The sequence below is a fragment of the Mycolicibacterium wolinskyi str. Jessa 2025 genome, assembly GCF_049241375.1.
Taxonomy (GTDB): Bacteria; Actinomycetota; Actinomycetes; order Mycobacteriales; family Mycobacteriaceae; genus Mycobacterium; species Mycobacterium wolinskyi.
Genome location: NZ_CP185960.1, coordinates 1,067,031 through 1,122,002, shown reverse-complemented (window position 1 = coordinate 1,122,002; position 54,972 = coordinate 1,067,031). Strand labels below are relative to the sequence as shown.

55 protein-coding genes, 1 pseudogene and 1 riboswitch (2 of these 57 running past the window's edge) are annotated in these 54,972 nt (G+C 66.4%); of the genes and pseudogenes, 27 read left to right on the top strand and 29 right to left on the bottom strand.

Features of this window, described 5'->3' with window-relative positions:
- On the top strand, positions 1-1,177 hold the 3' portion of the coding sequence (locus tag ACOI2T_RS05665; RefSeq protein ID WP_409503970.1) for an MFS transporter. Its footprint begins 422 nt before the window's first position; only the last 1,177 of its 1,599 coding nucleotides appear in the window; its start codon lies beyond the left edge, outside the window; its stop codon occupies positions 1,175-1,177.
- Entirely contained in the window at positions 1,174-1,662 is a 489-nt protein-coding gene (locus ACOI2T_RS05660) for a DUF2771 domain-containing protein (protein WP_067846250.1), read from the top strand. Before ACOI2T_RS05665 ends, ACOI2T_RS05660 begins: the two co-directional genes overlap by 4 nt.
- Here the strand turns inward: ACOI2T_RS05660 and ACOI2T_RS05655 are convergent.
- The gene (locus ACOI2T_RS05655; RefSeq protein ID WP_409503733.1) at positions 1,659-2,684 is read right to left on the bottom strand and encodes a glutathione S-transferase family protein; all 1,026 of its coding nucleotides are present in this window, start codon (positions 2,682-2,684) and stop codon (positions 1,659-1,661) included. The genes ACOI2T_RS05660 and ACOI2T_RS05655 overlap by 4 nt on opposite strands.
- A 26-nt stretch (positions 2,685-2,710) precedes the next feature.
- Entirely contained in the window at positions 2,711-3,121 is a 411-nt protein-coding gene (locus ACOI2T_RS05650) for a cold-shock protein (RefSeq protein ID WP_067846256.1), read from the bottom strand.
- A 152-nt stretch (positions 3,122-3,273) separates the two neighbouring features.
- On the opposite strand from ACOI2T_RS05650, the gene ACOI2T_RS05645 reads away from it, so the two are divergent.
- The 4 genes from ACOI2T_RS05645 to ACOI2T_RS05630 all read left to right on the top strand — a co-directional run bounded on the left by ACOI2T_RS05645 (position 3,274) and on the right by ACOI2T_RS05630 (position 6,870).
- Positions 3,274-3,675, top strand: a complete 402-nt coding sequence (locus tag ACOI2T_RS05645) for a YccF domain-containing protein (protein ID WP_409503734.1) — start codon at positions 3,274-3,276, stop codon at positions 3,673-3,675.
- Positions 3,672-4,736, top strand: coding sequence for a GTP 3',8-cyclase MoaA (gene moaA / locus ACOI2T_RS05640; protein WP_409503735.1), 1,065 nt, complete (start codon positions 3,672-3,674; stop codon positions 4,734-4,736). Before ACOI2T_RS05645 ends, moaA begins: the two co-directional genes overlap by 4 nt.
- A complete protein-coding gene (locus ACOI2T_RS05635; protein WP_409503736.1) occupies positions 4,737-5,003 on the top strand; it encodes a MoaD/ThiS family protein in 267 nt (88 codons plus the stop codon).
- Positions 5,004-5,220: 217 nt separating this feature from the next.
- Positions 5,221-5,431: riboswitch (cyclic di-AMP (ydaO/yuaA leader) on the top strand.
- A gap of 8 nt (positions 5,432-5,439) precedes the next feature.
- Positions 5,440-6,870, top strand: a complete 1,431-nt coding sequence (locus ACOI2T_RS05630; protein WP_409503737.1) for a transglycosylase family protein — start codon at positions 5,440-5,442, stop codon at positions 6,868-6,870.
- 6 nt (positions 6,871-6,876) lie between these two features.
- Here the strand turns inward: ACOI2T_RS05630 and ACOI2T_RS05625 are convergent, their stop codons facing one another.
- The 4 genes from ACOI2T_RS05625 to ACOI2T_RS05610 are packed head-to-tail and all read right to left on the bottom strand — an operon-like array spanning position 6,877 to position 8,451.
- A complete protein-coding gene (locus ACOI2T_RS05625; RefSeq protein ID WP_409503738.1) occupies positions 6,877-7,305 on the bottom strand; it encodes a molybdenum cofactor biosynthesis protein MoaE in 429 nt (142 codons plus the stop codon).
- Positions 7,302-7,781, bottom strand: a complete 480-nt coding sequence (locus ACOI2T_RS05620; RefSeq protein ID WP_067846275.1) for a MogA/MoaB family molybdenum cofactor biosynthesis protein — start codon at positions 7,779-7,781, stop codon at positions 7,302-7,304. The genes ACOI2T_RS05625 and ACOI2T_RS05620 overlap by 4 nt, the downstream gene beginning before the upstream one ends.
- Positions 7,778-8,251, bottom strand: coding sequence for a cyclic pyranopterin monophosphate synthase MoaC (gene moaC / locus ACOI2T_RS05615; protein WP_085141705.1), 474 nt, complete (start codon positions 8,249-8,251; stop codon positions 7,778-7,780). The genes ACOI2T_RS05620 and moaC overlap by 4 nt, the downstream gene beginning before the upstream one ends.
- A 2-nt stretch (positions 8,252-8,253) precedes the next feature.
- The gene (locus ACOI2T_RS05610; protein WP_084356529.1) at positions 8,254-8,451 is read right to left on the bottom strand and encodes a hypothetical protein; all 198 of its coding nucleotides are present in this window, start codon (positions 8,449-8,451) and stop codon (positions 8,254-8,256) included.
- 58 nt (positions 8,452-8,509) lie between these two features.
- Here ACOI2T_RS05610 and ACOI2T_RS05605 point away from each other — a divergent pair, with 58 nt between their 5' ends.
- Positions 8,510-10,765 carry a helicase-associated domain-containing protein gene (locus tag ACOI2T_RS05605; RefSeq protein WP_409503739.1) on the top strand — a complete coding sequence of 752 codons (2,256 nt, stop codon included), beginning with the start codon at positions 8,510-8,512 and terminating at the stop codon, positions 10,763-10,765.
- Positions 10,766-11,213: 448 nt separating this feature from the next.
- On the opposite strand, the gene ACOI2T_RS05600 is transcribed toward ACOI2T_RS05605, so the two are convergent.
- Both ACOI2T_RS05600 and ACOI2T_RS05595 read right to left on the bottom strand, forming a co-directional pair.
- Positions 11,214-11,639 (bottom strand): hypothetical protein, encoded by a 426-nt coding sequence (locus ACOI2T_RS05600; protein WP_085141709.1) that lies wholly within the window; start codon positions 11,637-11,639, stop codon positions 11,214-11,216.
- Positions 11,640-11,669: 30 nt separating this feature from the next.
- Positions 11,670-13,664 (bottom strand): hypothetical protein, encoded by a 1,995-nt coding sequence (locus ACOI2T_RS05595; RefSeq protein WP_409503740.1) that lies wholly within the window; start codon positions 13,662-13,664, stop codon positions 11,670-11,672.
- A 360-nt stretch (positions 13,665-14,024) separates the two neighbouring features.
- On the opposite strand from ACOI2T_RS05595, the gene ACOI2T_RS05590 reads away from it, so the two are divergent.
- Positions 14,025-15,674, top strand: a complete 1,650-nt coding sequence (locus ACOI2T_RS05590) for a DNA repair helicase XPB (RefSeq protein WP_067846295.1) — start codon at positions 14,025-14,027, stop codon at positions 15,672-15,674.
- Here ACOI2T_RS05590 and ACOI2T_RS05585 read toward each other — a convergent pair.
- The 3 genes from ACOI2T_RS05585 to ACOI2T_RS05575 all read right to left on the bottom strand — a co-directional run bounded on the left by ACOI2T_RS05585 (position 15,671) and on the right by ACOI2T_RS05575 (position 18,347).
- On the bottom strand, positions 15,671-17,182 hold the full coding sequence (locus tag ACOI2T_RS05585; protein WP_409503741.1) for a cytochrome P450: 1,512 nt from the start codon (positions 17,180-17,182) through the stop codon (positions 15,671-15,673). The genes ACOI2T_RS05590 and ACOI2T_RS05585 overlap by 4 nt on opposite strands.
- A gap of 91 nt (positions 17,183-17,273) precedes the next feature.
- The gene (locus ACOI2T_RS05580; protein WP_067846300.1) at positions 17,274-17,618 is read right to left on the bottom strand and encodes a cupin domain-containing protein; all 345 of its coding nucleotides are present in this window, start codon (positions 17,616-17,618) and stop codon (positions 17,274-17,276) included.
- 45 nt (positions 17,619-17,663) lie between these two features.
- Complete coding sequence (locus tag ACOI2T_RS05575) at positions 17,664-18,347, bottom strand: SDR family oxidoreductase (protein WP_409503742.1); 684 nt, start codon at positions 18,345-18,347, stop codon at positions 17,664-17,666.
- A 47-nt stretch (positions 18,348-18,394) separates the two neighbouring features.
- Between ACOI2T_RS05575 and ACOI2T_RS05570 the strand changes: the two are divergent.
- Positions 18,395-19,507: pseudogene (locus ACOI2T_RS05570) on the top strand (YbfB/YjiJ family MFS transporter); the annotation flags it as partial.
- Here ACOI2T_RS05570 and ACOI2T_RS05565 read toward each other — a convergent pair.
- Positions 19,499-20,482 (bottom strand): LysR family transcriptional regulator, encoded by a 984-nt coding sequence (locus tag ACOI2T_RS05565; RefSeq protein WP_409503743.1) that lies wholly within the window; start codon positions 20,480-20,482, stop codon positions 19,499-19,501. The pseudogene ACOI2T_RS05570 and the gene ACOI2T_RS05565 overlap by 9 nt on opposite strands.
- A 125-nt stretch (positions 20,483-20,607) precedes the next feature.
- On the opposite strand from ACOI2T_RS05565, the gene ACOI2T_RS05560 reads away from it, so the two are divergent.
- The gene (locus ACOI2T_RS05560) at positions 20,608-21,306 is read left to right on the top strand and encodes an SDR family NAD(P)-dependent oxidoreductase (protein WP_409503744.1); all 699 of its coding nucleotides are present in this window, start codon (positions 20,608-20,610) and stop codon (positions 21,304-21,306) included.
- Entirely contained in the window at positions 21,293-21,658 is a 366-nt protein-coding gene (locus ACOI2T_RS05555; protein WP_409503745.1) for an SgcJ/EcaC family oxidoreductase, read from the top strand. The genes ACOI2T_RS05560 and ACOI2T_RS05555 overlap by 14 nt, the downstream gene beginning before the upstream one ends.
- Here the strand turns inward: ACOI2T_RS05555 and ACOI2T_RS05550 are convergent.
- A complete protein-coding gene (locus tag ACOI2T_RS05550) occupies positions 21,639-22,628 on the bottom strand; it encodes an LLM class F420-dependent oxidoreductase (protein WP_085141727.1) in 990 nt (329 codons plus the stop codon). The two genes, ACOI2T_RS05555 and ACOI2T_RS05550, sit on opposite strands and share 20 nt — an antisense overlap.
- Positions 22,629-22,683: 55 nt before the next feature.
- Here ACOI2T_RS05550 and ACOI2T_RS05545 point away from each other — a divergent pair, with 55 nt between their 5' ends.
- Complete coding sequence (locus ACOI2T_RS05545; protein ID WP_067846319.1) at positions 22,684-23,109, top strand: pyridoxamine 5'-phosphate oxidase family protein; 426 nt, start codon at positions 22,684-22,686, stop codon at positions 23,107-23,109.
- Between the two features lie 4 nt (positions 23,110-23,113).
- On the opposite strand, the gene ACOI2T_RS05540 is transcribed toward ACOI2T_RS05545, so the two are convergent.
- Positions 23,114-24,940 carry a S9 family peptidase gene (locus ACOI2T_RS05540; RefSeq protein ID WP_409503746.1) on the bottom strand — a complete coding sequence of 609 codons (1,827 nt, stop codon included), beginning with the start codon at positions 24,938-24,940 and terminating at the stop codon, positions 23,114-23,116.
- Between the two features lie 54 nt (positions 24,941-24,994).
- On the opposite strand from ACOI2T_RS05540, the gene ACOI2T_RS05535 reads away from it, so the two are divergent.
- The 4 genes from ACOI2T_RS05535 to ACOI2T_RS05520 are packed head-to-tail and all read left to right on the top strand — an operon-like array spanning position 24,995 to position 27,387.
- Positions 24,995-25,417, top strand: a complete 423-nt coding sequence (locus tag ACOI2T_RS05535; protein ID WP_409503747.1) for a PPOX class F420-dependent oxidoreductase — start codon at positions 24,995-24,997, stop codon at positions 25,415-25,417.
- A 32-nt stretch (positions 25,418-25,449) separates the two neighbouring features.
- A complete protein-coding gene (locus tag ACOI2T_RS05530) occupies positions 25,450-25,770 on the top strand; it encodes a type VII secretion target (protein ID WP_409503748.1) in 321 nt (106 codons plus the stop codon).
- Between the two features lie 18 nt (positions 25,771-25,788).
- Complete coding sequence (locus tag ACOI2T_RS05525) at positions 25,789-26,919, top strand: WXG100 family type VII secretion target (protein ID WP_409503749.1); 1,131 nt, start codon at positions 25,789-25,791, stop codon at positions 26,917-26,919.
- A gap of 27 nt (positions 26,920-26,946) precedes the next feature.
- Entirely contained in the window at positions 26,947-27,387 is a 441-nt protein-coding gene (locus tag ACOI2T_RS05520; protein WP_409503750.1) for a TIGR03618 family F420-dependent PPOX class oxidoreductase, read from the top strand.
- A 15-nt stretch (positions 27,388-27,402) separates the two neighbouring features.
- On the opposite strand, the gene ACOI2T_RS05515 is transcribed toward ACOI2T_RS05520, so the two are convergent.
- The 4 genes from ACOI2T_RS05515 to ACOI2T_RS05500 all read right to left on the bottom strand — a co-directional run bounded on the left by ACOI2T_RS05515 (position 27,403) and on the right by ACOI2T_RS05500 (position 33,011).
- Complete coding sequence (locus ACOI2T_RS05515; RefSeq protein ID WP_409503751.1) at positions 27,403-27,819, bottom strand: MerR family transcriptional regulator; 417 nt, start codon at positions 27,817-27,819, stop codon at positions 27,403-27,405.
- Positions 27,820-28,025: 206 nt separating this feature from the next.
- The gene (locus ACOI2T_RS05510) at positions 28,026-30,173 is read right to left on the bottom strand and encodes a 3-hydroxyacyl-CoA dehydrogenase NAD-binding domain-containing protein (RefSeq protein ID WP_409503752.1); all 2,148 of its coding nucleotides are present in this window, start codon (positions 30,171-30,173) and stop codon (positions 28,026-28,028) included.
- A gap of 16 nt (positions 30,174-30,189) precedes the next feature.
- Positions 30,190-31,401 carry an acetyl-CoA C-acetyltransferase gene (locus tag ACOI2T_RS05505; protein ID WP_067846341.1) on the bottom strand — a complete coding sequence of 404 codons (1,212 nt, stop codon included), beginning with the start codon at positions 31,399-31,401 and terminating at the stop codon, positions 30,190-30,192.
- A 494-nt stretch (positions 31,402-31,895) separates the two neighbouring features.
- Complete coding sequence (locus ACOI2T_RS05500) at positions 31,896-33,011, bottom strand: alkene reductase (RefSeq protein WP_409503753.1); 1,116 nt, start codon at positions 33,009-33,011, stop codon at positions 31,896-31,898.
- Between the two features lie 54 nt (positions 33,012-33,065).
- On the opposite strand from ACOI2T_RS05500, the gene ACOI2T_RS05495 reads away from it, so the two are divergent.
- Positions 33,066-34,238, top strand: a complete 1,173-nt coding sequence (locus ACOI2T_RS05495; protein ID WP_409503754.1) for a pyridoxal phosphate-dependent aminotransferase — start codon at positions 33,066-33,068, stop codon at positions 34,236-34,238.
- Positions 34,239-34,259: 21 nt separating this feature from the next.
- Here ACOI2T_RS05495 and ACOI2T_RS05490 read toward each other — a convergent pair whose 3' ends face one another.
- A complete protein-coding gene (locus ACOI2T_RS05490; protein ID WP_409503755.1) occupies positions 34,260-35,024 on the bottom strand; it encodes a TetR/AcrR family transcriptional regulator in 765 nt (254 codons plus the stop codon).
- 194 nt (positions 35,025-35,218) lie between these two features.
- Here ACOI2T_RS05490 and ACOI2T_RS05485 point away from each other — a divergent pair, with 194 nt between their 5' ends.
- Genes ACOI2T_RS05485 through ACOI2T_RS05455 form a run of 7 tightly spaced genes read left to right on the top strand, consistent with a single transcriptional unit; the run spans position 35,219 to position 41,689 of the window.
- Positions 35,219-36,166, top strand: coding sequence for an ABC transporter substrate-binding protein (locus ACOI2T_RS05485; protein WP_409503756.1), 948 nt, complete (start codon positions 35,219-35,221; stop codon positions 36,164-36,166).
- Between the two features lie 39 nt (positions 36,167-36,205).
- A complete protein-coding gene (locus ACOI2T_RS05480; protein WP_409503757.1) occupies positions 36,206-37,048 on the top strand; it encodes an ABC transporter permease in 843 nt (280 codons plus the stop codon).
- Positions 37,045-37,860 carry an ABC transporter permease gene (locus ACOI2T_RS05475; RefSeq protein WP_409503758.1) on the top strand — a complete coding sequence of 272 codons (816 nt, stop codon included), beginning with the start codon at positions 37,045-37,047 and terminating at the stop codon, positions 37,858-37,860. The genes ACOI2T_RS05480 and ACOI2T_RS05475 overlap by 4 nt, the downstream gene beginning before the upstream one ends.
- Positions 37,857-38,942 carry an ABC transporter ATP-binding protein gene (locus ACOI2T_RS05470; protein WP_409503759.1) on the top strand — a complete coding sequence of 362 codons (1,086 nt, stop codon included), beginning with the start codon at positions 37,857-37,859 and terminating at the stop codon, positions 38,940-38,942. Before ACOI2T_RS05475 ends, ACOI2T_RS05470 begins: the two co-directional genes overlap by 4 nt.
- Positions 38,943-39,001: 59 nt before the next feature.
- Entirely contained in the window at positions 39,002-39,403 is a 402-nt protein-coding gene (locus tag ACOI2T_RS05465) for a cupin domain-containing protein (RefSeq protein WP_409503760.1), read from the top strand.
- A gap of 3 nt (positions 39,404-39,406) precedes the next feature.
- Positions 39,407-40,525 carry an arginase family protein gene (locus tag ACOI2T_RS05460; RefSeq protein ID WP_409503761.1) on the top strand — a complete coding sequence of 373 codons (1,119 nt, stop codon included), beginning with the start codon at positions 39,407-39,409 and terminating at the stop codon, positions 40,523-40,525.
- A 9-nt stretch (positions 40,526-40,534) separates the two neighbouring features.
- Positions 40,535-41,689, top strand: a complete 1,155-nt coding sequence (locus ACOI2T_RS05455) for a M24 family metallopeptidase (RefSeq protein WP_409503762.1) — start codon at positions 40,535-40,537, stop codon at positions 41,687-41,689.
- 12 nt (positions 41,690-41,701) lie between these two features.
- On the opposite strand, the gene ACOI2T_RS05450 is transcribed toward ACOI2T_RS05455, so the two are convergent.
- Complete coding sequence (locus ACOI2T_RS05450; protein WP_409503763.1) at positions 41,702-43,126, bottom strand: NAD(P)/FAD-dependent oxidoreductase; 1,425 nt, start codon at positions 43,124-43,126, stop codon at positions 41,702-41,704.
- 168 nt (positions 43,127-43,294) lie between these two features.
- On the opposite strand from ACOI2T_RS05450, the gene puuE reads away from it, so the two are divergent.
- Positions 43,295-44,197, top strand: coding sequence for an allantoinase PuuE (puuE, locus tag ACOI2T_RS05445; RefSeq protein ID WP_409503764.1), 903 nt, complete (start codon positions 43,295-43,297; stop codon positions 44,195-44,197).
- Between the two features lie 40 nt (positions 44,198-44,237).
- On the opposite strand, the gene ACOI2T_RS05440 is transcribed toward puuE, so the two are convergent.
- The 7 genes from ACOI2T_RS05440 to ACOI2T_RS05410 form a co-directional block, all read right to left on the bottom strand.
- Positions 44,238-45,791 (bottom strand): NCS1 family nucleobase:cation symporter-1, encoded by a 1,554-nt coding sequence (locus ACOI2T_RS05440; RefSeq protein WP_409503765.1) that lies wholly within the window; start codon positions 45,789-45,791, stop codon positions 44,238-44,240.
- A gap of 82 nt (positions 45,792-45,873) precedes the next feature.
- Positions 45,874-46,575 carry a GntR family transcriptional regulator gene (locus ACOI2T_RS05435; RefSeq protein ID WP_409503766.1) on the bottom strand — a complete coding sequence of 234 codons (702 nt, stop codon included), beginning with the start codon at positions 46,573-46,575 and terminating at the stop codon, positions 45,874-45,876.
- 72 nt (positions 46,576-46,647) lie between these two features.
- Positions 46,648-47,562 (bottom strand): LLM class F420-dependent oxidoreductase, encoded by a 915-nt coding sequence (locus ACOI2T_RS05430; protein WP_409503767.1) that lies wholly within the window; start codon positions 47,560-47,562, stop codon positions 46,648-46,650.
- Between the two features lie 39 nt (positions 47,563-47,601).
- Positions 47,602-48,045: an SRPBCC family protein gene (locus ACOI2T_RS05425; RefSeq protein WP_409503768.1), complete on the bottom strand. Its 444-nt coding sequence runs from the start codon at positions 48,043-48,045 to the stop codon at positions 47,602-47,604.
- 49 nt (positions 48,046-48,094) lie between these two features.
- Positions 48,095-48,976, bottom strand: a complete 882-nt coding sequence (locus ACOI2T_RS05420; protein WP_409503769.1) for a universal stress protein — start codon at positions 48,974-48,976, stop codon at positions 48,095-48,097.
- The gene (locus ACOI2T_RS05415; RefSeq protein WP_409503770.1) at positions 48,973-49,875 is read right to left on the bottom strand and encodes a universal stress protein; all 903 of its coding nucleotides are present in this window, start codon (positions 49,873-49,875) and stop codon (positions 48,973-48,975) included. Before ACOI2T_RS05415 ends, ACOI2T_RS05420 begins: the two co-directional genes overlap by 4 nt.
- A 48-nt stretch (positions 49,876-49,923) precedes the next feature.
- Positions 49,924-51,006, bottom strand: coding sequence for a CaiB/BaiF CoA transferase family protein (locus ACOI2T_RS05410; RefSeq protein ID WP_067846394.1), 1,083 nt, complete (start codon positions 51,004-51,006; stop codon positions 49,924-49,926).
- Positions 51,007-51,024: 18 nt separating this feature from the next.
- Here ACOI2T_RS05410 and ACOI2T_RS05405 point away from each other — a divergent pair, with 18 nt between their 5' ends.
- Positions 51,025-52,707: an alpha-keto acid decarboxylase family protein gene (locus ACOI2T_RS05405; protein WP_409503771.1), complete on the top strand. Its 1,683-nt coding sequence runs from the start codon at positions 51,025-51,027 to the stop codon at positions 52,705-52,707.
- Here the strand turns inward: ACOI2T_RS05405 and ACOI2T_RS05400 are convergent.
- A complete protein-coding gene (locus ACOI2T_RS05400) occupies positions 52,694-53,134 on the bottom strand; it encodes an SRPBCC family protein (RefSeq protein WP_067846400.1) in 441 nt (146 codons plus the stop codon). The genes ACOI2T_RS05405 and ACOI2T_RS05400 overlap by 14 nt on opposite strands.
- A gap of 32 nt (positions 53,135-53,166) precedes the next feature.
- Between ACOI2T_RS05400 and ACOI2T_RS05395 the strand changes: the two genes are divergently transcribed.
- Positions 53,167-53,514: a UBP-type zinc finger domain-containing protein gene (locus tag ACOI2T_RS05395; RefSeq protein ID WP_409503772.1), complete on the top strand. Its 348-nt coding sequence runs from the start codon at positions 53,167-53,169 to the stop codon at positions 53,512-53,514.
- On the opposite strand, the gene ACOI2T_RS05390 is transcribed toward ACOI2T_RS05395, so the two are convergent.
- Positions 53,511-54,972 carry the 3' portion of a phytoene desaturase family protein gene (locus ACOI2T_RS05390; protein ID WP_409503773.1) on the bottom strand. 95 nt of this gene lie beyond the right edge of the window, so 1,462 of the gene's 1,557 nt are visible here — the last part of the coding sequence; the start codon falls outside the window, past its right edge — the gene reads right to left on this strand; its stop codon occupies positions 53,511-53,513. The genes ACOI2T_RS05395 and ACOI2T_RS05390 overlap by 4 nt on opposite strands.

Genomic DNA, 54,972 nt, shown 5'->3' with positions numbered 1-54,972 from the left:
CGCGCCGTTCGCGGTGATCGCACCGCTGATCGGGCCTGCACTCGACCGGTTGCAGCACGGCCGACGCGTCGCGCTCGCGGCGTCGTTCGCGTTGCGCACGGTGCTGATCGTGGTGCTGATCGCGAACTACGACGGCACCACCGGCAGCTATCCGTCCTGGGTGCTCTACCCGTGCGCGCTCGGGATGATGGTGCTGTCCAAATCGTTTTCGGTGCTGCGCAGTGCGGTCACGCCGCGGGTGCTGCCGCCGTCCATCGACCTCGTCCGGGTCAACTCCCGTCTGACCACCTTCGGTCTTCTCGGCGGCACCGTCGTGGGTGGCGGGATCGCAGCCGGTGCCGAATACCTGTTCAACCTGGTCCATCTGCCCGGTGCGCTGTACGTGATCGTCGCGGTGTCCGTCGCGGGCGCGGTGCTGTCGATGCGGATCCCGAAATGGGTCGAGGTCACCGAGGGTGAGGTGCCCACGACACTGAGCTACCACGGGGCCACCGGCGAGCTGCGCCGCCCCGGCAAGTCCAAGGCTCCGCGTCAGCCGTTGGGCCGCAACACGATCACCGCGCTGTGGGGCAACTGCACGATCAAGGTGATGGTCGGATTCCTGTTCCTCTACCCGGCGTTCGTCGCCAAGTCGCACGATGCCAGCGGCTGGGAACAGCTGTTGATTCTCGGCCTGATCGGCGCGGCCGCTGGCATCGGCAACTTCGCCGGGAACGTCACCGCCGCGCGGCTCAAGCTGGGCCACCCGGCGCAGATGGTGGTGCGCGCGGCGATCGCGGTGACGGCCGCCGCGCTGGCCGCCGCGCTGACCGGCAACCTGTTCGTGGCCGCGGGCGCGACCCTGGTGACCTCGGCGGCGAGCGCGATCGCCAAGGCCTCGCTCGACGCGTCCCTGCAGGACGATCTGCCCGAGGCGTCGCGGGCCTCGGCTTTCGGCCGCTCGGAGTCGGTACTCCAGCTCGCGTGGGTGGCCGGCGGCGCCACCGGGGTGCTCATCTATACGGACCTCTCAGTCGGGTTCACTACGATCACCGCCGTGCTGATACTCGGGCTGGCCCAGACCATCGTGAGCTACCGCGGCGAATCACTGATCCCCGGCTTCGGCGGCAATCGCCCGGTGCTGGCCGAACGCGAGGGCGACGGTGCACCGATCGCGGCCGAGTGGGAGACCCGGTGAAGCGGACCATCGCGATCCTGGCGGTCGTCGTCGTCCTGGCCATCGCCGGCACCACGGTAGGAGTTTGGCGCCTGAGCAGTTCGCACGGCGAACAGCTGCCGCAGATCAGCGCGTACTCGGACGGTCATCTCGTCCGGGTCGGCCCGTTCCGGTACTGCCCGGTGCTCGATCTCAACAATTGCCAGGACCCGCGTGACGCGGGCGAACTGCGCGTCAACGAGGACAACCCCGTTCAGCTGTCGGTCCCGTCAGCCATCGCCCGCGCGCCGTGGCGCCTGCTTCGCGTGTACGAGAATCCCATCGACACCACGGTTTCGGTGTACCGACCGGAAACGACGCTGGCCGTGACCATTCCGACCGTCGACCCCCAACGCGGGCGCCTCACCGGCCTGGCCGTGCAGCTCCTGACGCTGGTTCAGGACGAGGCAGGCGAGGAATTCCCCTTGCCGCACGCCGAATGGTCGATCAGCACGGTCTGGCCCTAGCCGGCCGAATGCTCGGCCGGCACCCGCTCGCCCTCACGCGTCGGGCCCGGCGGCGTCCCGTCACCGAACGGCCTGCCGCCCAACGCTTCCCGGCCATGGGGAGTGAGCCAGTCGGACAGGTCGGGGCCCTTCGGCACGATCTGCGTCGGATTGATGTCGGCGTGCACGATGTAGTAGTGCTGCTTGATCTGCACAAAGTCGATCGTGTCGCCGAAGCCCGGGGTCTGGAACAGATCCCGGGCGTAGGCCCACAGCACGTCCATCTCGGCGAGCTTGGACCGGTTGCACTTGAAATGCCCGTGGTAGACGGGATCGAAGCGAGCCAGCGTGGTGAACAGCCGCACGTCGGCCTCAGTGATGGTGTCGCCGACCAGATATCGCTGGGTCGCCAACCGCTCCGACAGCCAGTCGAGCGCGGTGAACAGCCGGTCGTAGGCGGCGTCGTAGGCCTCTTGTGAGCCCGCGAAACCACAGCGGTACACCCCGTTGTTGACCTCGGTGTAGATGCGCTTGGCCACGGCGTCGATCTCGTCGCGCAACGGCTCGGGATACAGCTGCGGTGCGCCCTCGCGGTGATAGGCGGTCCACTCCGTGGAGAAGTCAAGGGTCATCTGGGCGAAGTCGTTGGTGACCACCGCGCCGGACGCCACCTCGACGATCGCGGGCACGGTGATGCCCTTGGGGTAATTCGGGTCGCGCTTGAAGTAAGCGTCCTGCAGCCGTGGGATCCGCAGCACCGGGTCGAGTCCGTCCGGATCGAGATCGAACGTCCAGCTGCGTTCGTCGTGCGTCGGCCCGCAAAAGCCAATGGACAGAACATCTTCCAGCCCCAGCAGCCGGCGCACGATGATCGTGCGATTCGCCCACGGACACGCCCGTGCCACGATCAACCGGTAGCGGCCGGGCTCGACCGGATAGCCGTCACGACCATCGGCCGTGATGCGGGTGGTGATGTAATTGGTGTCGCGGTTGAATTCGCCCCCCGACGAGGATTTGTCGGCGACGTAGGAACCCTGGGCCATACCTACATCTTGCGCCAACGCGTGGGTCAGGCGTCGAGTTCGCGCGCGACAGCCTTGACCACTTCGGACACCCGGCGGGCGACCTTGCGGTCGGGATAGCGACCCTTGCGCAGCTCAGGCTGCACGATGTCCTCGAGCAGCGTGATCATGTCCGAGACCATGCCGTGAAGTTCGTCGGGCGTGTGCTTGTGCTCGGGCCGCTCGGCTTCGCGCCGGTTGCGGCTCACGCTCGGCGGCGGATCAATGAGCTTGAGACTCAATGCCTGCGGGCCGCGACGGCCGGCAGCGACACCGAACTCGACCCGCTGGCCGGCCTTCAGACCCTCGACACCAGCAGGCAACGCCGAGGACCGGACGTAGACGTCCTCGCCCTCTTCCTGCGACAAAAAGCCGAAGCCCTTCTCGGCGTCGTACCACTTAACCCTGCCGGTCGGCACTGGTCCTCACCTGCTCGTCATTGTCAGCTCAACACAAAAGCGTCCCGTCTGCGCCGGGACGCGATGTGGTGATCCTACTCGGCCCTGGGCGCGGCCTTCACCTTGATTACTCGGTAGGCTTGGACCACCGCTTGAGGAGAGATGCGCCTGATATGCGAGTGATACTGAATATCATCTGGTTGATCTTCGGCGGCCTGTGGTTGGCACTGGGATACCTGCTGGCCGCGCTGATCAGCTTCATCCTGATCATCACCATCCCGTTCGGGTTCGCGTCGCTGCGCATCGCGTCCTACGCCTTGTGGCCGTTCGGCCGCACGATCGTCGACAAGCCGGGAACGCGCCCCGGCGCCCTCATCGGCAACATCATCTGGGTCATCCTGTTCGGCTGGTGGCTGGCGCTCGGGCATCTGATCAGTGCCGTCGCCATGGCCATCACGATCATCGGGATCCCGCTGGCCCTGGCCGATCTCAAGATGATCCCGGTGTCGCTCGTGCCGCTGGGCAAGGACATCGTCCCGGTTGATCGGCTCAATCAGCAGCGGGTGGCGGTATGACGGTCACCGCGCTGGGCCTGCCGACGGTGGCGCGCCCGACAACCGACGCACCGAGCACCGGTCCGCTGATCGACACCTATGGGCGGGTCGCCACCGACCTGCGGGTCTCCCTGACCGATCGGTGCAACCTGCGCTGCACGTATTGCATGCCTGCCGAAGGCCTGAACTGGCTGCCCGGCGACGCGCTGCTGAGCCCGGCCGAGCTGGGCCGGCTGCTGCGTATCGCGGTCAACCGCCTCGGGGTCACGAGCGTGCGCTTCACCGGCGGCGAACCCCTCGTCACGCGTCACCTGGAAGAAGTGGTGGCCGCCGCGGCGGCCCTCACGCCGCGCCCGGAGATCACCCTCACCACCAACGGCCTCGGGCTGGCTCGGCGCGCGGCCGGCCTGAAACAGGCCGGGCTCGATCGCATCAACGTATCGCTGGACAGCGTCGACGCCGCACACTTCGCCCGCATCACCCGCCGTGACCGCCTCGGCGATGTCCTGGCCGGGCTCGCCGCCGCCAAGACCGCCGGACTGGATCCGGTCAAGGTCAACGCCGTGCTGGACCCGGAGTCTGGCCTCGACGACGCCGTGGAACTGCTGCGCTACTGCCTGGCCCACGGTTATCAGCTGCGCATCATCGAGCAGATGCCGCTGGACGCCGGGCACAACTGGCAGCGCAGCGAGGTGATCGACGCCGAGCGCATCCTGCAGACGCTGCGGCACCACTTCGATCTGCGACCCGACCCGAAGCCGCGCGGGTCCGCGCCGGCCGAGCTGTGGCAGGTGCTCGACAGCGCGGGACAGGTGACGGGCACCGTCGGAGTGATCGCCTCGGTGTCACAGGCCTTCTGTTCGGCCTGTGACCGCACGCGGCTGACCGCCGACGGTCAGATCCGCAGTTGCCTGTTCTCCCGCGAGGAGACCGATCTGCGGGCGTTACTGCGCGGCGACGCGGGCGACGACGAGATCGAAGCCGCGTGGCGCGCCGCGATGTGGGGGAAACCGGCGGGGCACGGCATCAACGACTCTGGTTTCCTGCAGCCGGACCGGCCCATGAGCGCGATCGGCGGATAGATGACAGCAACGACAACGGTTCAGGTCACCATCCGTTATTTCGCGGCCGCGGCGGCCGCTGCCGGAGTTGAGACCGAAACGTTAGATATCGCAACGGGAACGACGATTTCGGCGCTCATCGAACGGCTCGCCGGCCGCAACCCGGAGCTGGCGCGCGTGCTAAAGCGCTGCTCATACCTGTGCGACGGGGTTGCGGTGCGCGACATTGAGCGGGCGGTGCTAACGCCGCAGACCCTTGATGTGTTACCCCCCTTCGCCGGTGGATAACGTGATATGCATCACATAACGAAATAGTCACGAGCTGGCTACAGCGCGGTGGAGCGGGTCTACGACCTGGGACAACGCTTCGGCAACCTGGACCTTTAATGCTCTTTTAGGTTTTGCCGAGACCGAAAACGCCAGGGCGGGCAAAAGATGACGCGGCTGCAACGACCGGTTACCGTTCATTCCCAAGTCAACTGACCCTAATCGGCTGACCCACCCCTTCCGATCGCGCCGAGCTCCATCCATCGGGCGGGGTAACGACGAACAACAAGGATGGAGGCGGGGGACCCAACCGGTCCACCGATTTATAAGGACCAGGAGCCGCTTGCGGCCCCTTGGGGTGAAGCCGTCGTCGTTTCGGCGTCGACGGCCGGGTGACCTCTCCTACCCGAACCCGACAGCTGACCTCGTGGGCGCATACGAGAGGACCTTCACGCTTATGAGTGGACGGCACCGCAAGCCCACTTCATCGTCATCAGCCAAGAACGTCGCCAAAATCGCCTTCACCGGCGCTGTGCTCGGTGGCGGCAGCCTCGCCATGGCCGGCCAGGCGATGGCTGCGACCGACGGCGAATGGGATCAGGTAGCCCGCTGCGAATCCGGCGGTAACTGGGCCATCAACACCGGCAACGGCTACCACGGCGGGCTGCAGTTCTCGCCGAGCACGTGGTCGTCGCACGGTGGTGGCGAGTACGCACCCGCGGCCTACATGGCCACCAAGGAAGAGCAGATCGCAGTCGCCGAGCGCGTGCTGGCCAGCCAGGGCAAGGGCGCATGGCCCACCTGTGGCCGCGGCCTCTCCGGCGCCACCCCGCGCAACGTCGTCGCCGAGCCCGCTCCGGCTCCGCTCGACGCCCCCGCGGTGAACGGCCAGCTTCCGCCGCCGCCCGCTCCGTTCGCCCCGCCGCCCCCGCCGGCCCCGGTCGACATGCTGGCCGCCCCGGCCCCGATGCCGCAGGCACCGCCGCCGGCCCCGCTCCCCGAGCCTCTGCCGCCCGCTCCCGCGCCGGAGGCGCTGCCCCCGGCACCGGCACCCGCACCTGAGGCGCTGCCCCCGGCACCGGCGCCCGCACCGGAAGCACTTCCGCCGGCACCGGCCCCCGTTGCGCCCGCTCCGGTGGACGTGCCGCCTCCGCCGCCGCCTGCTCCAGAGGCCCAGATCGTCGACGCCGCACTGCAGGTCGCACCCGCCCCGCTCGACGCACCGCTGCCCGCTGATGTGCCGCCGCCCCCGGCTCCGCCGGCACCCCCGGCCCCGCCCGTCGATGTCGTCGCGGCTCCGGCCCCACCGGCTCCGGAGAACTGGGATCAGGCCCCCGCTCCGGTCGACCAGCCGCAGACGTGGGCACTGCACGCCGGCACCCCGTTGCCGCTCGAGCCCGCGCTGCCGGCTCCCCCGGCCCCGCCCGCTCCTGCCCCAGCACCTGCGCCTGCCCCGGTCGCCGCACCCGCACCGGATCCGTTGGCCCCGCTCAACGGTGTGGACATTCCGCAGCCGGCCTTCGATGTGGCCAACCAGGTCGTGACCAACGGAACCCCGCTGCCGCCGGAGGGCGTCCCGCACCTGGCCAGCCCGGAGAACTTGCCGCCCGGCACGACGGACAGCCCGGCGCAGATTCCCGGCCAGGGCCCGAACATGACGTACCTGCGGGAGATCTGGCACGCGATCCAGACCCAGGACATCAGCGGCAAGGACGCCTTGCTGGCGCTGACCCAGCGTCCGCTGACCTCGGCGCCTCCCGGCGGGCAGGCAGCGAACCTCCCGGTCGGCACGCCGCCGCCGGCAGATCCGGCCGCTCCTGCCCCGGCTCCGGCACCGGTGGGCGCTCCGGCCCCGGCCGCGCCCGCGCCGGTTCCGCCGCCGGCCTGAGTCAGGTCAGGCGGAGCCGACCCATTCGTCGGTGCCGTCGGCGAAATGCTGGTGCTTCCACACCGGTAGTCGCTCTTTGACGGTGTCGACGAGGCGGGCACAGGTTTCGAACGCCGCCCTGCGATGGTCCGCTGCCACAGCGGCCACCAGGGCGGCGTCTCCTATATTCAGGGGTCCGATGCGATGGCTCACGGCGATCGCCCGCACCCCCTCGGCCTGGGCGGCCACCTCGGCCGCGACCTCTTCGAGGATCTGCTGAGCGGTGGGATGTGCCGAGTACTCGAGTCTGGTCACCGAACGGCCGCCATCGTGGTCGCGAACGACACCCGAGAAGCCGACGACGGCTCCGGCCGCCTCGTGCGCGACGAGTTCTTCGTACTCGGTCAGCGAGATCGGCGCGTCGGTCACTTCTACCCGGATTACGGCTGCGCTCACCGGTTGTGGTCCTTTCCCCCGAGCTGATCCAACGCGTGCTCCAGCACGTGATCGAGCACGCCCAGCCCGTCTTTGACGCCGCCGGGCGACCCCGGCAGGTTCACGATCAATGTGCGCCCGGAAACGCCGCAGACGCCACGGGAGAGCACCGAGGTCGGCACCTTGTGTACGCCGGCACGCCGGATGGCGTCGGCGAGCCCGGGCACCTCGTAGTCCAGGACGGCCATGGTCGCCTGGGGCGTTGCATCAGTCGGCGAAATGCCGGTGCCGCCCGAGGTGATGATGAGGTCGACGTGTTCGGCCAACGCTGAGCGCAGGGCCTCGCCCACCGCGCTGCCGTCCGGCACCACCATCTGCTCGGTGACGTCGTAGCCGCGATTGGCCAACCAGCCGACGATGAGAGGTCCGGTCCGGTCGTCGTACACACCGGCGGCCGCCCGGGTGGATGCGATCACAACCCGGGCAGAACGTGTCACTGCGTTGGTCTTTCCCACAAACCCGTTTTACCGCCTTCTTTACGCACGACGCGGATGTCGTCGATGCGTGCGGCGGGGTCGACGGCCTTGATCATGTCGTAAAGCGTCAGCGCGGCCACGCTCACGGCCGTCAGTGCTTCCATCTCGACACCGGTGCGGTCGGTGCTGCGAACGGTCGCGGTGATCGCGACCGCCGATTCGCGCACGTCGAAATCCACGTCGACACCGGTGAGTGCCAGCTGATGGCACAGCGGGATCAGGTCGGGAGTCCGCTTGGCCGCCAGGATGCCCGCCACCCGCGCGGTCGCCAGCGCATCGCCTTTGGGCAAGCCGCCGGACGCGATGAGCGACACGACGTCGGCCCGGGTCAGCAGCGTGCCCTGCGCCACCGCGGTGCGTTTGGTGACGTCCTTGGCCGTGACGTCGACCATGTGGGCCGCGCCGGACTCGTCGAGATGCGACAGTCCCACCGTTACCTGTTGACGACGGTGACCGACTGGACGAATGGCAGCTCTTCGGCTGGCAGCGGGAAGGTGATGTCACCGAACGGAGACAGTGAACCGGTGCGATCGGAGACGAGCTCACTCACCGCGTGGTCATCGCCGTCGGAGAGCACCGGCCAGCCGTTGTCGACGTACTGTTTCTTCTTCTTGTCAGCCACGCCCCATATTGTGGCAGGCCCCATCGCCGGTCGCGATACCGGCGGGCTGCTTTACGCTGGTCAGGATATGAGCGCCGCACCGACTCCCGGAATTCCGCTGGGCGCGTGGCTGGCCGACCTCCCCGACGAGGGACTCATCCGTCTACTGGAGTTGCGGCCTGACCTGAGCCAGCCGCCTCCTGGCACCATCGCGGCGCTCGCCGCCAGGGCCACGTCGCGGCAGTCGGTCAAGGCCGCCACCGACGGACTGGATTTCCTGCGGCTCGCGGTGCTCGACGCGCTGCTGGTCTTACACGCCGACACCGCGGCGGTCCCTCTTTCTGCAGTGACCGAACTGCTTGGCGAGCGGGCCGATGAGACCGACGTGCTCGCGGCGATCGACGATCTGCGCGAACGCGCCCTGGTGTGGGGTGAGACGTCGGTGCGGGTAGCTCCCGAGGTCGCATCCGGACTGCCCTGGTACAGCGGGCAGGCCGTCTTGGAGGTACCGGACCGCAGCGCCGAGGACCTCGCCGGCCTGCTGGACGGGCTCGACGACGCCCAACGGGACCTGCTGGCCCGACTGTTGGAGGGTTCGCCGGTGGGCCGCACGCGCGACGCGGCTCCCGACGCTCCGAGCGATCGTCCGGTGCAGCGACTGTTGGCGGCCGGGTTACTGCGCCGGATCGACAACGACACGGTGATCCTGCCCCGCCTCGTGGGGCAGGCGTTGCGCGGTGAGGTGCCAGGCCCGACCACGTTGACCGCGCCGGAACTGAAGACCTCCACGACGACCGCCGGCGACGTCGACGCCGTCGCAGCCGGCGCGGTCATCGATCTACTGCGCGAAATCGAGTTGGTGCTCGAAAGTCTCGGCACCACACCCGTTCCCGAGCTGCGCAGCGGCGGGCTGGGGGTGCGTGACGTCAAGCGGCTGGCCAAATCGACCGGGATTGACGAAGGCCGCCTCGGCCTTCTGCTGGAACTCGCGGCCGCCGCCGGGCTGATCGCGGCGGGCATGCCGGACCCCGATCCCGGCGAGGGCACCGGCCCGTACTGGGCTCCGACGGTGGCCACCGACCGGTTCGTCGAATCGACGACGGCCGTGCGCTGGCATCTGCTGGCCTCGACCTGGCTGGATCTGCCCGCCAGGCCCGCGTTGATCGCCACCAGAGGACCTGACGGCAAACCGTTTGCCGCGCTGTCGGATTCGCTCTACTCGACCGCGGCGCCGCTGGACCGCAGGCTGCTGCTGCAGGTGCTGGCCGACCTTCCGCCAGGTTCCGGCGTCGATGCCGCCGAGGCGTCGCGGGCGATGATCTGGAGACGGCCGCGCTGGGCCGCACGCCTGCAGCCCGGCACGGTGAGCGCGCTCCTCACCGAAGCCCACGCCCTTGGGATGGCGGGCCGGGGCGCGATCAGCACACCCGCTCGCGGCCTCTTGGCGGGAGATGCCGACGAGGATGTGCTGGCGGCGATGTCGAAGGCGCTGCCCAAGCCGCTCGATCATTTCCTGCTGCAAGCCGATCTCACGGTGATCGTGCCCGGACCGCTGGAGCGCGACCTGGCCGAGCAGTTGGCAGAGGTGGCCACCGTGGAATCAGCAGGCGCTGCCATGGTCTATCGCATCAGCGAACCGTCGGTGCGACGCGCCCTCGATTCCGGACGGACCGCGAGCGAGCTACACAGCTTCTTCGAAAAGCACTCGAAAACCCCGGTGCCGCAAGGTCTTACCTATCTCATCGACGACGTCGCTCGGCGACACGGCCAGTTGCGGGTCGGCATGGCGGCGTCGTTCGTGCGGTGCGAGGATCCCGCGCTGCTCGCGCAGGCCGTCGCCTCCCCCGGTTCCGAACGCCTCGAATTGCGACTCCTGGCCCCGACGGTCGCGGTGTCGCAGGCGCCGATCGCCGACGTGCTCGCCGTACTTCGCGACGCGGGATTCGCACCGGCAGCTGAAGATTCGACCGGCACCGTCGTCGACATCAGGGCCCGCGGCGCACGCGTCACCGCACCGACGCGACGTCGGGTGTACCGGCCGCCGACGCCTCCGACCGCACAGACTCTCGGCGCGATCGTCGCGGTATTGCGCAAGGTCGCGGCCGGACCATTTGCCAGCGTCCGCCTCGACCCCGCGATGGCCATCACGCAATTGCAGGAAGCCGCGATCGCGCAGTCCTCCGTCGTGATCGGCTACGTCGACCCGGCAGGCGTGGCCACGCAACGCGTCGTGGCTCCGATCAACGTCCGCGGCGGACAACTCACCGCCTACGACCCGGCCGCCGGGCGGGTACGGGAATTCGCGATCCATCGCGTGACATCGGTTGTGTCAGCTGACGATTGAGGATCGTCGTCGATGCCAATCGGCGAAGCGATCCGGTAGACACGCCACCTCGAGATCAAGGTCGCCGGACGCTTGCCTACTCACGAGAAAGGCATGCGCCCGCTCAAGCTGCTCTGCTTCTTTTTCTTTCCTTCTTCTGGGATGTGTCGGCGCCGCCCTTACCGGAGGATCCGATGGCTATGTCAACTCCAGTTGGCGCCCCGGTAGGAGGGTTTAAAGTGGCCCCAGTTGTGCCGTGGGAGGCGGACTTTGGCGGGTTAGCCTCGGCTGATAGTCCACTGTCGAAAGTGGATTTCGGCTGCGGAAAGATCAAACAACGGGGGTGTGTCGAAGGCAAGGCGTTAGAGGCTTTAAGGCTCACGATCGGCGTCTAGCTGCGAGTGGATCTGATCGTCCTCGGTTGACTAGAAGCAAGACAGCTTCGCGATACGGAGAAGATCTGTGGCGGTTAGCTATCGTCGATGAGGACATTGATGACGTCGGTTCCGTTGCCGGGCTGGGCTTCTCGGGTGAGCACGCGGATAGGGATGGAGCCGGTCCGCCTGAGTGGAACGTGGTGGTGGTATTCCGCGGTTGCCAGGATGCTGCCGAAGGTGAGTTCGGGTTCGGGGAAGTTCAGTGGCGTGTCGAAGATGAGTCGACCTAGGCCGGTGGTGTCGGTGCCGCGGTACACATAGATGTCGACCGTGCGATCACCGTGTTGGTCTTGGTCGTCGGCGAAGGTGAAGACGTTGACGCTGGATTCGTCGGCAATGAACTCCACGGGATACTCATCGCCAAGTTCGGGAACCTCGTCCCAACCCAATGCCACGAAGGAGACTTGTTGGTAGTCCGGAATCATTGTGGCTTGAGCGAGTAGTTCGTTGCCCGCCATTCTGGTTGGTCCTCTCGGCTGGGTTGAGTGTCATTTGGGCTTTTTGTGGTGTTTCTTGCTCTTCTTGTCTTTCTTGGGTTTCTGCTTGTTGTGGTCGCGGTTCTTGTTCGATGACGCGGAGTGATCGCCGTTACCATTGTTGTTGCTGTCGCGGGTGGCTTGCACCCCGGCCTTCTGCACGGCGGTGAGGCGTTGGCGGTTGGTGACGGTGCTGACCCGTTCGGCGTCGATAGCGCGTTGCTGGGCGGGGCTGGACGGACGTAACTGTGGTTGCCGTTGGAGCAGGTCGCGTTGCGCGCAGTTGCGGCAGCTGGTTTGGCCGGCGCGGTTCCGGAACACCACTTCGACTAGATCGCCAGGCTTCAGCTTGTACTTGCGGATCACGGTCGACCAAGTATTGCCCTCGACCGAGGATGCCCTGGGATTGAGGTACCGCACGTTAGGGCGGCCAGTGCCGCGGTCGGCGCTCATAGCGAGTGGTTTCTCGTCGCGCGCATACCCCGACCGCAGCGGGAAGCCTTTCATGGCTTCGTTGCGATTAGCGTTCCGTGCTGACTGAGTGGCGATCGGAAAAGGACTGGGTTGGTCGAGGATTGCCGCTTCGTAGTGGTCGATGAACGGTCCTTGCCCGCCCATCTTGGTTTCGTCGTAGACCCCGGCCGGATGCTGGGTGATGCACCCGCAGTCCAGAGTGTGTCCCGGGGGAACGTGTACGGGAGCCTTGCCCGGGGGCGCGTTGGGAGCTTTGGGAGTGCTCACACCAGGCACCGGTGGTTTCGCCGCGTCCGCGATCTCCTCGGCGAGTTGCGCTGGCGGGGTGGGGGTGGCTTTGGCGACGTCGATGACGTCGTCGGCGTGCTTGCCGAACTGCTCGACGGCGAGTTCGGCGCCCTCGGTGACCACCTTCTTGGCCGCGCCTTGCGGGGTCACGACGGAGGCGGCGCCGAGCACCGCGGAGGCGATGCCCAGGGCTTGGTTGTCAGGCATGGCGGCGGCGGCGATATCCACGGCGGCACTGGAGATGTTGACAGTGGCCGAGGCGATCATGGCAGCCCCGGCCGGGCCGCCGACGCCGGTGACCGCCAACGCGACACCACCCACGAGTAGAGCGGATTCGAGTGGGTTTTCCTTGACGAACCCGCCCACGGCCTTGGCGCCGGAGACGGTGGCCGACGCGACGGTTGTGACTGCCGAGGTCGCGGTGTCGGCGAGTGAGCTGACGGTGTTGGTGAACGAATCGAGGAACCCTTGGGGCAGCGGTGTTCCGCCGGTGAGGTGCAGGGGTGGGTCGACGTAGACCGGCCAGGTGGTGTGCGGTTGGGGGTCGATGACTTCGGCGAGCACATATAGCTGCGGGGCGAGTTGTTTGACCACATACGAGCTGGGCACCAATCGGCCGGTGGCGTCGCGGGTTTCGGCCGGTGAGAACATGCCGATGGTCTCGGCGGTCGGGGTGGCTTTGTTGATGGTCAGGTAGCCGTTGGTGTGGGCGAGCATGACGGTGTCGGCCGGGGTACGCACGAAGGTGGTGACCATCCGTGGCCCGCCCGGATCGCTGATCCGCGCCACGGTGCGAGTGCCGGTGGCGGTGTTTTCAGCCAGCATGTCGAACCCGGCCCCGGCATTCGGGTAGACGACCTGCCCGCCCGCGGTGTGCTGGGCGTTTCCGAGCCCGCCGGGCAACACCACCTGCACCGGGCCGGCGGCGGTGGGTGCGGTCAGGCCGGCCACCGGCTCCTCGGGTAATCCGGCGCGGCGCGCCTCGACGGTCAGAGTGGGATCGGAGCCGACCGCCGAATCGGTGAACGCAGCGACTGCGGCGTCGGCGAACCCTTGCGCCGCCGACACCGTGCGCGCCGCCTGCCCCACCCCGCTCGACGGCGCGGCCAGGTGCAGCCCGCCGACGGTGACCGCCACCGCGCACAACGCGGCCAGCCAACGCGCCGGCCACCCCAACCAGATACTTTGCTGACCGTCGCGCAGGAAGTTTCCTGCACCCGCGATCCAACCTCGCTCCCCCGACATGCGATCTCCCGATCAGCAACTTTTCATAGTTTGCACGCAGCTATCATCAGCACGCTTGATCAGCACTGTAGACATGCGCGCCTACATGGTCAATACACAGCTACAATTCGCAACTTCGACGCGCACCTGGCATCGTCCAAATCTCATCTAGCGAAAATTCCCTACCAGGGTTGAGGAACTACAGCTATCTATTGGGAACCGGCCGTCAATAGTCGTCACCGTTACTGTGAACGCAGCTGGTCACAGATAGCTGTCGGAGTTACCTCCGCGTCTGAATCTCCGTGCGCCAGACGTCCAGCTCGACGGGTTCGGAATAATGGACAGGATGAGTTTGCAGCCGGGAAGCAGGGCGGATCGCGCATGACTGACGGCCCGTTGATCGTGCAGTCCGACAAGACGGTCCTGCTCGAGGTCGACCACGAACAAGCAGGAGCGGCGCGGGCCGCGATCGCACCCTTCGCCGAGCTGGAGCGTGCCCCCGAACACGTGCACACCTACCGCATCACGCCGCTCGCGTTGTGGAACGCGCGCGCGGCCGGTCATGACGCCGAGCAGGTCGTCGATGCCCTGGTGTCGTTCTCCCGGTATCCGGTTCCGCAGCCGCTGCTGGTCGACATCGTCGACACCATGGCGCGTTATGGCCGCCTGCAGCTGGTCAAACACCCAGCGCACGGTCTGACGCTGGTCAGCCTCGACCGCGCCGTGCTCGAGGAGGTGCTACGTAACAAGAAGATCGCGCCGATGCTGGGCGCGCGCATCGACGACGACACCGTTGTCGTGCACAACAGCGAACGCGGCCGGGTCAAGCAGATGCTGCTCAAGATCGGTTGGCCGGCAGAAGATCTCGCCGGTTACGTCGACGGGGAGGCACACCCCATCGAGCTCGCACAAGACGGCTGGGCCTTGCGCGACTACCAGGAAATGGCCACCGAATCGTTCTGGGCGGGCGGCTCGGGCGTCGTGGTGCTGCCATGTGGCGCGGGCAAGACGTTGGTCGGTGCGGCCGCGATGGCCAAGGCCGGCGCCACCACATTGATCCTCGTCACCAACACGGTGGCGGGCCGGCAGTGGAAGCGCGAGCTCGTCGCCCGTACCTCGCTGACCGAAGACGAGATCGGCGAATACTCGGGCGAGAAAAAGGAGATCCGGCCCGTCACCATCGCGACGTACCAGGTGATCACCCGCCGCACGAAGGGCGAATACAAGAACCTGGAAATCTTCGACAGCCGCGACTGGGGCCTGATCATCTACGACGAGGTGCACCTGCTGCCCGCGCCGGTGTTCCGGATGACCGCTGACCTGCAGTCTCGCCGGCGCCTCGGGCTGACCGCGACGCTGATCCGCGAGGACGGCCGCGAGGGCGACGTGTTCAGCCTCATCGGCCCCAAGCGCTACGACGCACCGTGGAAGGACATCGAAGCCCAGGGCTGGATCGCGCCCGCCGAGTGCATCGAGGTGCGGGTGACGATGACCGACAACGAGCGCATGCTCTACGCCACCGCGGAACCCGAGGAGCGCTACAAGCTGTGCTCGACCGTCCACACCAAGATCGCGGTGGTGCGCTCGATCCTCGAGCGCCATCCCGGCGAGCAGACCCTGGTGATCGGCGCCTACCTCGACCAGCTCGAGGAACTGGGGCAAGAGCTCGACGCGCCGGTGATCCAGGGGTCGACGAAGAACGCCGAACGCGAGGCGCTGTTCGACGCCTTTCGCCGCGGTGACATCTCCACGCTGGTGGTTTCCAAGGTCGCCAACTTTTCCATCGACCTTCCGGAAGCCTCAGTGGCCGTGCAGGTTTCGGGCACGTTCGGCTCGCGCCAGGAAGAGGCACAACGGCTGGGACGGTTGCTGCGCCCCAAGGCAGGCGGTGGCGGTGCGGTGTTCTATTCGGTGGTCTCCCGCGACAGTCTCGACGCGGAGTACGCCGCGCACCGGCAGCGGTTCCTGGCCGAGCAGGGCTACGGCTACATCATCAAAGACGCCGACGATCTACTCGGCCCGGCGATCTAACCGCGACTCCGCAACGTCATCAGCAGTTCGCCGTCCGGGCCGCCGGTGAACGTCAACTCGCGGCGCAGCCGCTGACCAGGTACGAGATCGAGCTCGAACCGTTGGGCCAGGCTCGCGATGATCAACGTGGCCTCGAAATTGGCGAACCCAGAGGCGATGCACATGCGCTTACCCGCCCCGAACGGCATCTGCGCACGACGCTGCGCACCGTCGAGATTTTCCTTGAGAAACCGTGACGGATTGAAGTCGTACGGGTTGCCCCACACGCGGGCGTTGTGGTGCATGCTGTGCATCAAGATGGCCACGCTGGTTCCGGCTTTGATCGGGTAATCGCCAAGGATGTCATCGCCTTTCGCCATCCGGGCCACGCCCATGATCGGCGGGTACACGCGCATGGCCTCGGCAACCACTGCCTGTGTCCAGGGCAGGTTGTCGACGTCGTCGGCAGTGGGTTCGCGTCCGCCGAGAACGTCGTCGAGCTCACGGCCCAGCCGTTGGCGCGCCTCGGGATTCTGCGACAGCAGGTACCAGGTCCAGGCCAGTGCCGCCGCGGTGGTCTCGAAGCCGGCCCCGAGGAATGTCATCACCTCGTCGCGGATCTCCAAATCGGTGTAACGGTAACCGGTTTCGGGATCCTCAGCGGCTATCAACAGTGCCAGCAGATTGTCGGTGCGCTCGATCTTGCCGCTGCGGTGGTCGGCGATCAACTGGTCGATGAACCGCTCTATCCGGCTCAGACCCCACCTGGCCCGCGGTGCGATTACCCACGCACCCCGCCGCAGCGCATTGATCGCGAGCCGAGGTGAGGACATCTTGTCGGCACCCCAACGCAACGGCCGCGCCACGCCGAGCAGGAACCCGTAACCGAAAAGGGTTAGCAGCCGGGCGAAGTCGGTGCGCATCTGTTCGGCGAGCTTGCCGGTGAGTTCGATGCCGAACATCGTGCGCGCGATGATGTCCATCGTCACGTAGTTCATCTCCGCAGCGATGTCCACGGGCCGCCCGGAGGCCAGGATCCTGTCCCAGCGGTCAGCGGCCGCGACGCACGCAGCGGTCATCTGCGGCGCGAACGTGTCCACCTGACGTTTGGCGAAGAGGGGCTGAACCAGACGCCGGTTGCGTTGCCACAGTTCGTCATTCAGATCGGTGACCAGGCCGCGTCCGAACGCGACGGCCAGCAGGTCGTACTCGGCGTTCTTGGCGTAGTTGTCCTGATTGGACACCAGGACGTGGCGCGCGATATCGGGGTTGCGCACCACCACGAACTTGGCCAGCGGCGTACGTGCGACGACGATGTCGTCCTGACCGGGCAGTTCGGTGGCGTACTCGTAGATCGTGTGCCGGTACCCCGCCCGGATGGCCTTCATGGCGAGCCACCACGACTTCAGATAGCCGACCTCGGTGTGTTGCCAACGCACCGGTGTCGGCGCCCACCGCGGCGGATGCAAGCTCGCCTCGGCGTGGACTGGGCACGCGACTTGCGCGGACTGTGCGCTCGGCTGGGACATATGCCACCTCCCCGGGAGTCCGCGCACCCCCCGGAGCACGGACTCGCGGTATACGGTACCGCTGGTACCGAGTCAGGCCAAGCCCCTAATTTCAGGTATGCGGCCCCATGGTCTTCACCACGGTCAGCAACACCACCGAATCCGCCAACGCGTGCAGGGTGTGGCGGGTACGCGGGATCACGATGTGGTCGCCCGGCGACCCTTCCCAGCTGGCCTCCGAGTTCGCCAGCCGGACCCTGCCCTCGATCACCTGCAGAGTCGCCTCACCGGGGCTCTCGTGCTCGTCCAGACCACTGCCCTGCGTGAGGGCGATCAGCGTCTGACGCAGTGCGTGTTCATGCCCGCCGTAGACGGTGTGGGCACTACGTCCGCTGTTGGCCGTCCGGGCTGAGGCCAACTGCTGACGCGCAAGCGCGGTGAGCGAGATCTTCTCCATACTTGAATCGTGCCACTTCGTGACGGCAGATTCTGCGCAGTCGGGTCAACCGCCGGTGTTCGCGGTGGACAACTGCGCCTTGGCGCTACGCGCCCACTCGTCGGCCAGGATCTCCGGCCGCCCGTCGAGTAGTCCGGCAATCGCCTGCGCGGCGACCACCGCGGGATCGATCTTCTGGTCCGCGGGAACGTAGCTGACCATGTCGGTGTCCATATAGCCGACGTGCAAGGCGGCGACGTGAATCCCGCGCGGCGCGAGGTCGATCCGCATGGCATCGGTGAGCGCCCACGCGGCCGACTTGGCCGCGGCATACGCGCCCGAGGTCGGCGGGTGGTACCAGGACAGGACCGACAGGACGTTGAGAATCGCACCGCCGCCGTTACGTTCGATGATCGGCGCGAACTCGCGTGTGACGTTGAGGGTTCCGAAGTAGTGGGTCTCCATCTCCAGCCGGATGTCCTCGATTGGCCCGGTCAACAGGTTCGCCCGTGTCGAGACACCGGCGTTGTTCACCAATACCGTGACGTCTTGCGCGATTTCGGCCGCACGGCGCACCGACTCCGGATCGGTGATGTCCAGTTGAACGGGAATCACCCCGGGCAGGTCGACCGTCTCGGGCCTCCTGGCCGCCGCATACACCTTTGCCCCGCGTGCGACGAGCTCGGCGGCGAGCAGGCGCCCCAACCCACGGTTGGCTCCGGTCACCAGTGCGGTGATGTTCTGTGTCATCGGACCACTCCTTTCGCGTTGTGCGGACACCACAACAATTCGGATCTATGTCTGCAATCCCGTGGTGTGAAAGGCAGTTCCTTGCAGCTGAGAGGATTTGGATCGTGGAACCGAGCGGCGCCGCGCCGGACGATGGATCGATGCAACACCATGCGCATGTGGCCCGGACGGCGGCAGCACTGGCCGCCGCGATGGGCATCGGCCGATTCGTCTACACGCCGATACTGCCGCTGATGACCGCACAAGCCGGAATCTCGCCGCACACCGCGGCCAACCTGGCCACCGTGAACTATGTCGGATATCTGGCGGGTGCCCTGATGGGTACCGTTTGGCCACGGCTTGCCAGATCGATGACCGCGTGCCGCGTGTGCCTGATCGGCCTCATCGCCAGTCTTGCCGCAATGCCGTTGTCCACCAATCCAATCGAGTGGACAGCGCTGCGCGCCGTGGCCGGGCTGACCAGCGCACTGGTGTTCGTGATCGCAGTCAACACGATGCTGGAACACCTCCATGACCATCCTGCGCGTCTTGCCGGCTGGGGGTTCGGCGGTATCGGAGCAGGCATCGCGCTTTCGGCGGTGCTCGTGCTGGCCATCGACGACTGGAAGGCGGCCTGGTGGGCGTCGGCGGCGGTGTCCGCGGTGCTGGCGATCGGCGCCTGGTCGATGCAGCACGCCCCCGTCACGGCGACGGCAGCCGATGATGCCGGACAGCGCCCACCGCACGGCGCCTTCTCGTTGCTGCTGGCCAGCTACACGCTCGAAGGGATCGGCTACATCATCGCCGGGACGTTCCTGGTCGCGGCAGTCGCACAAGGTGCACCGGACTGGCTGGGGGGCGGCACGTGGCTCGTAGTCGGCGTGGCGACCGTTCCGTCCGCGGCATTGTGGGCAACCCTGAGTAGCCGATGGTCCCATCCGGGCTTGCTGGTGGCGGCACTGTGCCTGCAGGCGGTCGGGATCGCCGTCGCGGGTTTGGTCGGCGGAATCACCGCCGCACTGGTCGGTGCCGTGCTGTTCGGCGGCACCTTCGTCGGAGTGAGCACACTCGCGCTGGCCGCCGGACGCCTGCTGCGTTATCCGCGTGCAGTTGCGTTGTTGACCGCGGGGTACTCGGTGGGCCAGATTGTCGGCCCGCTGATGGCGGCGCCGCTACTGCACCACGGGTTCCGGCCCGCGCTGGTCCTCGGCGCTGTCGTGGTGCTGGCCGCCGCTCTGATCGCCGGGCTTATGCGGATCATCGGCGGGCAGCCAGACCGTCGGGTCGGTCAGCCCGAAATCATTGGTGCCGCCGGTGAATTCGTCGATGACGGCGTGGACAGCGGGGTTGTCTTCGCCACGCCGCCACACCAACGACCACGTCCACAACGGTGACGGGTGAATCACCGGCCGACGCACCAGACCCCGCGGCAGCGACACATCCTGGCCCTTGGGGTTGTTGAGGACCGGACGACGCAGCCGGCGCACATGCTCGAAGAACGTCGGGCCGGTGACGCCGCCGTCGTCGGTACGCATCACCCGCGCGCCCGTCGCGGCCGCGAACTGCTCGCCGTAGCGGTTCCACGACGACCAGCTGGCACCGTCGGCGTCCACCAGCACCACGGTGTCGGCGGCCTCGACCGGGGCTTCGTCGGTGCCGGCGTCCAACGCGTACAACCGGTCGACGCCGAGCAGCCGCGCGTCAAGCGACAGCGCGTCGAGGTCGGCGTTCTGCACCCAGCAGATCGCCAGGTCAAGGCTGCCGTCGGCGACGCGGGCGGCCTGCGTGTGCGAGGGCATCACCCACGTGTCCACCCGCAGTTCGGCGACGCCCGCGGCCCGCTCGGCCCAATCGGTCGGGCACCAGTTCACACAGCCGATTCGCACCGGGTCGGAGACCGCCATACCTTTTGCGCGCCTGCGTAGTTCGTCGGCCTGGGCGATCAACGCGCGGGCATCGGGCAGTAGTGCCGCCCCGGCCGAGGTGAGTGCGACCGACCGCCGGTCCCGGTCGAACAGGGTGACCTTGAGGTCGCGCTCCAGCGCCTTGATCTGCTGGGACAGCGACGGCCCTGCGATGCGCAGACGCTCGGCAGCGCGGCCGAAGTTCAGTTCCTCGGCGACGGTGACGAAATAGCGCAGCTGCCGCAGCTCCACCGTTGCAGCGTAATAGGCACAGCCTCTCAGCAGAGAGGCAACCGGTCCCGTCGACCGGACATGAGTGCGCCCGATGCCGTGTTGAGTGGTGCAACCGGATAGGACCGGATCAGAAAGGGACCAACATGAACACTCCAGTTGCGATCATCACCGGCGCATCTCAGGGCATCGGCGCGGGCCTGGTGGCGGGATACCGCAAGCTCGGTTACGCCGTCGTCGCGAACTCACGCAGCATCGGCGAAAGCGACGACCCCATGGTGCTGACCGTGGCGGGTGACATCTCCCAGCCTGGCGTCGGTCAGCGCGTCGTCGACGCGGCGCTGCAACGCTTCGGCCGCATCGACACGGTCGTCAACAACGCAGGCATCTTCATCGCGAAGCCGTTCACCGAGTACACCGACGCCGACTACGACGCGATCACCGGCGTGAACCTGCGCGGGTTCTTCGAGGTATCCCGAGCAGCGCTCGCCGCGATGGGCGACTCCGGCCACATCGTCAACGTCTCCACCAGCCTGGTGGATCAGGCCAATTCGAAGGTGCCCGCGGCGCTGGCCTCCCTGACCAAAGGTGGACTGAACGCGGTCACGAAGGCGCTCGCGGTCGAATATGCGAGCCGTGGCATTCGCGTCAACGCGGTGGCTCTCGGCTCGATCAACACGCCGATGCACGATCCGTCCAGTCACGACTTCATGGCGTCGCTGAACCCGATGAATGAGCTCGGTGAAATCGACGACGCCGTCCAGGCGGTGCTGTACCTGGAGCAGGCCGGGTTCGTCACGGGCGAGATCCTGCGCGTCGACGGAGGTCAAAGTGCAGGCCACTGAGGACATCCTGCGCGGGGTGCTCGACGTGTGGAAGGCCGGCATCGACGCACACGAGCCGCAGCGGGTGGCCGACGTGTTCACCGCCGATGCGATCTTTCAGGGCCTGCGGCCCTACAGCGTCGGACAACAGGGGGTGTTCGAGTACTACGACTCCCAGCCGGCGGGCATGACGGTCGACTACCGCATCCGCGAGACGCGCAACCTCGCCGACGGAGTGGTGCTCGGATACCTGGTCGCGGACTTCTCCTTTCGCGACCGGGACCCGATCCACCTAAACCTGGGTGTGGTGGTCACTCGCAATGACGCCGGGTGGCAAATCGCGCACTACCAGGTCAGCCCAGTGCAGGGATGACCTTCTGCTCGAACAGTTCGATACCCGACCGGTCGTATGCGGCCTCCGGGAAGTACAGGATCGCGTACTCACACCCGAGATCACGCATCCGCTGCAGTTTCTCGACGACCTGTTCCGGTGTGCCGGAGGCGGATTCGGGAGCACTCATGGTCGACAACATCGCGTCGACCGCGGCCTCCCCCGCCACCGGCACCTGGCGGTCGCGCAGCCGGGCGATCCGGTCTTTGACATCGGCTTCCGAATCGCCGATGACGGCGTTGAAGTTGGCCGACCGCACGATCGCGTCGTAGTCGGTGCCGACCTCGCGGCAATGCCCGGCCAGCACTTCCGATTTGTGGGCGAACCCGTCGGGCGCGGAGGTGAAGTTGGTGTACTGCGCATACTTGGCCGCGATGCGCAGCGTCACCTTCTCTCCGCCCCCGGCGATCCACAGCGGGATGCTGTTTTCCTGCAACGGCTTCGGTGCGACGATCGCGTCGTCGACCTGATAGTGCTTGCCGTCGAAGCTGACCCGGCCGTCGCGCCACGCGTCACGCATGATCTGCACACCCTCGTCGAGACGGCCCAGCCGCACCCCGGCCGACGGGAAGCCGTAGCCGTAAGCCCGCCACTCGTGCTCGTACCACCCGCCACCGATGCCCATCTGGATACGGCCGCCCGAGATGATGTCGGCGGTGGCCGCGACCTTCGCCAGGTACACCGGGTTGCGATAGCTCATCGCCGTACACATCTGGCCGAGTTTGATGCGTGACGTCGTCGCCGCGTACGCCGACATCAACGACCACGCCTCATGCGTCGCCTCGTCGGTGGGCACCGGAACGGTGTGAAAATGGTCGTACACCCACAGCGAATCCCAGGCGCCGCCGTCGGCGTAGGTGGCCAGGTCCTTCATGACCGGCCAGTGCTGCTGTGTGGGAATGTCTACGAGATCGAGTCGCCAGCCCTGCGGAATGAAGAGTCCAAAGCGCATGGATCCTCACTCTACGACGGCCTGCCGTGTCGGTGGACGCGGCTAGCCTGAGTTCATGGCCCTTTCCAAGGAAGAACGCGAACAGTTTCTCGCCGAACCGCACATCGCCGCACTGTCGGTGTATGCCGGAGACAAGCGTGGTCCGCTCACGGTCCCGATCTGGTACCAGTACTCACCCGGCGGTGAGCCCTGGGTGCTGACGGGTGTCGGGTCGCGCAAGCACCGGCTCATCGAGGCCGCCGGCCATTTCTCGCTGATGGTCGAGCGGCTCGAGCCGACCGTCCGCTATGTCGCCGTCGACGGTGCCGTCAGCCGGATCGAGCCGAGCACCGACGAACAACTCGTCGAGATGACCAAGCGCTACCTCGCCCCGGAAAAGGTCGAGGGCTACCTGGAGTTCGCGCGCCGCGAGCACGGCGAGAGCGTCACGGTGTACCTGAAGCCCGAGCATTGGCTCTCGGCGGACCTGGGGTCGGTGTGACGCCCTAAGTTTCGGCGCGGCCGCCGAGGTGCTTGGCGAGGAACCGGTCGGCTCGATGATAGAAGTCGAGCCGGTTCTCGGGCTTGGCGAAGCCGTGGCCCTCGTTCTCGTACAGCGCGTACTCGTGGTCGATGCCGTGCTCAGCCATGGCCGCGACGATCTGCTCGGACTCGGCTCGTTTGACCCGGGGATCGTTCTCGCCCTGGGCGATGAGCATCGGGATGCGGATGTCCTGCACTCGCGACAGCGGCGACCGTGACCACAGGAAATCGGGGTCGTCGCCAACTCGCTTGTGCCACAACGCGATCATCGGCTTCCAGTACTCGGGGAACGAGTCCATGAGGGTGTTGAGGTTGGATGGACCGACCATCGAGACCGCACACCGGAACACGTCCGGGGTGAACGTCGCCCCGATCAGCGCCGCGTAGCCGCCGTAGGATCCGCCGTAGATCGCGATGCGATCACGGTCGACGATGCCCCGCTCGACCAGGTAGTCGACGGCGTCGATCAGGTCGTCGTGCATCTTGGCTCCCCACTCGCGGTTGCCCGCGTTGAGGAACTCCTTGCCGTAACCGCTCGAGCCGCGGAAGTTCACCTGCACGCACAGATAACCGCGGTTGGCCAGCCACTGCGCCTCCGGATCGAGGCCCCACCCGACACGCACCCACGGGCCACCGTGGACATCGAGCACCGCGGGCAGGTTCGTGCGCTGCTCGCCCGGCGGGTACGACAGGTAACCGTGGATGGTCAGGCCGTCGCGTGCGGTGAAGCTGAACGGCTCCATCGGCACCAGCGGATAATCGTTGAGTTCCGGACGATGATCGAACAGGAACGTCGCTGTCTGCGTAGCCCGGTCCCAGCGGTAGAACTTCACCGGCCCGGAGTCCTGATCGAACGCAACGAGCCAGGTGGTGTCGTCGTCGCTGCGGTCGCTGATGATCAACTCGCCGGCGTGCAGGCGTTGCAGCGCTTCGATGTCGCCACGGATCGCGTCGTCGAATATGCGGTACTCAAGGCGTTCTCCGTACCACGTCACGCCCTGGATCTCCCTGGTGTCGGGATGCATGATCACGCCGGCGATGTCGTAGGTGTCGTCCTCGGCGATCACTTCGGTCGCACCGGACTCGACCTGCATCTTGACGAGTCGCGACGTGTTCGACCCGACCGATGTCTGCAGATACATCCCGGTGCCGTCTTTCGTGAAGCCGACGGGCCCCGTCGACTCGGCGTCTTCCGGAGGTACCTCGAGTAGCGGCCGCCAATCCGCATGCTCGTCCTCGCGCACCATGATCACCATGCCGCCGTCAGGAGTAGGCGTCACCGCGCCGCGCACCTTCAGGTCATCATCGACCACCCAGCCGAGAAACCCGGGATTTTCGAGGACCTTGCGCAGCTCACCGGTCGTCAGGTCGAGGTGGTACACATCGTGCAGCTGCGGGTTGTCCTTGTTGATCCCGACAAGCACATCGTTCGGAAATCGCTTGTGATGGGCGATGAGTCGGCATTGCACACCGTCCATCGGCGTGAGGTCGCGTTCAGCACCCGTCTGCAGGTCGACGTCGTAGAGGCGGAAGTTCTCACTGCCGTCCTTGTCCCGAACGTACATGAGGTGACGATTGTCGTGCGCCCACAGATAACCCTGGATCCCGCGGTCCCTGTCATGAGTGACCGGCTGTTCGTTGCCGGACCCGGCGTCGCCGACGAACACGTTGAGCACGCCGTCGAGCGGCGCGAGGTACGACAGCCGGGTGCCGTCCGGCGAGATCTGCGGTGCGGCGCGCTCCGGGTGGCCCAACAAGACTTCCAGCGGGATCAGCTTGGCTCCGGTCATTGCGCCCCCGTATCAGCGATGCGGTCCAGTGCCGTTCGAGCGTAGCGTGACGAAGTGGCCGAACTATCCGATCAAGTAGTCAAGTTTCTGTCTGAAGGCACCCGCACCGCCGTCTTGAGCTGGGTCGCGAAGGACGGCCGGCCGTTGTCGGCGCCGGTGTGGTTCCTCGTCGACGACGGTGAGCTGGTCTTCAACACCGGCAAGGAAACCGCCAAGGGCCGGGCGTTGGCGCGAGATCCCCGGGTGGTGCTGTGCATCCACGACGACAACCCGCCGTTCTCGTTCGTACAGGTTCAGGGCGTCGCCACCATCAGCGAACAACCCGACGACCTGCTCGACGTCGCCACCCGAACCGGCGGCCGCTACATGGGTGCCGAGCGAGCCGAGGAATTCGGCAGGCGCAACGGAGTGCCGGGAGAGCTGGTGGTACGGGTCAAGCCGACCAAAGTGCATGCCGGATTCGACGTAGCGGACTGAGACGCGGAGTCGAAACCACTACGCTTTGCCCCATGGCAGAGTCGGTGCACGTTTCCACGTCCGCATTGCAATCGACGGCCGAAACGGTGGGCGGTATCGGCAACGAGATCGCCGGGTTTCGCGCAGGTCACCAGATCGCGGATGTGGCCGCACGGGCGATGAGCGGGTTGGCGTGCGGTGCGGCGGTGGCGGCTGCGGCCAGCCGGGTAGACGAAGCGTCCGCCGTGGTCGGATCCTCACTCACCAAGCTTTCCGAGGACCTGCGTGCGGCGGCTTCCAGGTACGACCAGACCGACGACGACGCGAGCGCGGCACTGGCACGACAATTCCGGACGATGGACGCCGAGTCGTAGTCGACGGGTTCGGCACCAATGACTGTCACGATTCCGACCATCCTGGCCTCGCGCCCCGCCGGCCTGATCGACGCGGCACAACTGGCGCAGCAGCAGGCGCAGACGGCCGTCGATCAACTGGACCAGGGTCGAAACGCCTTGGCAGACATGCGCAAAGGCTGGGACTCGGCCGCCTCCGACGCGGCGAGCGCCAATGCTGAGCGGGCATTCGCGAGCCACCGCAAGATCGTCGACGCACTGCACGACATGCATGCGGCACTGCAGCGCGGTGGCGACCAGATGTCGGCCACCCGCGCCGACGTCGCCGAGATCGTCAGCAAGATCCAACCGTTCGGATTCGAGGTTGACGACGACGGCACGGTTTCGATCGCCCCGGGTAGCCGGGCCGATGAAATGGCTTCGCGCAGCCCGGTTTTCGCGCGACAGATGCAGATGCTCGCGATGCAGTATTCGATCGACCTCAAGCGACTGATCGCCGAATTCGACACCCAGGACAACACGCTGGCCAACGCTCTGCAGCAGGCCACGGGCGACTTGGATCTGAAGGAGATCGCCCGGATGGGCCCCGCCGAGGAGGGCAAGCCTTCCGCGGACGACACAAAGAAGGACGGAAGCTCACCTGCCGAGCCAGGCAAGGACGCCGACCAGACCACGCCTGGCGCCACCCCTGCCGCAGTACCACCCGTGCCACCGGTGGTCACCGGGCCCGCCAATCCTCAGGCGGCGCCACGGCCGGCCGCCGCCACACCGCCACCGAAAACCGGTGGCACACCGACACAAACACGAGCCGCCGAACCGGCGCGGCCGAGCACTCCGGCGCCCACACCCCCACCGACGAAAGGTCCGGTGCCGGCGCAGGCCAATCCAACACAGCCGTCACGGCAGAGTGGCCCGGTACCCACCGCGCCGCCGACAACGCCGGGCCCCCCGGCCCAGGGCTCAGGTTCGACGGCCACGGCGGCAACGCCCGCGAGCTATTCGGCAGCACAGACGTCATCGTCCAGCGGTGCTCCGGACATCCAAGCCGTGAGCGCCACAGGCGGTCTCCCGGAGAAGATAATCTACGAGATCGACGACGATGGGTGGCTCTATCCGGTTGGGGACCCCGATTTCGACCCAGACGAATTTGATGACGACTGGGGACCTTAAGCTGCGCACACGAAAGAGGAGCCCATCATGGCCGACATTTCCGCATTCGCCGACGTGTTGTCGCGCGATCAGGGGTTGTGTGTGCTGAGCACGCTGCGCCGCGACGGCAGTATCCAGTCGTCGGTCGTCAATGCCGGGGTGATGGCCCACCCGCAGAACGCTGAGCCCGTCGTCGCGCTCGTGGCAATCGGCGGATCACTGAAACTGCGCCATCTGCGTGCCGACCCACGCGCCACCGTCGTCGCGCGCGCCGGTTGGCAGTGGGTCACGGTAGAGGGGACCGCCGAGATCATCGGCCCCGACGACTCGGACGTCGATCCTGAAACGCTGGGAGTGTTGTTGCGCAACATCTTTCAAGCCGCCGGCGGCACACACGACGACTGGGACACCTATGACCGGGTCATGCGCGAAGAGCGTCGGGCCGCGGTTCTGATCACGCCTACGCGCGTCTACTCCAACCCAGGGTGACAAGCGCAGACGACGTCAGCGCCGCTCGGTGTTCGCCCAGATACCGCCGTCGTCAAGGGCCTCCGCGACGTGCCGACAGTCGAGCAGATCCGCGTGCGGGCACGACAACGTATGCGTCAAGCCGTCAATTGCGGCCTGTATCACCGACAACTGCTGTTGAAGCTCGTCCTGCTTGCGGTGAATCATGTCGCGCCAGCCGTGGTTTGCGCGCCGCCGCTGATCGAGGAATTGACCGACCTCGTCAAGCGTCATGCCCGCCCGCTGAAGCATTCCGATCACCCGCAGCCGCTGCACGATCGACGGTTCGTACAGCCTGCGCAGCCCATTTCGGCCCGCGGGTGCGATGAGTTCGAGGCGTTCGTAGTAGCGCAGCGTCGACGTCGTCACGCCCGTCGACTTCACGACGTCAGCGATGTCCAGGAGTTGTTGCATTCACCGAACCTCTTGATTTGAAGTGCGGTTCAAGTATGACGCTGGGGCCATGAATGACAAGGCCTCCCTGCGCCACACAGCACCAACCCCGGGTTGAGATTGCGCACCGGGTCGTGAATGCCCGAGAACCACGACCCGGTACGCAATTTCAATGCCGGCAGACGCAAAAGCCCCCGGCTCGCGCCGGGGGCTTTTGACGTTGTTGCCTACGACTCCAGCGAGGCCGGCGGCAGGAAGCGGTCGCCGTACTTGGCGGCCAGCTCCTTGGCGCGCGCCACGAAGCCTTCCTTGCCCTTACCGGACGGGCCTTCGTAGCCGACGATGAACTGGTGCACACCACCGGTCCAGGCCGGGAAGCCGATGCCGAAGATCGAGCCGATGTTCGCGTCGGCGGTCGAGGTCAGCACGCCCTCGTCGAAGCACTTCTGGGTCTCGAGTGCCTCGGCGAACAGCATCCGGTCGATCATGTCCTGCAGCGGCGGGGTCGAGCTGCCCGACTTGAACGTCTCCCGTAAGCCGGACCAGAGACCCACACGCTTGCCGTCGGCGTACTCGTAGAACCCGGCACCCTTCAGTCGCGACGGGCGGCCGATCTCGATCATCTTCTCGACCACGGCCTCGGCCGGGTGCGGCACGTGCGTGCCACCCGAAGCCTCGACACCCTTGCGGGTCGCGACCGCGATCTTGTGCATGAGCTCCAGGTTCAGCTCGTCGGACAGCTGCAGCGGCGGTGCCGGGTAGCCGGCCTGCGAACCCGCCTGCTCGATGCTGGCCGGTTCGACACCCTCGCCCAGCATGGCCAGCGCCTCGTTGACGAAGGTGCCGATCACGCGCGAGGTGAAGAAGCCGCGGCTGTCGTTGACGACGATCGGGGTCTTCTTGATCGCCAGGGTGTAGTCGAACACGCGGGCCAGCGCCTCGTCAGAGGTCTTCTCGCCCTTGATGATCTCCACGAGCGGCATCTTGTCGACCGGTGAGAAGAAGTGGATGCCGATGAAGTCCTCCTGGCGCTTCACGCCGGTGGCAAGACCGGTGATCGGCAGCGTGGAGGTGTTCGAGCCCAGCAGTGCGTTCGGCTCGACGATGTCCTCGATCTCCTGGAAGACCTTGTGCTTGAGGTCCTGATCCTCGAACACGGCCTCGATCACGAAGTCGACGCCCTTCAGATCCTGCGGATCGGCGGTCGGGGTGATCTTGGCGAGCAGCGCGGCGGACTTCTCCTCAGTGGTCTTGCCTCGCTTGAGTGCCTTGGCCTCCAAGCCCTCCGAGTAGGCCTTGCCCTTCTGCGCGGCCTCGATCGTGACGTCCTTGAGCACGACGTCGTAGCCGGCCTTGGCCGACACGTAGGCGATGCCGGCGCCCATCATGCCCGCGCCCAGCACGCCGATCTTCTTGATCTCCTGCTTGGCGATGCCATCGGGCCGGCTGCCGCCGCCGTTGATGTGCTGCAGATCCAGGAAGAACGCCTGGATCATGTTCTTGGCGACCTGGCCCGTGACGAGCTGGGTGAAGTAGCGGCTCTCGATGCGCGACGCGGTGTCGAAGTCGACCTGCGCACCTTCGACGGCGGCGTCGAGGATCGCGCGCGGGGCGGGCATCGGCGCACCCTTGAGCTGCTTCTTCAGCAGCGCCGGGAACGACGGCAGGATGCCGGCCAGTGCCGGATGCGACGGCGTGCCGCCGGGCATCTTGTAGCCCTTGACGTCCCACGGCTGGGTGTGGCTGTCGGGGTTGGCCTTGATCCAGGCTTTGGCGGCGGGCACCAATTCCTCGACGCTGCCGACCAATTCGTCGACCAGACCGGTTTCCTTGGCCTTGGTCGGGTTGAACCGCGTGCCCTGGCTCAGCACCTCCATGAAGGCCTTCTGGATGCCGAACATGCGCACGGTGCGGGTCACGCCGCCACCGCCGGGCAGCAGGCCCAGAGTGACCTCGGGCAGACCGATCTGGCTGCCCTTGGCGTCGGCGGCGATGCGGTGATGACACGCCAGCGCGATCTCCAGGCCGCCACCCAGCGCGGCACCGTTGATGGCGGCGACGACAGGCTTGCCCAGGGTCTCCAGCTTGCGCAGGTCGGCCTTGATGAACTCGACCTCACTGAAGGCGTCGCCGGCGTTCTCCGGGCCGACGTTGATCATGCCCTTGAGGTCACCGCCCGCGAAGAAGGTCTTCTTCGCGCTGGTGATGACGACGCCGGTGATCGAATCCTTTTCGGCAACAAGGCGTTCCACCGTGTTGTGCATGGATTCCTTGTAGTGCTCGTTCATCACGTTGGCCGAGCCGGTCGGGTCGTCCAGCGTCAGGGTGACGATGCCGTCGGCATCTTTGTCCCACTGAATGGTGTTCTCTGCCATGACTGTTCGCTTCTCCCTAGACGCGCTCGATGATGGTGGCAACGCCCATGCCGCCGCCGATGCACAGCGTGATCAGTGCACGCCGAGCACCGCGACGCTCGAGCTCGTCGACCATGGTTCCGGTGATCATGGCGCCGGTGGCGCCGAGCGGGTGGCCCATCGCGATGGCGCCACCGTTGACGTTGAGCTTCTCGTCGGGGATGTTGAGGTCCTTCTGGAACTTCAGCACCACCGAGGCGAACGCCTCGTTGAGCTCGAACAGGTCGATGTCGTCGACCGTCAGGCCGGCACGGTCCAGCACCTTGCGGGTGGCCGGGGTCGGGCCGGTGAGCATGATGACCGGATCGGCACCGCTGGTGGCGGTGGCCACGATGCGCGCCCGCGGGGTCAGGCCCTGCGACTGGCCCGCCTTCTCGGAGCCGATCATCACCAGCGCCGCGCCGTCGACGATGCCCGAGCTGTTGCCGCCGGTGTGGACGTGGTTGATCTTCTCGACGTAGTGGTACTTCTGCAGCGCCACGTCGTCGAATCCGCCCATCGCGCCGATGCCGTCGAACGCGGTCTTGAGCTTGCCCAGGCCCTCGAGGGTGGTGTCGGGGCGCATGTGCTCGTCATGGTCGAGGATGACCAGACCGTTCTGATCCTTGACGGGCACGACCGACTTCGCGAAGTAGCCGCCCGACCACGCCGCGGCGGCCTTCTGCTGCGACCGCAGCGCGTAGGCGTCGACGTCGTCGCGCGAGAAGCCCTCGATCGTGGCGATCAGGTCGGCACCGATGCCCTGCGGGACGAAGCCGATGCGGTAGTTGGTCTCCGGGTCAGAGGCCCAGGCGCCGCCATCGGAACCCATCGGCACGCGGCTCATCGACTCGACGCCACCGGCCAGCACCAGGTCGTCCCAGCCGGAACGGACCTTCTGTGCAGCCAGGTTGACAGCCTCCAGGCCCGAGGCGCAGAAGCGGTTGAGCTGGAAACCGCCGGTGGTCTCGGGCAGCTTGGCCACCAGCCCTGCGGTGCGGGCGATGTCACCGCCCTGATCACCGACCGGTGAGACGACGCCCAGGATGACGTCGCTGATCAGCGTCTCGTCCAGGTCGGGGTAGCGGCTGCGGATCTCTTCGATCAGGCCGACGACCAGGTTGACGGGCTTGACCTCGTTCAGCGAGCCGTTGCGCTGCTTACCGCGCGGCGTACGGATCGCCTCGTAGATAAAGGCTTCTTCGGACATGTCTTTGCTCCAGGTCCTGTCAGGTTGATTGACGGGTCCATCCGCGCAGCAGATGGGCCTCTGCCCGGAGGCTACCAGGGGCTTCGATCAACCTGTTGGTTGGGAGCTTGACAGGTGAAAACGCCTGGCCGATCTTCTCGTTGATTCGGCCACCAAGCCGGGTGTCGCCCCGCCCGCCTATGAGCGACAATGTCGCGGAAAACGCCTCGTGTGCAACATCATCCCCTTGTGTGCCACGGCGAACGTCACAGGTGGCACTTTGGCCTCACCCACCATTGCCGCCACACGATTTCGCCTGCCCGCCTTGCAGCGACATTGTCGCTCGCAGCGCGGGCAGAGCACACTGGGGCAAAAGTGGCAGCAGCGGCCTAATGCGTCGGATGTGAAGGCAACGAAAGGGACCACTGCTACTTCTGAGCATGGTGAGGCGGTTTCCGCGACATTGTCGCTCGTAGGCGGGCAGATGGGCACTGCCCGGACGCACGCCGAACCGCTCAGGCGGACTTGGGCTCGGCCACCTCGGCCAGCGTCGGGTAATCGATGTAGCCGACCGGCCCGGGCGCGTAGAACGTCGCCACGTCGGGCTCGTTGAGTTCGGCGCCGAGGATCAGCCGGTCGATCAGGTCGGGGTTGGCCAGGTAGGTCCGGCCCACCGCGGCCGCGCTGATCGCACCCCACTCGGCGTAGCTCTCGAGCTGGCTGAAGTCGGTACCGGTGTTTCGGCCGGTGTTCAGCACGAACGTGCCCGGCCACAGTGCCCGGATCACGCCGAACGTGTGCGCGCTGGGATCGATCAGCAGGTGCAGGTAGGCGATGTTGAGCGGCGCGATGCGGTTCAGGAGTGCCTCGTAGACGCTCACGGTGTCGTTCTCGTGCATGTCGCCGGCGTGGTTGCCGGGCGAGATGCGGACTCCGACCCGTCCGGCACCGATTTCGGCGACGATCGCCTCGACGACCTCGGCGGTCAACCGTGCCCGGTTCTCCGGCGAGCCGCCGTAGGCGTCGGTGCGCTGGTTGATCACATCCGACTGGAACTGGTGCAGCAGGTAGCCGTTGGCCGCGTGGATCTCGACACCGTCCATGCCCGCGTCGATCGCCCGGCGCGCGGCCGCACGGAACTGATCGACGATGCCGGGCAACTCGTCGGTGCGCAGCGCCCGCGGCGTCTCCAGCGGCTTCTTTCCGGTGGGCGTGTGGCTGAGCATGTCGGCGGCGATCGCCGAGGGCGCGACGGATTCGGCCCCGCTGATCTCGGGATGCGCCAGCCGGCCGACGTGCCACAGCTGTACGAACATCTTGCCGCCCGCGGTATGGACGGCATCGGCGATCTCGGCCCATCCGGCCTGATGCCGGTCGGTGTAGATGCCAGGGGTGTTCATGTAGGCACCGTTGGCGGTCTCGGCGATGGCGGTTGCCTCGCTGATGATGATTCCCGCGGAGGCTCGCTGGGAGTAATACTCGGCGGCCAGCGGCGACGGGGTGCCGTCGGCGTCGGCGCGCGAGCGGGTCAGCGGTGCCATGAACAGCCGGTTGGTCGCGGCGGTGTCGCCCACCTGGATAGGCTGCAGCAGTGCGGCGTCGGCGTCGAGGCGGAAAATCTTGTCGGTCACGCCGCACTAAGCGCCACAGGTGCCCCGTTCATTCCCGCACTAGCCTCTAGAAACATGACCGTCACAAGGCTGCAGCCCTACGCCGTCACAGTGTTCGCGGAGATGTCGGCACTGGCCACGCGCTTGGGCGCGGTGAATCTGGGCCAGGGCTTTCCCGATGAGGACGGGCCGGCCGCGATGCTGAAGGTGGCGCAGAACGCAATCGCCGAGGGCGCCAACCAGTACCCGCCCGGGCTGGGCATCGCCGAATTGCGCCAGGCGATCGCCGCGCAGCGCAAACGTCACTACGGCATCGACTACGACCCCGAAACCGAGGTGCTGGTGACGGTCGGCGCCACGGAGGCGATCGCGGCCTCGCTCATCGGGCTGGTTGAACCGGGTTCCGAAGTCGTCGTGATCGAGCCGTTCTACGACTCGTACTCCCCCGTGATCGCGATGGCCGGTTGCGTTCGCCGCGCGGTCCCGTTGGTACCGGAGGGCCGCGGATTCGTCATCGACCTCGATGGCCTCCGTCGCGCGGTCACGCCGAAAACCCGGGCACTGATCCTCAACACCCCGCACAATCCGACCGGGGCGGTGGCCTCCGACGCGGAGTTGAGCGCGATTGCCGCGGTGGCCGTCGAACACGACCTGCTGGTAATCACCGACGAGGTGTACGAGCAACTGGTCTTCGACGGCTATCGGCACATGCCGCTGGCCGGCTATCCGGGCATGGCGGCGCGCACCGTCACGATTTCCAGCGCGGCCAAGATGTTCAACGTCACCGGCTGGAAGATCGGGTGGGCGTGCGGGGCACCCGAATTGATCGCCGGGGTGCGCGCGGCCAAGCAATACCTGACGTACGTGGGCGGGGCACCGTTCCAGCCCGCCGTGGCGCATGCGCTCAACAACGAGGACGGCTGGGTGGCAGACCTGCGGGACACCTTCCAGACGAGACGTGACCGGCTCGGCTCGGCATTGACCGACTTGGGTTTCGAAGTGCACGACAGCCACGGCACGTACTTCCTATGTGCCGACCCCCGACCGCTCGGCTATTCCGACAGCGCCGCGTTCTGTGCCGAACTCCCCCACAAGGCCGGGGTGGCCGCGATCCCGATGTCGGCGTTCTGCGACCCCGACGCACCGCACGCCGATGTGTGGAATCACTTGGTGCGCTTCACGTTTTGCAAGCGTGACGAGACCATCGACGAGGCGATCCGGCGTCTTGAAGTGCTGAGACGGCGCTGACGCGAGACGGCCTGACAGTACTCAACTACTCAAGACGCGCGCGATCAGTTCTGGCGTCAACGATTCGGTGAAGGTGCCCGCGCTGACGACCGAGCGGGCGCGATCCGAGGCGGCGGCGGCGTCTTCTGCCGAGATACCCAATAGGGTTCCCGCCGTATCGGTCATGCGTTCGTACATGTCTTCGGCGGTCACCGCAGTGGGGTCGACGAGCGATCGGACCGCGAGACCGTCGGTGAGCGCCATGAGTACGAGCGCGATGTGTTCGTGCGCACCGTTGGCCTGAACCAGCCCGGCCTGGTCGAGCGCCGCGATGGCTGTGCGGAATGGTTCGGTCCAGCGGGCATAGACCTGATGCGCGATCTCTGCGATGGCTTGGTCGCGACGGGCCGAGGCCCACAGTTCCATCCAGAACCCCCACCGATCGGTGAACGTGACCGTGCCGGTGACGTGCAGTCGTAGGCCGGCGAACAGCTGGACGAGCGGGTCGGGCTCGGTAGCCGTCAGCCGGTGCCAGGCGTCGAGACTGACGCTCATCATCACCTGAAACGTCTGCTCCATGAGTTCCTGGCGGTTACGAAAGTAGTGCTGTACCAACCCGAGACTGACACCGGCTTCGGTCGCGATGTCCTTGAGGCGAGCCTTGTCGGCGCCGTCACGTGCCACCACCCTCACGGCTGAGCACAGGATCTGCGAACGCCGCAACGTGACGAGATCTGGCGTCGCGTCCGACGCGTCAGAATCCGCGTCTCCGCTCATCACGATCGAACTCTGGTCCCGCACGCTCATCGGACCCCCCTCCTGTGTGTCAGTTAACAACAGATCACAAACGCGCTCGACATCACAATAATATCGTATTATTGTCCCCGATATTGCCAGGCGAGTCGGAGGACGGGTCGATGCGGTCAAGGTCACTGTCGGTTGTGCTCGGAGCCATCGCGGTTCTGAGCCTCAGCAGCTGTTCCGGGTCAACGGGTAGCGGCATGCAGCTCACCTTCGCGAGCTACGGCAGCGCTTACCAAGACGCCCAGAACGAGGCACTGCTCGATCCGTGGGCCGGTGAATCCGGTGCGACGGTCACCAACGATTCACCCACCTCATATCCCAAGATCGCCCAGATGGTCGACGCCAACCAGGTCACCTGGGACGTCGTCGACACCGAACCCTTCTACCCGGTGGCCAACTGCGGAAAGTACGTGGAGAAACTGGATCTCACCGGTATCGACGTGACGAAGTTCCCCAAAGGGACCGTCTCGGAGTGCTCGATTCCCTTCGCGCAGTACTCGACCGTGATGGTCTATGACAGCGAGAAGTACCCGCAAGGGCCCGCCAGTTACGCCGACTTCTTTGACCTGCAGAAGTTCCCAGGCGTACGCATGGTCCCCAACTGGGCCGGCGGTGGTGCACTCGAACTCGCCCTGCTCGCCGACGGTGTTGCGCCACAACAGCTGTACCCGCTCGACATCGAGCGGGCGTTCGCGAAACTCGACACCATCCGCGACTCGCTGAGATTCTGGAACACCAGCTCCGAGAGTCAGCAGGCGCTCGAGGACGGCACGGTCGACATGGCGTTCGTCTGGTCGGGGCGGGCTTACGAAGCCGAAAAGAACGGCGCCAAACTCGAACCCGTCTGGCAGAACAACCTACTGGCCTGGGCGAGCCTGAGCATCGTCAAAGGCACCAAGAATCTCGAAGCCGCACAGTCACTGATCGAGTATGCGGCCACGGCCGAGCCGCAAGCCAAATTCGCGGAGCTACAGCCATATTCACCGGCCAACAGTGATGCCAAGCCCGAACTGGATGAGCTGCAGCAGAAGTACAACGTCGCATCGCCGGAGATCCAGCACGAGGCCGTCATCACTGATGTCCAGTACTGGGCCGACCACAACGACGAGGCGAACAAGGCCTGGACCGCCTGGTCGACTTCGTAGTCCGCGTGCTCGCCACCTACTAGTCGTCTGTGGAGGATCATGCCCGTCAAAGGACGGTGGGCGCTGCTGTTGCTCGCCCCGGCGGTACTTCTGGTTGCGGTCTTCTTCATCGTGCCGATCGCGGCAATCCTGTTGCGCTCGTTCACCGAACCGCAGCTCGGCCTTGAGACCTACCGCAGCCTGCTCGCTGACCCGACCACACTGCGGGTGCTCGGCCGCACGATGCTCGCCGGCGTCATCGCGGTGATCGTGTGCGTCCTGTTCGGTTATCCGTACGCCTACCTGATGACGCTGGTCGGTCCGACCGCGCGGTCCCTGCTGATGGTCGTGGTGTTGGTGCCGTTCTGGACCAGCCTCATGGCCCGCACCTTCGCCTGGATCTCGCTGTTGCAGCGCGACGGACCGGTCGCGGCGCTGCTCGGCTTCTTCGGCATGCCCGACGTCGTCCTGCTCGGGACCAGCGCCGGCGTCATGATCGGCATGGTCCAGATTCTGTTGCCGTACATGGTTCTCACCCTCGTCACCAGCTTGAGTCAGATCGACCGCGGTTTACTCATCGCGGCACAAAGTCTCGGCGCCAATCGGTATCGCGCCTTCTTGCAGGTCTACCTTCCGCTGTCGGCGCCGGGCCTGTTCGCAGGCAGCGGGCTGGTGTTCATTCTGGCCTTGGGCTTCTACATCACCCCGCAACTGTTGGGTAGCCCGCAGGAGTCCCTCATCGCGCAGGTCATCGGTGTCCGGGTCGAGCGCTTGGTCGATTTCGCGGGTGCAGGAGGGCTCTCGTTGATCTTGCTGCTCGCGACCGCCGCGTGCCTGTTCGTCGGGCTGTTGGCGGTCAAACCGCTGCGCAGCCTTGCCGGTCAGAGCGGGGTTCGCCGATGAATCGACGCACCCGCGTCCGCCTGCCGCTGGCACTGTTCGCCACGCTCGTCGGACTTCTGCTCGTCGCGCCCACGCTCGTCGTCATCCCGCTGTCCTTCACCGACCGGCGCAGTTTCATGTTTCCCAACGAAGGTTGGTCCCTGCGTTGGTATGAACGGTTTTTCAGCGATCAGCGCTGGCTCGGCGCGCTGGGGACCAGCTTGACCATCGGCGTGGCGACGGCACTGCTGGCGACAGTCGTGGGCACCCTGGCGGCCGTCGCACTCAACCGCGCGCGGTTGAGCGTGGGTCCGGCGACCCAGGGATTGCTCATGCTGCCGATCGTCATACCCGGCATCGTCGCCGCGGTCGCGATCTTCGGCAGCTACCTGGGTTGGGGAATGAGCGGAACGTACCTGGGTTTGATTGTGGCCCACACGGTTTTGGCGATTCCCTTCGTCGTGATCCCCGTCAACACCGCGTTACAGGGCCTGGATCCGACCCTGGAGCGGGCGGCTTCTGTGCTCGGCGCCGGACCGTGGGGGCGATTCTGGCAAGTCCAGTTGCCGCTGCTGGCCCCGGCGATCGCCACCGGGTTCGTGTTCGCGTTCGTCACGAGCCTCGATGAGGTTGTGGTGTCGTACTTCCTGCAATCCCCCACGGTGCGCACGCTGCCCGTCCAGATGTACAGCTCGGTGACCGTGGAGACCGACCCCGCGATCGCAGTGGCATCGACGCTGGTGCTCTTGTTCTCGACCGCCATCATTCTGCTACCCCGGCTCGTGACCGTGCTCCGCACCCGCGCGGCCGCCGCTTCGAAGGAAAAGCCATGACGACACCGACTTTGACAAGCGAGCCCACCGGCTTGCATCAGCACGGCCGGCCGGTGCGCCTCGACCGGCTGGAGAAGCACTACGGCGACACGGCGGCGGTGAACGGTGTCGACCTCGACATCCGCGGCGGAGAACTCCTCACACTGCTGGGTGCCAGTGGTTCCGGCAAGACCACCTTGTTGTCGATGATCGCCGGGTTCACCACCCCGACATCGGGCCGCGTGACGATCGCGGACGAGGACATCACCCGCACTCCGCCGCACCGTCGCAACATCGGCATGGTGTTCCAGCACTACTCGCTGTTCCCGCACATGAATGTGCGCGTCAATGTCGAGTTTCCGCTCAAGCAAAGAGGTGTGGCACGCGCCGACCGCCGACGCCGCGCCCTCGAAGCACTCGACGTCGTCGAACTCGGCCACAAGGCCGACGCGCGTCCTGGTGAACTGAGTGGCGGCCAGCAGCAGCGCGTCGCACTCGCCCGCGCCCTGGTCTTCTCCCCCAGCCTGCTGCTCATGGACGAACCTTTCGGGGCACTGGACCGCGCGCTGCGCGAACGTATGCAGCTCGAAGTCCGGCGCATTCATCGAGATCTCGGTGTCACCATCGTTTTCGTCACACACGATCAGCAGGAAGCACTGACGATGTCGGATCGCATTGCGGTGATGAACAACGGTCGCATCGAACAGGTCGGCACCCCCGAAGAACTCTACGAATCACCGGCCAGCTTCTACGTGGCCACCTTTCTCGGTGAATCCAACGTGCTCACCGGATCGTGCTCCGGCGGTGTGCTGACCACCAGCGGCGGCAGCCGGCTGCGGGTACCGGCAGGCGTTGACGGGTTGGCCCGCTTGGTGATCCGGCCGGAACGCATCGTCGTCGATTCCGAGAGTGATTCCCGGGCAGCGTCTTTCAGCGCTTCGGTGGCTGAAGTCGTCTATCTCGGTACCGACCGCAGGCTCGTCGCGAACACGCCGGATGGCGAATTCGTGGCACGGATACCGGCAAGTGGAACGACGTACCGCCCCGGTGACTCGATCACATTGAGCTGGGCCGCCGATGATGCGTGCCTGTTCCCCGCCTGACCCGCTTGCAACATCCACAAGCCGCCGCGACATCGCCGGCCTCACCCCGAAGGAGAAGTGTGACCGAACGCCAACGGCCCGTCGTCATCCCACTGAGCGATGTGACGCCGATTCCCGCCGCGGAGGCGCCCACGAAAGTACGCATAAGCCGGATCATCACCCGCGCCGAACACGGCAGCAATCTCACCCAGGGCGTGTGCTGGATGGATCCGGGCGAGGAAACCAACCGCTGGTCGAGCGCCGCCGAGAACGACACCGAGCCTGGCGACCATTGGTACGGCCCGGTCGACGAGACGTACTACATCATCGCGGGCACGCTGCGATTCACCTGGGATGAAGACGTGGTCGACCTCAAACCGGGTGACACGGTTTACCTGGCCCCGGGCTGGACCTACCACCTGGCCAATGTGAGCGACCAGCCGGCGTTCTTCGTCTACAACATGACTCCCGCGCAGGAGTGACGGATGGACCGCATCGCTATCTTCTGGGATGAACGCGTACTGGATCACGACACCGGTGTCGCACTGCATGAAGGGGCCGCCAGCCCCTGGATCACCGCTCCCCAGCCGCACACCGAGGGACCGGCCCGCGTACGGGCCATGCACGACGTGGTGTCCCGCGGCCCACTTGCTGGTCAATTGACTTGGCATCCTGGGCGGTTGGCCACGGAGGCGGAGCTCGCAACTGTCCATCCGACCGAGTACATCGACCGAGTACGCACATTGGCCGAAACCGGTGGCTGGGCCACCGCGACGACCCGTGCGGGCGCCGGCTCCTATGACCCGCTGCGAGCCGCGGCAGGTACTGCATTGGAAGCCGCCGCGGCGGTGCTCGACGGGCGGAGTCGGATGGCGTACGCGCTGATCCGCCCGCCCGGCCACCATGCGCAGCGCGCGCAGGCCGACGGTTACTGCTTCTTCAACCATGCCGCGCTCGCCGCCGAACTGGCCTTGCGGTCAGGGGTGCCCCGCGTGCTGACGGTCGACTGGGATGTGCACCATGGCAACGGAACCCAGGACATCTTCTACGCCCGCCGGGATGTGCTGACCACAAGCATCCATATGAACCATGGCGCCTGGGGACCCAGCCACCCGCAGACCGGCGGCGCCGACGAGGTCGGCACCGGCGAGGGCGCCGGCTACAACGTCAATGTGCCGTTGCCGCTGGGCGCCGGCGACACCGCATATTTGCGCGCGTTCGACGAGGTGATTGCGCCGATCGCGCGTACGTACCAGCCGGGGCTGATCGTCGCGGCCAGTGGCCAGGATGCGAGTGCGTTCGATCCCAATGGCCGACACAATGTTTCGATGACCGGTTTCCGCGGAATCGGTCAACGCCTGGCGGCCCTTGCCGACGAGGTGTGCGACGGTCGGCTTGTGGTCGTCCAGGAAGGTGGTTACAACCCCTCGTACGCGCCGTACTGCCTACTCGCCACACTCGAAGGCCTGCTCGGCGCCGATCCGACGCCCGACCCGCTGGCTTACGTGCCCGACCAGACGCTTGGAGTCGATGCTGCCCTGGCAGCCGTCGTCGAGCAGCACCGCGACGTCTGGTTCGCGCTCTCCGATCATCCCGCAAACTGAGGAATTGCCATGCCACAACTCGCCTTTCCACTGACCACCTACCGCGCACGGCTGACCGACGTGCAGGCGCGTATGCGCGCCGCCGGCCTCGACGCCATGGTGATCACGATGCCCGATGCAGTGCACTGGCTGACCGGAGTCGACTCGGTCGGCTACCTGTGGCCGCAGGGACTCGTCGTGCCCGCAGATGAAGGCGGCCAGCCCGTGTTCGTCACGCGCACCACTGAGCAGCCCGGCGTCGACGCCTGCTCGTGGCTCACCGAACGTCGCTTCTATGACATCTCGGTCACCGATCCGGTTGACGCGTTGATCGACGCGGTCGCCGAAGCGGGATTCGGTAATACCAGGCTAGGTCTCGAAACCGACGCATTCACAATGCTGCCTTCGACCTATCTCCGAATCGTCGAGGCGTTTCCCGACGCGAAGTTCAGTGACTGCAGCTACATCGTGCCCGAGGCCCGGCTCGTCAAAACGGAAGCGGAACTCGCATACCAGCGCCAGGCCGCCGCGATCGCCGACCACGCCATGCGTCAGGTTCTTGCCGAGGTCCGCCCCGGAGTCTCTGAGCTTGAGCTCGCGGGGATCGCCGCACGTGCCCTCGGCGAGGCCGGTGGCGAACATGCGGCCATACCGCCGATGGTCGTATCCGGTGAGCGCAGTGCGCTGGTGCACTGTATGGCAGGGCGTCGTGTCCTCGGCCGCGGCGATGTCGTGTGCATCGAGTTGGCCGGTGTGGTCAATCGCTACCATGCGGTGCTGATGCGCACCGCGGTCATCGGCACACCGAACCCCAGGGTGCAAGAGGTCGCCGAGCTGCAGAAGCAAGCACATCTGGCCGCAGTCGCCCGTACCGCGCCCGGTGTCGCGGTACACGAGCCCGAGGACGCGGCACGAGAGGTATTGGAGCCTGCCGGTTTACACGCCAACCGGTGCCATCGCATCGGTTACAGCCTCGGCGTCGCCTACCCACCGGGCTGGCTGGAACCGATGACCATGGTCCAGGGCGACGAGCATGTGTTCGTGCCGGGAATGTCGTTCACCGTGGAGCCGAATCTGCATCTGCCCGAAGAGGGTTTCGGCCTCAAGCTCGGCGAGACCGTGGAATGCACGGCCGACGGGCCGCGTTCGATGACGACTCTCGACCACGACATCTTCGTCGTATGACCGTCCGCTGAATCAGGAGTCGAAGCCGAGACCCGCGGCGTCGAGCGCACGCAACAGCAGATTGCGCTTGCCGTCGCGGTGATCGGCGCGGTCCAGCGCCCACCGCGTCGCCGTGACCCCGAGCCAGGCCAGCGGTTCCGGCGGGAAGGGCAATGGCTTGGACGTCACCATCGACAGCTCGGTTCGTTCGGTGCGCTGTCCCTGGACTTTGTCGAGCAGAACATTCGCGGCGAACCGCGTCGCCGCGACGCCCAGACCGGTGAATCCCGCCGCATACGCGATGCGGCCCCGGTTCGCGCCACCGAAAAATGCGCAGAATTGCGTCGACGTGTCGATCACGCCGGCCCAGCGGTGGCTGAATTTCAGGCCTTCGAGCTGCGGGAACGTGGTGAAGAAATGGCTCGCGAGCCGGGTGTAGGTCTCGGGCCGGTCTTCGAGGCGGGGGTCGATGCGTCGGCCGAAGTGATACACCGCGTCGTATCCGCCCCACAGGATGCGATTGTCGGCCGACAACCGGTAGTAGTGGAACTGGTTGGCCATGTCCGCAATGCCTTGGCGGCCACGCCATCCGATGGAATCCAGCTGCGTGTCTGACAGCGGCTCGGTCATCAACACGTAGTCGTACACCGGCACGGTGTGGTACCGATACCGCTTGAGCAGTGATGGAAAGGCATTGGTGGCCAGAATGACTCGGTCGGCATACAGTGGCGCGACCTCGGTCGCGACGCAGATCGGCGCCTGCCCGCGCGCGCCGGTCAGTCCCGTCACCGGGGTGTTCTCGAAGATTTCCACGCCACTGCGCGCACACACCCGCGCGAGTTCGGCGGCCAGCTTGGCCGGGTGTACGGTCGCGGCCTCGCGCGGCGAGTAGAAACCGGCCAGGTACGTCGGCGAATTCACCTGCTCCCGAACGGCACTCTGGTCGAGGAACGTGCTGTCGGAATGCTCCGGCCGCGAGCGTAATTCGGCGGCCTGATAGTCCTCAACCGCAACGTTGAGCACACCGTTGCGTTCGAAATCGCAGTCAAGGCCGAGCTCGAGCACCGCCTTCTCGATGGCGTCGAGGTTCTCGTGACCGAGCCGCTGCAGCGTGTCGAATTCTTCTGGCCACCGGCTGCGGCCGTTCGCCTCGCCGTGGGTCAGGCTGGCCTCGACGAACCCGCCATTCCGGCCGGAGGCGGCGCAGCCGATCGTGGCGGCTTCCACGAGCGCAACTCGGATGCCGGGGTCACGCTCAACCGCCAGCAGCGCACTCCACAGCCCGGTGTAGCCGCCGCCCACGATGACCAGGTCGTAGTGCGCCGTTCGGGTGACCGCGGGGAATTGGGTGCCTGCGCCGCTGTCCGCGAGCCAGAAGCAGCCGAGTTCGGATTCGCTGAGGGCTTGGCGCACAACGTGTTGCGATGGAAGTTGACGTTCGAAGACTGTGCCGGACACGACTTATCGACCTCTAGCGAAGAAGTGGTTGGTGGGAGTCATCCTGCCAGGCAGAACAGCACAACAGCCCCGGCATTGTGTAAGGGATCAGCACCTTGACGTGACACTGTGTCATCGCCTTTTCCCTCCCGATCAGCTAACCGCGGCCACATCTGTGACGATAGCCAGGTGAGCTACCCGAGAGATCTGGTCGGTTACGGCCGCACCCCACCAGACCCGCAGTGGCCAGGCGGTGCGGCGATCGCGGTGCAGTTCGTGCTCAATTACGAGGAGGGCGCCGAGAATTGCGTGCTCGACGGCGACCCGGCCTCGGAGACGTTCTTGTCGGAGATGACGCCCGCCGAGGCGTTTCCCAATCGCCACATGAGCATGGAGTCGCTGTACGAATACGGGTCGCGGGCCGGGTTATGGCGGCTGCTAAGGGTTTTCGAGCGTCGCCAGATCCCGTTGACGATCTTCGCGGTGGCCCGTGCGATGCAGCGCAATCCAGAGGCGGTGGCCGCTTTCGCCGAGCTCGGCCATGAGATCGCGTGCCACGGCCTGCAATGGAAGTCGTATCAGCTGATCGACCGTGACACCGAGCGTGAGCACATGGCCGAGGCGGTGCGGATCCTGACCGAGCTCACCGGTGCGGCCCCGCTGGGCTGGTACACCGGCCGCGACTCACCGAACACCCGTGAACTCGTCGTGGAGCACGGCGGATTCGTCTACGACTCCGATTCCTATGCCGACGACCTACCGTACTGGGTTCGGGTAGCAGAGAAAGACCACCTGGTCGTACCGTACACGTTGGACACCAACGACATGCGATTCGCTTCCCCCGCAGGGTTTTCCAACGGTGAGGAGTTCTTCGCACACCTGCGCGACGCGTTCGACGTGCTGTACGCCGAGGGCATGGCGGGCAACCCCAAGATGCTCTCGGTCGGACTGCACTGCCGGCTCGCGGGCCGGCCCGCCCGCACCGCGGGGCTCGAGCGATTTCTCGACCACGTGCAGGCTCACGAGAACGTGTGGCTGGCCCGTCGCATCGAGATCGCCGAGCACTGGCGCGCGGTGCATCCGGCGTCCTAGCGCCGTCGGATCGGTCTCGGGTCCACCACCCCGGTGCGGATCACGACACCGACACGGCAACCAGCGAATCCCGCTTGGCCAACACGTAGTACAGGCCGAACGCGACACCGCAGCCGATGAACCAGCTGTACTGAGCCGCGGTGTGCATGCCCACGACAGTTCCGCCGAGAAGCACCGGAATGACGGCCAGCACCGCGCCGACCACGGTCGCGATCACCGCGATCCGGTTGTAACCCTTGCTGTACCAGTACTTTCCGGACTCCGCCATCGTGAACAGGTCGTCGACGACGACCTTCTGCTTGCTCACCAGGTAGTAGTCGGCGATCAGCACACCGAACAGCGGTCCGATGAACGCGCCGAGCGTCTCGAGGGTGTAGTGGATGACCTCCGGGTTGTTGTAGAGGTTCCACGGCGTGATCAGCACCGACCCCACGGCCGCGATCATGCCGCCGGCGCGCCAGCTGATGCGCTGCGGGCTGACATTGGAGAAGTCGAATGCCGGGCTGATGAAGTTCGCGACGATGTTGATGCCGATCGTGGCGATCGTGAACGTCAACGCGCCCAGCACGATCGCGAATGTGCTGTCGATCCGAGCCACCGTCTCGACCGGGTCGGTGATCAGCTCGCCGAACACCGGAAGCGTGAGCGAAGCCGTCACCACCACGAGCACCGAGAACACCAGGAAGTTCACCGGCAGTCCGAGGAAGTTGCCTTTCTTCACGGCCGCGAATGATTTGCCGTAACGCGAGAAGTCACCGAAGTTGAGCATCGGACCGGAGAAGTAGGACACCACCAAGGCGATCGCGCCCAGCATGACCGGCACCGAGGCCCACCCGCTGTAGGTGACGTCGCCGAGGTTGAGATCGATTGCGCTCCAGCCTGCCTCGTAGATCAGATATCCGCAGAGCAGGAACATCACGACGTAGACGGCGGGCCCGCAGAAGTCGATGAACTTGCGGATCGACTCCATGCCGCGCCAGAACACGCAGGCCTGCAGGACCCACAGCAGCAGGAAGCTGCCCCAGCCCAGCAGCGACAGGCCCGCGAAACCGTAGTCGGCGACCACCGCGTAGGGCGCCAGTGCGGGAAACAGTTTGATGAGCACGATGTCGAGCGCCGCCGACGCCAGGAAAGTCTGGATGCCGTACCAGGCGACCGCGATCAACCCGCGGATGATCGCCGGGATGTTCGCGCCGAGCACACCGAACACCGTCCGGCAGATCACCGGGTAGGGCACGCCCGCGGCCTGGCTCGGTTTCGCGACCAGTTTACAGAAGAAGTACACGATCGTGATGCCGATGAGCAGCGCGACCAGCACCTGCCAGCTGGCCAGCCCGAGGGCGAACAAGCTGCCCGCCGTCACGTAACCGCCGACGCTGTGCACGTCGGACATCCAGAACGCGAATATGTTGTAGGAACCCCACGTCTGCTTGCGCAGCGGCGCGAGGTCCTCGTTGGTCAGCCGCGGGTCGTAGCCGGGTTTGATGTCGCCGCTGCCGACCGGATGACCGGCCGCCTCGATGAGATCTCCGGCCCCGACCATGGCACCCGGCGGCAGATCGCCGGCGGTCTTGGGAACTGCGGTTTCTGTCATGGATTGACGCTAGAAACGCAGTGTTTCCGCGGCATTTCCCCAGCGCTATGCCGTTATTTCGCGAGAAATATATTCAGGGTCGTCAGGCCAGCAGACCGGTGTCGGTCGGTAGGGTCGCGATCACCGCATTGAGCCGCACCGCGTGTGCCTCGGACGCCGCGACCAGGCGTTCGGGATCCTCCGCGAGAAACGCGTCGAGCATCTCGCGGTGATCGGCATGCAGGTGAGCGCGGTCCGCAGGCCCGACATGCACCATCGACTGCACGGGCTCGGTGACGTTCCAGGCCGCCTCCAACATGTGCAGCAGGCGGTACATGCGTGACGGCCGGGTCAGGGCGGCGTGGAACTGCCGGCTCTGACGGTGGTAGGCCACCGCGTCGTCGTCGGCGATCGCCTGTTCGAGCAACCGGTTCGCCTCGATCGCGGCCGCACGGTCGTCGTCGGATGCGTTGGCCACCGCAACCATCAATGACGCCGACTCCAAAGTCTCACGCACGATGTACATCTCGCGCAACTCCGCAGGCGTCAACAGTGCCACGCTGTATCCGGCATTGCGGCGGTGGGCGACCAGGCCCTCGCCGATGAGGGTCTTGAGTGCCTCGCGGACCGGGATCTGGCTGACTCCGAACACTTCGGCCACCTCGGCGAGCGGGATCGGTGTCCCGGGCGGTACGCCGCCGTCGAGAATCGCGCGGCGCAGTTCACCGAGGACGGCCTGTTGGGACGGCGAAGCCGGATCAGCCATCAGCTGTTCGAGCAGAGCCGATCGCCGGTGGGGCCGCATGACCGGCCAGGTTAGGCCACCGATGTTGCGGGCGGCCGTCACCGGCGTTTCGAACGTGTGGCGCAGCGACCGTCAGAGTGAGGCCGTCACATGCCAAAGCGCTTGCAAGTCGGACTGTTCCGTGCGCAGCGGGCTCAGGGCCACGTCGGTCGCCCCGGCATCGAGATAGGTCCGAAGCTGGGCACGGACCTGGTCAGCGGAGCCGACGGCGGCGAGTTCGGCGACACTGGACACCCCTTCGCGGGCGATGACCTTCTGATACGACGGGATGGTCTCGTAGAACGCCAGCTGCTGCGCGGCCAGCTCGCGTGCAGCGTCGACGTCGTCGGAAACCAACGCGGGCACCATCGCGGTCACACGCGGCACGGGCCGACCCACTGCAGCGGCAGCATCGTTGATCGTCGGCACGATGAACTCGCCGACGGTACGCGGCCCGGCCAGGTACGGCAGCGTGCCGTCGGCGAGTTCACCGGTGACACGCAACGCCTTGGGACCCATCGCGGCCACGTATATGGGCACCGGCGTTCCGCCCGGGATACGTACGGGCCACTCGGGTTCGACGGTGAATTCGCGGCCGCGGTAATTGACCTCGCCGTCATCGAAGATGGCCCGGAGCACCTCCAGATGTTCGCGTAGCCGTTCCACCGGGTTCGGCCACACGGTGCCGAAGCCCTGTTGTTCCGGTGCGTGCGATCCCAGGCCGAGCCCGAGGCTGAAGTTGCCGTGCGCGGCTGCCTGCGCGGTCTGGGCCGCGGACGCCACCAGCAGCGGATGGCGCGGGTTGATCGGCACCACCGACGTGCCGACGCCAATGCCGGGAACCGCCGCACCGATCAGACCGGCCAGCGCGATGGCGTCGACATCGAACCGCTGCGCCAGCCAGATCTGCCGAACCCCAGCGTCGAAGGCGCTGCGGGCCTGGGCGATCGCGTCATCGACGACATTGGGCGCGGACAGGTTCACGGCGAGCACGATTCCGGTGGACATACCCGCACCAACCGTCCACCGCCGCCGAGCTATTCCGTTCTACTCACGCTGAGCTTTACTCATGACGCGACGCCGCAATTGTTCGGTGGCAACGTCGAGCACAAGCTTCTTGGCCCGCTTGATCAAGAATTCCGGTATCGGCATCGCCAAATCGACGATGATGTCGAACCGCACCCGGGTTCTGTCGACCTCGCGCGTGAGGTTGTACTCGACGTGCTGTCCGCGCTGCTGCAGGTTGGCCTCGGCGTCCCACACCATCCAGTGCTCACCCCAGTGGTACTCCAGCAACTCCTTGTCGGTGATGCCGAGCAACCGCATCGTGGCCTTGACATGGTGCGGACGACCGTCGGGATAACGGTCGATCACCTCGACATGCCGGTGCAACGACGACCAGGCCGGTAACGCGTCGACGTCGGCGAGCACATCCATGATCGCCTCCGGCGGCGCGTCGAAGACCACTTCCGTGGAGGCTTGGACGGCCATGCCGGCAAATCTAACGCCGCGGGCGCTCGCGGACGGCGGTTTGGGGCGATCAGGATGATCGTCGTGCCACGATCACCGGTACCCGGGCCGAGTGCAGGACCTCCGAACTCACCGAACCGAGCAGCATCCCGGTGAAACCGCCCCGGCCGCGGCTGCCGACCACGATGAGCTGTGCGGACTCCCCCTGTTCCAGCAGTTGCCGTGCCGGATTGTCCCGCATGACGATTCGCTGCACCGCGACGTCCGGATACCGCTCGGCCCAGCCCGCCAACTGCTCGGCAAGCACCCGTTCTTCGCGGGGTTTGAGATCGGTCCACCTGACGTCGGGGAAGTTGTAGTCGAGATCGTTCCAGGTATGCACCACAACGAGTTCCACACCGCGCCGCGACGCCTCGTCGAATGCGATCTCGGTGGCCAGCTCAGACGCGGGCGATCCGTCGAGCCCCACCACCACCGGCGCGGACTCCGATACGGACACGCCGTCGTGGATGACCGCGACAGGACCGTTGGCGTGCAGCACCAGCGTGGAACTCACCGAGCCGAGGATGCGCCTGCCCCACTTTCCGAGGCCGCGCGACCCCACCACCACGAGATCGGCTTCACGCGAACAGTCGATCAGCGTCGCGACCGCGTGGGCCGGGGTGAGCTTCTCGACGATGTGGAGCGGTTCGGCCGTGGCGGTGGCTTCCTGCGCGACCCGGCGCGCAGCGGCCAGCACATCCCGGCCGTGCTGCTCCTGTACCTGCCAATACTGTTCGGACAGTGGCACATCCAGCCATACCGGGGCTGCGGCAGTGCCCTGCGCGTAGACGAGGATGAGCGGTACCCGTCGCAGCGCCGCGTCCTGCGCGGCCCACCGTACTGCCGCGTCGGATGACGACGAACCGTCGATCCCGACGACGATGCCGCGGCGTTCAGATTGTGACTTCATCGCTCATCTCCTTGCCTGCCGGCGCGGCACACCAGCACCGGCACCGGGCTGTGGTGCAGCATGTTGAGACTCGTGGACCCGAGCACCACGCCGGCCAGCGCGTCGCGGCCGCGGGTACCGACCACGACGAGTTCGGCTCCGTCGGCGTGGCGCATGATGGCCTTACCGGGTGAGACCGGCTCGACGAAGCACTTCGCGTCGACATCGGGATGGCGTTCGTTCTGCGCATCAACGGTTTCGGTCAACGCTGTCAGTTCGGCGACTTCCAAAGCCTCCCAGTCGATCACGAACGGGATCGTGACACCTGTCTCGGCTGGTACGGCAAACGACAGGGAACGCACAGCCTTGAGCGGGACTCCCAGTCGGTCGGCGAGTTCGAACGCCGTCGTCAGCGCATTCTCGGCGGCCGGGCTGTCATCGACACCGACCACGATCGGCCCGTCACCGGGCGCGACGCGGTCCCCGCGAAACGCGACCACCGGGCACGCCGCGCGGGTGGTCACGGCCAGCGCCGTCGAGCCGATCAGCAACGCCGCGGCAGGCGTAACCGCCTTGCCGCCGAGTACGACGAGCCGCGCCTGTGCGCTCGCCGCGATCAGTGCCTCGTCGGCCGGTTCGTTGACCGATGCCGTGGTGATCTGCAGGCCGGGGCGTTCAGCGCTGACCGCCTCGACCGCGGCCTTGAGAAAGATCTCGGCGCAGTCCTGCTGATAGCTCATCATCGCCGCGACCATGGCACCGGCGGTCTGCGTCAGATTGCGGCCGATCGTCGGCAGCGCATGCAAGACATGCAGCGGCGCACCGAGTTTCTCGGCGACCGCCCCCGCCCAGCGCGCGGCGTTCACCGCGCTGTCGCTGCCGTCGATTCCGACCACTACCGGTGCTGCCGAGGAAGTCATACCTCAATCCTGGCCAGCGCCGGTTGCCGCGGCAATGGTCCAAAGACCCTAATCCCAGCCGATGTCCTCGATGCCGGTGGTGGATTGCGGTGGGGTGCCCGGCGCGGCGGGCGGCGTGCGGGAGAAACGCGGCGCGGGTGCGGCCTGGTCGACGCCGTCGACCGCGACGAGCGTCGACCGGGCCCGCAGATGTTCGTTTTCGGCGGCCTCGCCCCACGTCAGGACAGGTGTCACGCAGGCATCGGTGCCGGCGAAGATCTTCGTCCATTCGTCGCGAGTCTTGGACTTGAATCGCTCGGTGAGGATTTCCCGCATCTCGTCGTAGCGGGTCAGTTCGAACTGTCCGGGGATCTCGTCGGCGCCGAGACCCAAGCCGGCGACCAGCTGAGCGAAGAACTGCGGTTCGATCGCGCCGACGGCCATGTACTTACCGTCGGCCGTCTCGTAGGTGCGGTAGTACGGCGCGCCGCCGTCGAGCAGGAACGACTCCCGCTCATCGCGCAGCGTTCCGGTGGCCCGCATGGTCCACATCATCTGCGCGAGCATGCTGACCCCGTCGACCATCGCGGCGTCGATCACCTGCCCTTTTCCGGAACGTTCGCGCTCATAGAGCGCCGAGACGATGCCGACCAGCACGAGCATCGACCCGCCGCCGAAATCGGCGACCAGGTTCAGCGGCGCGACGGGCGGCCGGTCGCGGTAGCCGATCGCGGACAGCGCACCCGTCTGCGACAGGTAATTGATGTCGTGGCCCGCGGTCTGTGCGAGCGGGCCGTCCTGTCCCCAGCCGGTGATGCGCGCGAAGATCAGACGCGGGTTCACGGCCTCGCAGTCCTGCGGCCCGATGCCCAGCCGTTCACAGGTACCGGGGCGGAAGCAATCCAGCAGCACGTCGGCCTTGGCGACGAGATCGAGCAACTTGCCGGGTTCGGCCTTGACGTCGAGGTCGACGATACGTTTGCCGCGGTGCAGCAGATCGACGTTCTCGGCGGGCATGGTCAGACCGCCCGGACGGCGCACCCGCACCACATCAGCGCCCAGATCGGACAGCATCATCGCGGCGTGCGGCCCGGGGCCGATGCCGCCGAGCTCGATAACTCTCACCCCGGCCAGGGGTCCGGTGTTCGTCATGCGAGGCACACTAGCTGGGTGACGGAAAACGCCTACACAGTCGGTGACTATCTACTGGACCGCCTCGCCGAACTCGGCGTGACCGAGATCTTCGGCGTTCCCGGCGACTATCAGCTGGAGTTTCTCGACCACATCCTGGCCCACCCGCAAATGACGTGGATCGGCGGCGCCAACGAACTCAACGCCGGTTACGCCGCCGACGGCTACGGCAGGCTGCGCGGGATGGCCGCGCTGGTCACGACGTTCGGCGTCGGCGAACTCTCGGCCGCCAACGCGGTCGCGGGCAGTTACGCCGAACATGTTCCGGTCGTGCACATCGTCGGTGCGCCGTCCAAGGACTCTCAGGCGGCACGGCGCATCGTGCACCACACCCTCGGCGACGGCGACTTCGAGCACTTCCTGCGCATGAGCCGCGAAATCACGTGCGCCCAGGCCAATCTGGTGCCCGCCACGGCGACCCGCGAGATCGACCGCGTCCTCTCGGAAGTCCGCGAGCAGAAGCGCCCCGGGTATCTGCTGCTCGCAACCGATGTGGCGCGCTTCCCCACCGAGCCGCCGGCCGCGCCGCTACCCCGCTACACCGGTGGCACCAGCCCGCGGGCGCTTTCGATGTTCACCGAAGCCGCATCCCAGCTCATCGGTGAGCACCGGCTGACCGTGCTCGCGGACTTCCTGGTACATCGGATGGGCTGCGTCGCCGAGCTCAATGCCCTGCTCGGCGCCGACACCGTCCCGCACGCGACGCTGATGTGGGGCAAGAGCCTGGTCGACGAGAGCTCGCCGAACTTCCTCGGGATCTATGCCGGTGCGGCCAGCGAGGATTCGGTTCGCGAGGTGATCGAGGATGCGCCCGTGCTGGTTACCGCCGGCGTGTTGTTCACCGATATGGTCAGCGGCTTCTTCAGCCAGCGCATCGACCCTGCCCGCACCATCGACATCGGTGTCAACCAGAGCGTGGTCGCCGGGCAGGTGTTCGCCCCGCTCGACATGGGAGCCGCGCTGGATGCCGTCACCTCGATCCTCAAGGGCCGCGGTGTGACGTCGCAGACGTTGCCGCCGGCCCCCGCCCGCCAGCCCGGCACACCTCCGGCGCGCGACGCCGCGCTGACGCAGGAAACGTTGTGGGACAAACTTTCCGACGCGTTGACGCCGGGCAACGTGGTACTGGCCGACCAGGGCACGTCGTTCTACGGCATGGCCGGGCACCGATTGGCGTCCGGCGTCACGTTCATCGGCCAGCCGCTGTGGGGTTCGATCGGCTACACGCTGCCCGCCGCACTCGGCGCCGGCCTGGCCGCCCGCGACCGCCGCACGGTGCTGTTGATCGGGGACGGCGCCGCGCAGCTGACCGTCCAGGAACTCGGCGCCTTCGGCCGCGCCGGGCTCGCGCCCGTCGTGGTCGTGGTCAACAACGACGGATATACGGTCGAACGCGCGATCCACGGCGTCACAGCCGAATACAACGACATCAGCGGATGGCGCTGGACCGAACTACCTGCCGCACTGGGGGTCTCCGATGCCCTGACGTTCCGGGTCAGCACCTACGGCGAACTCGACGACGCGTTGACCGCGGGCGCCGACGCACAGGACCGCATGGTGTTCATCGAGGTGCTGCTGGGCCGCATGGACATCCCGCCGTTGCTGACCGAGCTCGCGCAGTCCGCGTCGGCGGCGAACGCCGGAAAGGTCAGCCCTTCTTGACCTTGAGCACCTGCTTGCGCAGACCGTCCGTGGCGGTCTCCATACCGCCCTTCATGGTCCGCTTGAGGATGAACCCCGGCAGCGGCACCGACAGGTCGATCGACATGTCGAACCGAACCTTGGTCTTGTCACCGTCGGGCGTCAACGTGTAGCTGGCGTCCTGGGCCTTGAGCTGGCCGGCACTCACCAACGTCCAGCTGACCTTGTTCTCCGACCAGGTGTACTCGATCACCTGCTCGTCGGTCAGCCCGGCGGCCTTGACCGTCATCTTGGCCCGCCGAGGACGGCCGTCGTCGAACGTCTCAAGGATCTCGGCACGCTGGAACTGCGGTGACCAGCTGGGTGTCGCCTCGACATCGGCGATGACGTCGAGAATCTCCTCCGGCGTCGCTTCGATCACAACTTCTCGGGAATCGCTGGTTGCCATGCCGCGAACCCTATCGGGCTAGGCTCGGCGCCATGAGCGATACCGTCGATCCGACCGCGCCGCCGAGCGGCACCGGATGCGCGGAATGCGATGCGGTGGGCGGCTGGTGGGTGCACTTGCGACGCTGCGCGGCATGTGGACACATCGGCTGTTGCGATGATTCCCCCGCCCGTCACGCATCGGCCCACTGGCGGGCCACCGGGCATCCGATCATCCGGTCCTTCGAGCCGGGTGAGGACTGGTTCTGGGACTTCGACACCAACGCCTACGCCGACGGGCCCGAGCTCGCCCCGCCACCGCATCGGCCGGCCGATCAGCCGGTGCCCGGTCCACGCGGGCGGGTTCCGGCCGACTGGGCTGCGCAGCTGCGCCGTCGTTAGCCGGCCAGGACGGCCTTGGCGGCGTTGTAGCCGGGGATGAAGGTGATGCCGGGGCCACCGTGGCATCCGGCGCTGCCCAGGTACAACCCGTCGATCGGTATCCGTTGGTCCACATAGCCTTTGGGTCCGGGGCGGTTGGGGCCCATCTGCTCGGGATGGATGAGCCCGTGACAGTAATCGCCGCCGGGTGCGCCGAACATCGTGCCCATGTGCTTCGGCGTGAACGTCGTGTGGCGGATGATGCGACGCTCGAAATCCGGTGCGAGCCTGGTGATCTTCTCGATGACGCGCCTGCCCATTTCGACCTTCATGTCCCCGTAGCCAGCGGTGGCCTCTTCGACCGGGAACCACAGCGCGAATGCCGATGCGGCGTGCTTGCCCTCGGGCGCCAGGGTCGGATCGTGGGCGGACGGTATCTGGAACGCGATGGCGGGATCGGCGGGGACGATACCGCGCTTCGAGTCCTGCCACTGCTGCTGCAGTTCCTCGGGTGTGCTGAAAATGCCGATGGCGGCCTGCATCTCGGGATCGTTGAGCAACTCGTAGGGTGCGTCGAACGTCGGCGCGCCGTCGAGGGCGAAGTGCATCTGCAGATAGCTGCCACGGTGGTCGGTGTGGCCGAACCGATCCCGGACCTCAGCGGGCAGCACCGCGGGGTCGATCAGTTCGGTGACCGTCAGATCAGGTGCGATGGCCGAGACGACGACAGGCGCGGTGACCGTAGAACCGTCGGTCAGCCGCACTCCGGTCACTCGGCCGGTGTCGACGAGGATTCTCTCGACGCTGCTGCGCAGCCGTATCTCACCGCCGCTGTCGGCCAGTTGCCGGCACAGATGGTCGGTGAGCGCGCCGACGCCGCCTGCCAGTTTCTTCATCAGCACCGCGTTCTCGTCGGGCACGGCGAGCCCGAATGCGAGTGCGGCGGCACTGCCGGGTGTTTCGGGTCCGCGGTAGGTGGTGTTGACGGCGAGGAATGCCAGCATGCCGCGCAGCGCGCCGTGCTTCTCGCGGTCGGGCAGGTAGCGGTCGAGCACATCGCTGACCGAGCCGAACAGCAGATCGGTGATCGCCGCGCGTTCGGATTCTGTTGTGGCGCAGGCATACATCTCGTCGAGGGTGCGCGGCGGCCGATTCGCGTCGAAGCGGCCCAGCGCCCGCGTGGGGGCCTGGCTCCACGCCATCAGACCGGCCATGCCGGTGACCGCGTCGGCCCCGTGCACTTCCCCGAGGTGCGTCAGCATTTTCATCGGGTCGGAGAAGTAGACCACCGGGGCATCACCGATGCCGCGCAGGGACACCGACATGACCTCGAGGTCGATGGTCGGCAGATCGTCGAGCCCCAGCGCGCGGCTGACCACCGCGGACGTCGGGAACTGCAGGGACCCGGCGATCTCGAACCGGTAGCCCTCGAACAGCTCGACCGTCGAGGCCATGCCGCCGGCATAGCGCTTGCCCTCC

Excerpts from the sequence above, each read along its gene's own strand:
- ACOI2T_RS05655 (WP_409503733.1), bottom strand. The coding sequence starts at position 2,684 with ATGGCCCAGGGTTCCTACGTCGCCGACAAATCCTCGTCGGGGGGCGAA.
- ACOI2T_RS05645 (WP_409503734.1), top strand. The coding sequence starts at position 3,274 with ATGCGAGTGATACTGAATATCATCTGGTTGATCTTCGGCGGCCTGTGG.
- moaA (WP_409503735.1), top strand. The coding sequence starts at position 3,672 with ATGACGGTCACCGCGCTGGGCCTGCCGACGGTGGCGCGCCCGACAACC.
- ACOI2T_RS05635 (WP_409503736.1), top strand. The coding sequence starts at position 4,737 with ATGACAGCAACGACAACGGTTCAGGTCACCATCCGTTATTTCGCGGCC.
- ACOI2T_RS05630 (WP_409503737.1), top strand. The coding sequence starts at position 5,440 with ATGAGTGGACGGCACCGCAAGCCCACTTCATCGTCATCAGCCAAGAAC.
- ACOI2T_RS05605 (WP_409503739.1), top strand. The coding sequence starts at position 8,510 with ATGAGCGCCGCACCGACTCCCGGAATTCCGCTGGGCGCGTGGCTGGCC.
- ACOI2T_RS05600 (WP_085141709.1), bottom strand. The coding sequence starts at position 11,639 with ATGGCGGGCAACGAACTACTCGCTCAAGCCACAATGATTCCGGACTAC.
- ACOI2T_RS05595 (WP_409503740.1), bottom strand. The coding sequence starts at position 13,664 with ATGTCGGGGGAGCGAGGTTGGATCGCGGGTGCAGGAAACTTCCTGCGC.
- ACOI2T_RS05590 (WP_067846295.1), top strand. The coding sequence starts at position 14,025 with ATGACTGACGGCCCGTTGATCGTGCAGTCCGACAAGACGGTCCTGCTC.
- ACOI2T_RS05585 (WP_409503741.1), bottom strand. The coding sequence starts at position 17,182 with ATGTCCCAGCCGAGCGCACAGTCCGCGCAAGTCGCGTGCCCAGTCCAC.
- ACOI2T_RS05580 (WP_067846300.1), bottom strand. The coding sequence starts at position 17,618 with ATGGAGAAGATCTCGCTCACCGCGCTTGCGCGTCAGCAGTTGGCCTCA.
- ACOI2T_RS05575 (WP_409503742.1), bottom strand. The coding sequence starts at position 18,347 with ATGACACAGAACATCACCGCACTGGTGACCGGAGCCAACCGTGGGTTG.
- ACOI2T_RS05560 (WP_409503744.1), top strand. The coding sequence starts at position 20,608 with ATGAACACTCCAGTTGCGATCATCACCGGCGCATCTCAGGGCATCGGC.
- ACOI2T_RS05550 (WP_085141727.1), bottom strand. The coding sequence starts at position 22,628 with ATGCGCTTTGGACTCTTCATTCCGCAGGGCTGGCGACTCGATCTCGTA.
- ACOI2T_RS05545 (WP_067846319.1), top strand. The coding sequence starts at position 22,684 with ATGGCCCTTTCCAAGGAAGAACGCGAACAGTTTCTCGCCGAACCGCAC.
- ACOI2T_RS05540 (WP_409503746.1), bottom strand. The coding sequence starts at position 24,940 with ATGACCGGAGCCAAGCTGATCCCGCTGGAAGTCTTGTTGGGCCACCCG.
- ACOI2T_RS05530 (WP_409503748.1), top strand. The coding sequence starts at position 25,450 with ATGGCAGAGTCGGTGCACGTTTCCACGTCCGCATTGCAATCGACGGCC.
- ACOI2T_RS05525 (WP_409503749.1), top strand. The coding sequence starts at position 25,789 with ATGACTGTCACGATTCCGACCATCCTGGCCTCGCGCCCCGCCGGCCTG.
- ACOI2T_RS05520 (WP_409503750.1), top strand. The coding sequence starts at position 26,947 with ATGGCCGACATTTCCGCATTCGCCGACGTGTTGTCGCGCGATCAGGGG.
- ACOI2T_RS05515 (WP_409503751.1), bottom strand. The coding sequence starts at position 27,819 with ATGCAACAACTCCTGGACATCGCTGACGTCGTGAAGTCGACGGGCGTG.
- ACOI2T_RS05510 (WP_409503752.1), bottom strand. The coding sequence starts at position 30,173 with ATGGCAGAGAACACCATTCAGTGGGACAAAGATGCCGACGGCATCGTC.
- ACOI2T_RS05505 (WP_067846341.1), bottom strand. The coding sequence starts at position 31,401 with ATGTCCGAAGAAGCCTTTATCTACGAGGCGATCCGTACGCCGCGCGGT.
- ACOI2T_RS05495 (WP_409503754.1), top strand. The coding sequence starts at position 33,066 with ATGACCGTCACAAGGCTGCAGCCCTACGCCGTCACAGTGTTCGCGGAG.
- ACOI2T_RS05490 (WP_409503755.1), bottom strand. The coding sequence starts at position 35,024 with ATGAGCGTGCGGGACCAGAGTTCGATCGTGATGAGCGGAGACGCGGAT.
- ACOI2T_RS05485 (WP_409503756.1), top strand. The coding sequence starts at position 35,219 with ATGCAGCTCACCTTCGCGAGCTACGGCAGCGCTTACCAAGACGCCCAG.
- ACOI2T_RS05480 (WP_409503757.1), top strand. The coding sequence starts at position 36,206 with ATGCCCGTCAAAGGACGGTGGGCGCTGCTGTTGCTCGCCCCGGCGGTA.
- ACOI2T_RS05475 (WP_409503758.1), top strand. The coding sequence starts at position 37,045 with ATGAATCGACGCACCCGCGTCCGCCTGCCGCTGGCACTGTTCGCCACG.
- ACOI2T_RS05470 (WP_409503759.1), top strand. The coding sequence starts at position 37,857 with ATGACGACACCGACTTTGACAAGCGAGCCCACCGGCTTGCATCAGCAC.
- ACOI2T_RS05460 (WP_409503761.1), top strand. The coding sequence starts at position 39,407 with ATGGACCGCATCGCTATCTTCTGGGATGAACGCGTACTGGATCACGAC.
- ACOI2T_RS05455 (WP_409503762.1), top strand. The coding sequence starts at position 40,535 with ATGCCACAACTCGCCTTTCCACTGACCACCTACCGCGCACGGCTGACC.
- ACOI2T_RS05440 (WP_409503765.1), bottom strand. The coding sequence starts at position 45,791 with ATGACAGAAACCGCAGTTCCCAAGACCGCCGGCGATCTGCCGCCGGGT.
- ACOI2T_RS05435 (WP_409503766.1), bottom strand. The coding sequence starts at position 46,575 with ATGCGGCCCCACCGGCGATCGGCTCTGCTCGAACAGCTGATGGCTGAT.
- ACOI2T_RS05430 (WP_409503767.1), bottom strand. The coding sequence starts at position 47,562 with ATGTCCACCGGAATCGTGCTCGCCGTGAACCTGTCCGCGCCCAATGTC.
- ACOI2T_RS05425 (WP_409503768.1), bottom strand. The coding sequence starts at position 48,045 with ATGGCCGTCCAAGCCTCCACGGAAGTGGTCTTCGACGCGCCGCCGGAG.
- ACOI2T_RS05420 (WP_409503769.1), bottom strand. The coding sequence starts at position 48,976 with ATGAAGTCACAATCTGAACGCCGCGGCATCGTCGTCGGGATCGACGGT.
- ACOI2T_RS05415 (WP_409503770.1), bottom strand. The coding sequence starts at position 49,875 with ATGACTTCCTCGGCAGCACCGGTAGTGGTCGGAATCGACGGCAGCGAC.
- ACOI2T_RS05410 (WP_067846394.1), bottom strand. The coding sequence starts at position 51,006 with ATGACGAACACCGGACCCCTGGCCGGGGTGAGAGTTATCGAGCTCGGC.
- ACOI2T_RS05400 (WP_067846400.1), bottom strand. The coding sequence starts at position 53,134 with ATGGCAACCAGCGATTCCCGAGAAGTTGTGATCGAAGCGACGCCGGAG.
- ACOI2T_RS05395 (WP_409503772.1), top strand. The coding sequence starts at position 53,167 with ATGAGCGATACCGTCGATCCGACCGCGCCGCCGAGCGGCACCGGATGC.